The sequence below is a fragment of the Zestosphaera sp. genome (genome assembly GCA_038727705.1).
In the GTDB taxonomy this organism is placed as follows: Archaea; Thermoproteota; Thermoprotei_A; order Sulfolobales; family NBVN01; genus Zestomicrobium.
In genome coordinates, this window is record JAVYVJ010000002.1 from 439,592 (window position 1) to 488,503 (window position 48,912).

The window sequence follows — 48,912 nt, forward strand, 5'->3', positions numbered from 1 at the left end:
CCTCGCTCGGCAGTCCGAAGCTGGCTGAGGTCACTGACACGTAAACGCCGGTGGCGTTCGCCACGTCATTGGCGCCGAATGAATAAGCTGCAAACGCTGCGAAGAAGAGCACCAGAGCCCTAATGATCTTGTAGCCACGCTCGCTAGTTATTTTGAGGTTCCTGAGGATGTGGTAGAGGGGTACCGTCAGAACCATCGCGGCCACGGGGGAGATGATCCAACTCAATATGATATCCCTGACTCTGTAGATGTTGATGGTCGTTAGTGGAGCGCCTGAGAACACGTACGCTAGACCAACGCCAATCACGGCCCCAGTGACGCTGTGCGTTGTCGAGATGGGAGCACCGATTACGGTGGCGATCGTTATCCATATGAACGCGGACAACGACGCTGACAACGCACCAACCACCTCTATCTCCGGCACTATGCCTTTACCAAGGGTCTTCATAACCATGTAGCCCTGAACCATAGCCCCCATCAGCTGGAACGTAAGAAATAACATGAACGCATGCTTGAATTTGAGCACGTTGGAACCCACAAGTATGCTTGTGGAGTTAGCCATGTCGTTAGCTCCTATAGACCAGGCAAGGCAGGCCGCAGTAACTAACCCAGCAACGAGCAGCCACGGAATCAAGTAAGCCCCTTTAAACTACGAAGGAGAGGAAATAAAAGTTGGTGAGCACTCCCCTGATATTGTTACGACGTTTTTCACTTACCTCGGTGGTCCGACTGACCCGCCCTTGAGCGTGGCTTCAGGAAGCCCGTGATTTCCGGCAATCCTCGGACTTCAAACCCTGCTACAGCCCCGTGCATGGGGTTTGGGACGGTGGGGATTGCCCCATCTTCCACGCGCCCCCCTTCAACCTGGGATTACCAAGCATTACTGGTTGATATGAGGTGATGGAGCCGGGGGCGGGATTCGAACCCGCGGGATAACGGGTTTCAACCCTGGAGACCACTGCAGCCCGCCGCCTTCGACCGCTCGGCCACCCCGGCCAATTAAACTAGTGCTTACACTAGTTTTAAATATTAACGCATAACTTCCTCAGGCGGGCTGCGTGTGTGACGTGCTTTAAAGCATGTTCAAGCACTATTATCTTCGGTGTGGTCAGGTGGTTTATGACGTTAAGTGCCTTGCTGAAGTGCTAAGATCTGTGAGCGCCGAGGGCATGGAGAGCGTGATTGTAGGGAGCACCGTCTACATGTTGAGGCTTGGGATTGAGGAATTCGAAGATGACGTGGATTTATTTGCAACCAATTTCTCACCCGTATTCGACGAGGATCTCATTCGTGAGGCGGCTGAGAGGATTGGGTGTGAGGTAGGCGTTAGCGAGTGGGGGACCCCCAGACTGGAATGCGTGGTTAGGGATGAATGCATCGTTCCGGTTGAGCTCCATGAAAACATCCATGATTTCTACGTACCCCCTGAGATGGTCGAGGATGCCGAGACCCTTACGATCGAGGGGTTTGAGGTCAGGGTGCTTAGAGTCGAGGATTACGTACTGCTCAAGGCCAGGGCCGGCAGGGACCGCGACCTAGAGGACCTGAACTACATTGCGGACTTGATTAAGTCAGGCACGTTGAAGGTGGACTTAAGATTCGTGAAGGAGAGGCTCAGAGTATTTGATGAGGATGAACAGAAATTGATTGTGAGGAGACTTACCGACGCAGGTATGAGGCCCTGATACCGTTCCCCATCAGGTACTGGCGTTCCCCGCGATTCTCGCTCTCTGCCCACGATCTGCCGCCTCCCTTGAGGTGAGTTGCGTGGACCCCTTAACCCCACGCCGCCAGAGGTTTATAGGATGAGGAAGGCAACCCCCAATGAGCGACGTGTTTGAGGGAACCCTGATTAGGCAAGTCTTTTAGTATTCCTTCTCACACAACCTATTACTTCTTAATGCCTATCCTCTTCCTCTTAGGTCTCAACGATCTGCTCTTACATCTTCTGCACTTGACAGCGCCGACGGGGTTTAGGGCACCACACCTCCTGCACACCAGCTTGTTGAGTAGCCTGGCCTCAACGATCCTCATGGCTTCAGGGTCTGTTACCGGCATCTCGACACCTTATAGAATTTTATGCAGGGTTTTAAAAGCATGCCGGGATTCAGAGTCAGTCAGACCTTATCTTAACCACATTACCTGTTATCTGGGTCAGGAGGTTCTCTATTACCTCCCTCCTCCTGAAAGGCAGGTTCTTCAGCTCGAATCTAGGCACCCTCACGACATACTCGATGCTTCCGTCAGGCAGCCAGACGGTGTTGACGCTGGTTATCCTGGCTGGGAAGACTATCTGCTTAACAACCTCCTTTAAATCCTTGGTGTTCACGATGACTTTAGTCTTAGAACCCAGTCTCTCGCTTAACATCCAGCCTAGCTTGCTGAGAGCTCTGGGGTCAGGGGAGTTGCTTTTAGGTTCCTGGAGGATGACTACCGTAGCTCCTTCGCTCATGATAGACCTTACGTACTCCACTTCCTTCAGAAACCTGAATTCAGGCGTCTCCTCAAGCTCTAACAATTCCCTCATAACGTCTACCTCGTAGTCTTTGACAGACCCATTCTTAACTAGGGATTGACATCTAGGGCACAGCACCCCTGTCTTCACACATAGCACATCGAGAGGGATCCTCAACTTCTCTCAGCACTCCCTCATTCATACCAGCTCTTTCATTAATAAATCGCTAAAGCCTATATAAATAACTCTACCCTCAACAAGATGAGGGCTACGTAGGGCGGGCTTCGTTCTTCTAAAGCGGGGAATGGGGGCCTGACTCAATGACGCTCATCGTCTACGAGTCCGCCCGCGATGCGGGTTCATCGCAAACCCCTTAGATAAACCTTAGATGTGAAACCTGGAGCAGTTGCGTGTGGCGGGGGAGGGGTTGCTGATTTCCGACCATTCTATAATATGAGATTTAGACTGATCTAAACATTTTTAAATCCGAACGCAGGATTCATTGGGATGCCACGTTGAGGGAGTTCAGGGGGAGGACGTGCGATTACGTTGTGGCGGTGGTGGGGCAGCCCTCAGTCGGTAAGTCCACTTTCTTCACACGGGTTACCGGGGAGGTCGTCCGTATAGCTAACTGGCCCGGCACCACAGTCGATCAGAAGGTCGGTCTGACGTTCTTTGAAGGCAAGACCGTATGCTTGGTTGACCTGCCAGGCGTTTACGGGTTGACTCCTACCTCACCTGAGGAGAGAATCACTAAGAACTACATTCTCTCAGGCGATTGGGACGCCATCTTGGTGTTGGCTGACTCACTGACTCTAGAGCGATCAGTGTACCTGCCTATTCAGATAGGCGAGATGACGGATAGGCTTGTCGTGGCTCTGACCAAGTGGGATGAAACCCACAAGAGAGGTCTACACGTGGACGTAGGGAAACTGAGCTCGCGGTTGGGTGTTCCGGTGATCCCTGTCTCCTCGGTAACTGGGGAGGGCATCAAGCAGGTGCTCAGCGCCCTGGTTAAGGTGATTGAGGGAGCTCTTAAGGAGGGATATATCCGAATAGACTACGGCATGCTTGAGAGCTACTTAAGTGAGTTAAGCAGCCAGATTGAGAAATACGGCCTCAGGAGGGTGCCGGGGAGGTGGATAGCTCTGAGGCTGATGGAGGAGGATCACGAAGTGATGGAGTTAGTTAAGGACCTGCCTGAGGTCGTGAGAAGGAGTGATGAACTGCGTGAGGATTTCAAGAGGGCTACAGGCAAAACCCCTGAGGAGATAGCCATACTCAGGAGGTATAATTACGCTTCACAACTACTTAAGGACGTGGTGGTCAGGGTCCAGGTCAGACCCCACTCCACGATTGACAGGGTGTACCTACATCCATTTCTGGGGCCCGTCGTTTCCACGTTAACCATATTCTCCGCCTTCGCCGTAGCGTTCACACTAAACACGGGCTTCCCGCTCACGCTGATCCTGAGGCATGCTGGGATGAAGGCGGTCGCCGACTTCCTGGAACATCACAGCATCTCCGGGCTGCTGGAGTTGATTTTTGATGAGGTGGGGGAGGCAGCTCGGCCAGCGCTCGAGGGCATCAGCAGTGAGTTAGCGTCCCTGGTGGTGGACGGCGCTTTGAAGGGGGTTGGGTCCGTGCTAGGTTTCCTGCCGTTGATACTCTTGGTGTCCGCGCTCATCGCCGTGCTGGAGGACAGCGGGTTAGGCCCTAGGATGGTTTCGTCACTCCACGGCTTCTTTAAACACTTCGGGCTCTCAGGCAGGGCTCTATACCCGCTGATCATGGGCTTCGGATGCAACGTGCCGGCAGTCATCCAATCGAGGATAGCTGTGGACGAGCTCGAGAGGGTTGAGGTAATGGCTTCAGCGCCATTCGTGCTGTGTCAGGCTAGGCTAGTGGTCCTCCTGTACTTCGTTAGGGCTCTGTTCCCAGGTAACGCGTTACTCCAGTCAGCGGTTATGACATCACTTTACATGATCTCAATACTCCTCTACCTACTCACCGCCAAGGCCCTGAGGCGCCTGCACGGCATTAAGGAAGCTCCAGAGTTGATCATGGAGATCCCGCCAATACATGGACCGAACCTCAGGGTCGTGTGGTGGAGCTCCTGGAGCAACGCCAGGCACTTCCTCTACAAGGCAGGTGTGGTGATTCTGATCCTCTCCCTACTCAGCTGGGGTATGTTAAGCTATGGACCCACAGGGCATGTTGAGTCCCTCAGCGAGTCTTACGGGGCTATGCTAGGGTCTCACGTGGGCTGGGCGCTTGAGAAGCTCTACGGACTGCCAAGCAACACCTCCTGGATGTTGGGCTACGCGTTAGTCTACGGCTTCATAGCTAAGGAGGGTCTCGTCTCATCCATAGTGCAGCTCACCGGGTTGGCCGGTGAGGAAGCTCTGAGCGCCCTCAACCTCGGTGCCTCCCAGGGTGTGGCGGTACTTACTCTAATGATGTTCTACGTGCCATGCATGGTCACGGTGGCAGTTCTATATCAAGAAAGCAGGAGCGTCAGACTCACTATAGCTATAGTGCTCTACATACTTGCAGTAGCGCTAGCTCTCTCCCTGGCAGGCCATGCACTACTCACTCTCATCACGTCGGGAACTCCAACCCGATGAGAGGCTGTGGACGCGATGATGGAGAATGTCGTTGCGAGGGCTCTGGTCCTGGGCCTGATCCCGGCGTTCCTAACTTCCGTGGGAGGGGTTGCAGGCCTCATAGGCTTGAGAGGCTCGGAGAAGCATCTCGACCTAGGGCTGGGTTTCAGCGCTGGGGTAATGACGGTGACTTCATTCACGAGCCTCCTGCTTCCGGCGATGAGGGTAGGGGGGTTCCCGATCCTCCTCGCAGGCTTCAGCTCAGGGGTTATTTTAGTAGTGATTCTTAACAAGTTCATACCGCATGAGCACCTCATGAAGGGTTACGAAGGCCCTGCCGTGATTAAAGCAAGGATTAAGCGTGTCTGGCTTCTGGTCTCCGCGATCCTAATACATAACATCCCTGAAGGGCTTGCCGTGGGGAGTTCATCGGTATTCAGCCTGAGCAACGGCCTGCTCACGGCCCTGGCTATAGGGCTTCAGGACATCCCGGAAGGATTCGCTGTATCTTTCCCAATAGCCGCTGCAACGAAGGACGTGAGGAAGGCTCTACTCATAGCATCCCTGAGCGGCTTAAGCGAGACCGTGATGTCGGTTGCAGTAGCCCTCATGACAACCTCGACCACCCTCCTGGCCTTCACCCTATCACTGGCCGGGGGCTCGATGATCTACGTAGTCAGCCACGAAGTGATACCGGAGACCCACAGATATGGTCATGAACACCTCTCAACCGCCGGGTTCTTGACAGGCTTCCTCACGATGCTGCGGCTTGACACCATGTTCAGCTAGGCGCGTCACAGCGCTGAAGGCCTGCGGACGCATCCCCCTCTAGGATTCCTTGACTATAATTTATTTTTACTGCAATTCATGAAATCTTATACAGTATTTTCAATTGCTGTGAAAAAAAATATGAATTATTATTTCCTAATTATAGAAATAGTAAAGTTTTTAAAGCCTTCCTAATCCACTATTAAAGGTGTGTCTCCGGTGATAGAGTCGATAGATGTTGCAACGTTCGTCGTTTATCTGCTAGCCCTTCTTGGAGTAGGTCTCCTGACTGCTAGGTGGACTAAAACCTTCGAGGACTTCTCGGTAGCCGGTAGGAGGATGAAGGCGTGGCTCGCATTCTCAACTATTGCTGCAACGTGGATAGGCGGGGGCATAACCATCGGGGTCGCCGGTAAGGCCTACGCCGGGAAGATGATAGGTGCTTGGGGGACGACCATAGGCTTCGGCACAACGCTGCTCATACTGGGGCTCTTCTACGCAGGCCCGTTGCGGAGGCTGAGGCTCTACACGCTGGCCGACTACTACACCTCCAGATTCGGGAAGGCGTGGATCGGGGGGCTGGCGGGAATCATAATGTTTATCGCGTACGTCTTCGCGGTGACAGCCCAGATAGTGGCGGGCGCGGTCCTTCTGTCAACGGTCTTCGGGTGGGACTACAGCGTTTCAGTCCTGGCGAGCGGGGGTGTAGTGATTGCGTACACAGTCATGGGAGGGTTGTGGGCTGTGGCTATGACGGACTTCATACAGCTCCTAATAACGTTCTCAGGAATCCTGGCGGCGCTCGCCATCGGCGTGAGCTATGTGGGCGTATCAACTCTAACCCCACTGGTTAATGACGCCGGCGTCTTCGACCCGAGGGTGGTGCTCACCATGGATTTCTGGGCGCTCTTCCTCGTGCTAGCGCTGGGGGACATACCGGCACCAGACCTCGTGCAGAGGGTCTACGCGTCCAGCGACGACAGGACGGCCAAGATTTCATCAATCCTTGCAGGCTTCGCCTACTACGCGGCCGGCCTCGTCTCGATAATGGTGGGGATCATTATGAGGTTCCTCGATTCAGGTCTGCCCGATCCTCAGCTAGCGTATCCGGCAATGATCAAGTACTTCCTCCCAGCAGGCCTGTCGGGACTCACTTTAGCAGGGCTGATGGCCGCGGTAATGAGCAACGCGGACAGCATGCTCTTAGCACCATCAACCGTGTTCGTCAAGAACGTTGTCAAGGATCTAATCAAGGGGGATTTAGGCGATGCGGACTTGCTTAAGGTGAACAGATATGCTGTAGTAGGGTTAGGCGTTCTGGCGTTGATGGCCGGCCTGCTCAGAGCCGACGTTCTATACTGGCTTAGCCTGGCCTTCGACGTGCTGTTTGCAAGCCTCTTCATACCCCTCACCTTAGGCCTCTTCTGGCGCAGGTTCAACTGGCAGGGCGCAGCATCGGCGATAATATTCGGTGCCGCCTCAAGGTTGATCCTTGAGTGGATGCTGAATGAAGGAATGATCGCTGACTGGTGGGTGGCTAGCCTCGGAGCACCGCTAGTTAGCCTGATAGCCGGGATGACCGTCGCGTTAGCAACGTCGGGCGGAAGTCAGTAACGTGGGAGCCTAATATTTGAGGCTATAAAGATTATTTTTCTAAACCCTCCAAAGCACTCGCCATGGTCTGCAGGAAGAACTCCATCTCCTCAGGCCTGCCCACAGAGACCCTTACGTAGTTGCTGAACTCCCTGAGGTCCTCCACATTCTGCAGGCATAGGGTGAGCACCCCCCTGCCTTTGAGTTCACCCCATAAGTCCCTGCAGGGCCTCCCCAGATCCACTAAAATGAAGTTGGTCTGACTCTCCACAGTCCTCAAACCCATCTCCTCAAGCCCCCTCCTAGTCCTCTCCCTAGTCTCGACTATCGACCGCACTACCTCCCTCACGTACTGAAGGTCTTTAAGAGCCCCCAGGACGGCGGCCTGAGTCGTCAGAGGCACTTCGAAGCCTATTCTGAGGCTGTTTAACACCCTCTTAACCCCCCTACCCAGGACTGCGTAGCCGAACCTGGCTCCCGCAAGGCAGAATGATTTCGACACGCTCCTGATGATCGCCACGTTATCAAGTTCGGCGGCCAGGTCCTTGAACGTGACTCCGGAGAACTCGTAGTACGCCTCATCCACGAAGACGGCCTTAGCCCGCCTAGCCACCTCCCTCACGACGTCAGGGTCTTGGAGCAGGAGATTGCCGGTCGGGTTGTTAGGGTTTATTATGTAGACGAGCCGGCCCTCACACCTCCTAAGCAGTTCCTCAACATCCAGGGTGAAGGATTCACCGCGCAGACTCAGGTACTGCGATCCCACCCCATAACTTCTTGCCAGGCCGTACATCACGTGGAACGTCGGGTGCGTGGCCACGAGATCTAGGCCTGCAACCCTAGCGTAGGTCAGCATGAGGGTCAGCACGGCTGAAGAACCTGGGAACACCTCTATCAAACCCTCATCAACCCCCACGTACTTACTCAGCTCGCCCATCAACTCATCGTAGAGTGCTTTGTCATAATACAGGTTCAGAGACCCAGCATACCTGTTGACATATTCAATCGAAATTCTTGAAGGCGGGTAGGGCGATTCATTCATGTGCAACCTAAGCATGAGCGGACACCTAATTACAACTAGCGTCCATATCCTTAAAAGCCGGCGGTGAAGACCCACCGCAACCCCTCATTTTCTTAAGCACTAGAGCCACGGAGATCGTGGCTGCCGCTGTGAGCACGTAACCCAGGAAGTCCATGCTTAAGTGGGGGTTGACTAGAAGCGGCAGCAGCATCAACCCGCCCAACGCGTCGAAAGCTATCACCAATCCGAAGCCTGAGGTCATGACATCCTTAGGCACCTGCTTAGCTATGTAGGTGTTGATCGCCGTGTCTAGGAACGGGTATAACGGAAGCTGCCAGATAAGTATGGATACCCAACCCCAAGACTTTACGAAGAGCCAGTAGTCTATGAGGTAGGCTGTCGTGACTAGAGCGAATAGTACAAGCGGGTTATGTCTATCCGTGAGTTTGCCCGCGATAATTCTGGCCGGTATTGAGAGGATCGCCGTGAACCCGCCGTAGACCAGTCCGAAGAGGGTGTACTCCGTCAGCCTCGAGGACGAGCCCACCAGATTCTCGAGCTCCATGCTCAGCTTAGACGGGGCCACAGAGTACAGGAGCTCCCTGGAGAAGACCGTTAGGGAGACCGCTATCAACACCGGGGCTAACTTACTGAGGACGCTGTCGACATTGATGACCCTCCCGCCGCGTGCAGTCGCCTTAATGTCAGCGCTCTCCGGGAAAAACGCGATCAGCATAGAGTACGTGGCTAGGTGCGTCACGACCATCGTTGTGAAGACGCCTTCAGGGCCCGCGATCCCGTAGATGGGGCCCATGCAGGCTGATCCGATGCTGTAGCCGAGGCCCGTCCCTATCGTGAAGTAACTGTACGCTCTCCCGGGACTGACGCTTGAGTCACCTAAGACTGTCGAGAGCACGGACGGCCATGAGATAGCCCACGTCAAGCTGTAGAAACTCAGAATCACGGCTAAGGTGATGGGATCCCGCACTCCCGGGGCCGCTAAGAACGGGATGCATCCCGCGGCGCCAAGGAGTATTAAATTCCTCTCACCGACCCTGCCCGTCAGCCTACCCATAACTGCAGCGAAAAGGGTGAAGCCCCACTCAAGCCCGGTGATCAGGATAACTGCTTGAAGGCCCCCGCCGAGCTCAACACCTATATAGCGTCTGGTGAACGAGAAATACAGCCCCCAGGTGGCCATGTACAGCGTCGCCGCCACGGAGTACATAGCCCGCCACACGACCACACCGATCCTCGATCCCCTCCTGAGCATAGAGCATCACACGCCGTTATCTCAATGCCCTAAGTTGCGGTGGATCCGATAAGGAATACTTACAGGGACTCCTTTAAATTCAAACCCCAACCCTGAATTCAACCTAGTGTGCAATAAAAAGAGCTCTGTTTTTTACATCCTTCTATATCCTTAAGTAAGCTCTTAAAGTGTACATTACGAACGACACTATCGCGGAGCCCCCGACCGCCCCGGCTCCACCTACGTAGAATATGTCCCTTAACCCCTCAGCCCCCAGGGCTTTGACTAGTGCCAGCCTAGCGGCTACAGTGACCAGCACCGCTATGCCGGCCGGCGGGTTGGAGATCATCAGCCCCGTGGCTAGGAGTATCCCTATCTGCCTCTCAGGCCCTCCGATGAGCTGCAGTATGAAGCCTACCGGTGCCCACGTCAGCAACCATCTCGCCAACTCAGGATCCGCCGCCGCTTTGGCGGTGGCGGCTAGGGTTCTGGCTGCCGGTGGGTACAGGTTTAGACCTGCGAAGTATGCGTTGTAGAATATAGCCACCATGATTAGCGACACTGCCAGGGAGAGTATCTTAGCGTAGAACTGCCATCTCCTCCCTATTTTCTCGAAATTCGGGTCCTTCCCCTCACCCCTGAGGATCCATCCAGTCTTCAGATCGTAGTTGAGGTCCGCCATGCCAGGCCCTGTGGCGGCGACGTACGCCACGCCTATCCCTGCGGCCAGCGGCGGGAAGCCGAAGATCAGGCTTATGGCTAGCGCGGCCAGCGCTGTGGCGAAGGCGGGGAACCAGCCTGCATGCATTCCTGATAGAGCGCAGACAAGGGTTGTGAACCAGGCCTGGAAGCCTATGTAGACAACCCACAGCAGGAACATCGCCGGATTCATCATCCCGCTGACGCCCGTCATTAAGCCGGCGACTAACGCGCCGGCAGTGAAGAGGATGAACGCCATAACTAACCTCCTTATAGCTTCGTCCGCGCCCACGAGAGTCGGTGGAGCGCTGGACGCGGATCCCGACGACGATTGAGTGCTTTGCTTCCTCCTGACCCTGAAGTAGAGGAGGAGGAACTGAATCAGCGCTGCAATGCCGGCGCCCACCATTATGCCTTGAGGCGCGTATATCTTATAGAAGTCTATGCCCACCAGCGTCGGTCCGTACGCCCTCAATACCAAACCGATGCCGAAAGACGTTATGGCTACTACCTGAGTTATGAGGGTTATGCCGACGACGTCGCCTGGATAGCCGAGGTATGTGAGCGCCCCGCCGAAGATCATGCCGTAGAGCAGGAGCAACGCCCTCTTACCCCTGCCTAAGGCCGCTTTGATGGCCTCGGCCGTGGCTATGCCCGGCGGCCACGGGTTCCTGGCTGGGTAGAACGGTGAGTCGAATATCCAGTAGGCGAACAGTATGTCCACCACACCCGCAATGAGGACCCCCATCACGACCCCGTAGAAGTACGTGCCCCCAGTGAGTCCCAGAAGGTACGGCACCGCTATCGTAAGCAGGAACACGTTCCCGGCCTGGAACGTCGCCCCCGATATCACCGTCTGCATCAAGTTGATTCTGTGCACGTTACGCATGTTCCTGGCGAACTGGACAGGTATGGTTGAGAACGCTATAGCTATGAGAGCGCCGATGATGGAGGTATTCGGGTTAACGCCAACCCTGCATATAAGCTCCATACCGATTATAGCGCCGAAGACCGCCAGAGCGAGCCCCATAATCATTACGATAGGCTCGTACAGTTTTGGATGATATCCAGCGGATTCAGACACTGAGATACCACCACATCTATAACCCCTGCCAGGTATTTAAATATATTTATTTTTTATATACTTAACTGAGTAAAGTTTAGAGCAACGCTAGACTATTTTTAAACATAGCGCAGTTAACTTGAGAATGCTGGAGAAGGTTTAAAATGGGTGTAAGGTATTCTAGATTGTGGTCAGTCATGTCCACCTTAAAACACGTACTGGAAGTGATCGACCTTCTGGATGACCCTAGAGTCGGCGGTGAGGCCGTCAGGAGGTTCTTCACCGGCAAGGGCTTCACCGACATTCAGGTCGGTGTGGAGACTATTCACGGTGACAAGGGTTCAACGGACTTCATAACCATAGTTATTCCCGGGGGGAGCGGTAAGAGCTCGGGAGGCTCGTCCCCGACGCTGGGGGTTGTGGGCAGGCTGGGAGGGGTCGGTGCCAGACCTGCGTATTTGGGCATGGTCTCCGACGCTGACGGCGCGGTCGTCGCGCTTGCCACCGCGTACAAGATCGCTGAGATGAGGAGTCGCGGTGATGTGCTGCCGGGCGACGTCGTCATCACCACCCACATCTGCCCTAACGCGCCGACACGTCCATACAAGCCCGTCCCCATGATGGACTCCCCGGTCGACATATTCACCCTGCTTAAGAGGGAGGTCAGGGATGAGATGGACGCCGTACTCTCGGTCGACGCCACTAAGGCTAACTGGGTTATAAAGCACACGGGCTTCGCCATAACTCCGACTGTTAAGGAGGGCTGGATACTGAGGGTCAGTCCCGATCTGACGGACATATACGTGAGGGTCACCGGTGAGCCCCCTGCGGTGGTCCCGATAACGATGCAGGACATAACGCCTTACTCGACCCCCATCTACCATATAAACAGTATAGTGCAGCCGTGGCTCTACACGAAGTCGCCCGTGGTCGGGGTCGCCATAACCGCTAGGATGGCGTTGCCGGGGTCAGGGACGGGACCCACCAACTTCATAGCTCTGGAGCAGTCGACCAGGTTCGTGGTTGAGGTTGCTAAGGACTTCACCATGGGGAGGGCGAGGTTCTACGACCCGCAGGAGTGGGAGACCATAATCAAGGTGCACGGCCCTGTCGCGGACGTGTTCAGGAGGAACATACCAAAGTAGTTACATGGTTAAGTGATCATCATGAAGTACACAGTCGGGTTGGTGAGGGTTTTAACCCTGAAGGACGAGGAACTGCTGAATCTCCACGGCAGGATTATCGAGTCACTGTTCCCGGAGCTGAGGGTTGTTAGCAGGTGTATTGAGGATCAGCCTAAGGGAATCTACGACCGTGAGTCTGAGGAGGTGGCTAGACCTAAAGTCCTCAGGCTGGCGAGGGAGTTTGAGGGTGAGGGGGTTAACGCAGTTATAGTCAGCTGCGCCGCGGATCCGGCGGTAAGGGAGGCTAGGAAGGTGCTCAGGATTCCGGTCATAGGCGCCGGTTCAGCGGCGGCGTCCCTCGCTCTAGCCTACGGCGATAGGGTCGGCGTGCTGAACCTCACTGAAGACACGCCCGAGGTCGTTAGAGGGGTTCTAGGGCCTCACTTAGTGGCTGAGGGGAGACCTGAAGGAGTTAGGAACACCCTAGATCTAATGACTGACTGGGGTAAGGAAGCGGCTGGGAGGGCGCTGAGGGACCTGCTCAAACACGGTGTCGAGGTGGTCGTGTTGGCGTGCACCGGTTACTCCACGATAGGGTTTGCCAGAATTGCGGGGGAGATGGCTGGGGTGCCCGTAGTGGATCCCGTGGTGGCTGCAGGCGCTGCGACGTTGAATCTCTTGAAGCAGAGGGCTGGAGGGGGTGCTGTGAAGTGAGGGTTAAGGTTGACGATAAGACCGCCGAGGCAGCGGTCCTGGGCGGGTCGTTCTTCGGCGGCGGTGGTGGGGGAGACCTCAAGACGGGGCTGCTGAGCGCGAGGCTGGCCGTCGAGCTGGGCGATCTCTACATAGTTGATGTGGACGAGGTTCCGAGCGGTAGCTACGTGGTTACAGCCTCCCTCGTGGGGGCTCCCGCCGCGAAGGAGAGGTACCTGAAGCCTAGCCACATGGTGAGGTCTGCCGAGTTGCTGAGGGACTACGGCGGGGTGTGTGTAGGGGGCTTCATATCCTCGGAGAACGGCGGCGCCTCAACCGCCAACGGGTGGATACCTGCAGCAGCTCTCGAGATCCCGGTGATCGACGCGCCCGCCGACGGTAGGGCCCACCCGACCGGCGTGATGGGTTCCATGGGCCTCCACAAAGTTAGGGAGTACACCTCAGTTCAGGCAGCCGTGGGCGGGAATAAGGAGTCAGGGACCTACGTTGAGGTGGTTGCACGCGGGTCTCTAGCTAAGGTCGACAAGCTGATTAGGGAAGCGTCTGTTCAGGCAGGCGGTATGGTGGCCGTGACCCGCAATCCCGTCAGCCCTGAATACCTCAAAGAGAATGCGGCAGTTGGAGCGCTCAGCAAGGCCGTGGAGGTCGGCAGGATAATGAGGAGGCATTACGGGGACGCGGAAAGCATCGCGGCGGAAGTGATTAAATACCTTGGCGGCGGACGCGTGGTGGATAAGGGGGTTATCGACAACGTCTCACTAGAGACGCGCGGTGGGTACGACATAGGGAGGGTAGTGGTCAAGGGAGGCCTCAAGTCCTACGAGATCACGTTCTGGAATGAATACATGACGCTGGAGGACGCAAGCGGGGTGAGGCTAGCCACCTTCCCGGACCTGATAGTAACCCTAGATCTTAAGACGTCCCTCCCACTCCCGTCAGCCGAGGTCAAGACAGGTGATGAAGTGCTTATTGTAACGGTTCCGAAGGAGTTCGTGCCGCTCGGCGCGGGCGTCAAGGACCCTGAGATCCTGAAGCAGGTTGAGGCAGTCGTTGGCAAGAGGATGTGGTGAGACGCTGTGAGGAAGGTAGGTCTCATAACCATAGGTCAGTCCCCCAGAGTTGATGTAGTTCCCGAGATCAGGAAGGTGTTGGAAGACGCTGGCGTGGAGATAGTTGAGTGCGGCGCGCTAGACAAGCTTAGCAGGGAGGAGGTCAAGGCCCTAGCGCCCGGGGAGGGCGAGTACGTGCTGGTAACCAGGCTCAGAGACGGCGCTGAAGTTAAGGTCGCGCGTGAGAGGATACTCCCGCTGATGCAGGAGTGCATCAACTCGCTCGAACCGCTCGTGGATGTGTTGGGGTTACTCTGCACGGGCGAGTTCCCGGAACTTAGGTCCAGGAAGCTGCTGGTGGAGCCCTCAGACCTCCTCCTGAAGGTTGTTGAGTCCCTTAAGGCAGGCAGGCTGGGCGTCGTAGTGCCGGACCCAGCACAGGTGGATCTAACGAAGAGGAAGTGGCTTGGGGCGGCATCAGACATTAAGATTCTTAGCGTATCGCCATATACAGGGACTCTGGAGGATCTCGTGAGGGCCTCTGAGGAGCTGGGGGACCGTGACTTGATAGTGCTGGACTGCATAGGCTTTAGCACGGAGGCTAAGAGGGCGGTGGCTACAGCCTCAGGGAAGCCTGTCCTAATACCGAGGACCTTGCTGGCCCGCGTTTTGAGGGAACTGCTGGAGGCGTAGAGGGTGAGCCCCCAGAACTTAGGCGTCGAGATTAAGGAGACCTTGCTTAGAGCGGCGGAGACCGCCCTAACGCGTTGCTTACGTGTTAGGGCGGGCGAGTCCTTGCTGGTGATCACCGACGAACCCCTGAGGAACATAGGCCTCCACCTGTGGCTGAAGGCCAGGGAGTTAGGGGCTGAGGCTGTTTACGTCGAGATAATTCCCAGGAGCGTTCACGGCGAGGAACCCCCTAAACCCGTAGCCGAGGCTATGAAGGCGTCAGACGTGGTGGTGGCGCCGACTTCGAAATCGATAACGCATACGGTAGCTAGGAAGGAGGCTGCCGAGAAGGGCGCTAGAGTCGCCACCATGCCAGGCATAACGGAGGACATATTCATCAGAACCATGAGCGTGGATTACGAACTAGTTCAGAGGGTGACTAATGCGGTGGCCGACGTGCTGGATGAGGGTAGGGAGGTCAGGGTCGTCACAGACCTCGGCACTGATTTGACCTTCTCTATAGAGGGCAGGAGGGCGAGGAGGAGTACCGGGGTGCTGGTTAATCCGGGGGATTGGGGGAACCTGCCCAGCGGTGAGGCATACATAGCCCCTGTGGAGGGCACAGCGAACGGGGTCGTAGTCGTAGACGGATCCATGGCAGGCGTTGGATTACTTGCACAGCCGATAAGAATAGCCTTCAGGGACGGCGTAGCCGCCCGCATTGAGGGGGGTCCGGAGGCGGCGAAGCTTAACGAGCTGCTCTCAAGGTATGGGGATGAAGCTCGAAGTCTGGGTGAGTTCGGCGTCGGGACCAACCCAGGGGCTCGAGTAAGCGGCGTCGTGCTGGAGGACGAGAAAGCGATGGGGACTATCCACATAGCGCTTGGAAGCAACTTCGACTTCGGCGGCAGGGTTAAAGCACCGGTGCATCTGGACGGCATAGTGATGAAGCCGAGCGTGTACGTGGACGGGCGCCTGTTGATGAGGGAGGGCGTGCTCCTCATAAATACCTGATCAATGCTTCTATCGCGTGGTGATACATGGTGTTGGACGTGATTAAGGGCAGGAGGAGCGTGAGGAGCTTCAGGAGTGAGTCCATACCTGAGGAGCACTTGAGGACCATTCTTGAGGCGGGCGTGTGGGCGCCGAGCGGCAGCAACGCACAGCCATGGGAGTTCGTGGTGGTTAGAAGTAAGTCCACTATAGATAAGGTAAAGCTGTTCTCACCAGGCCTCTTCGGGAGCCCTGACGCAGTGGTGGTTCTGTGCGTCAATAGGGAGCGTGTCAAAAGGAGCGGTAAGTCAGGTGACTCAGTAGCGTTGATGGATGTGGCTATGGCGGCACAGAACATGATGCTGGCGGCGTACTCCCTAGGGATCGGCTCATGCCCTATAGCCTCCTTCAATAAGGTAGCTGTTAAGGAGCTGCTCGACATCCCCGCGCACGTCGACCCGGTCCTGATGGTGAGTTTCGGGTACCCGGAGAGATGGCCTGAACCGCCTAAGAGAAGACCTCTCGACGAGGTAGTGCACTATGAGAAGTACTGAGGACATCGTTAGAGACGAGCACTTCAAATTGCTGGCGTTCCTCATAACGAGCGCTAGAGGATGTGTTGACGAACCACACCTCTACGGCCCCCTCAGACTGGTGGACGCCGCGTCAAAACTCATAGACATAATGAAGCTGGAGGGTAAAGCCCCTGAAGGGCTTGAGAGGGTTCAGAAGACGATCGAGGAGAGGAAGCACTTGCTAATGCATGATGAGAGGAAGTTCATAGAGTTTCTAGACGAACTCGTTACGGAGCTCGTTAATATAGTTAAGGGAGTGGCTTAGGAGCGGCTCCACACGGCTAGGACTCTCTCACGCTTAACTCACGCGCCCTCTGTTCAACTAACTCCGCGCTGAGGGAGGGCTCAGAGGTTCTTCAGCGATTCTAGGTAGTCCGCCACCCTCTCCTCCTCCGACCTCCTATTGAGGTAGTTCAGGTCCATCCTGTCCCTCCACGTGATGTAGAGCCAGAGCGCCTTGTCCCTGTCTTCCGTCGCTTTCCAATATTTCCAGCCGGCTAGGTACGTGACTATCAACTCTTCCAAGGGCTCCACATAGATGTGGAGGTTATCTACGAGCAGTTTGGTTGGCTGGACCCCCCTCCCGTACGTTAAGGAGACTATATCTATCGATTTTAGCTGGAGAATCTCATACCTTGGCAGGTAGCCCCGAGCAATTCTCTCTGAGAACTTGGCGAGGAACGATTCGACAACCCCGACCGCATTCACCCCATCTACAATTACATCCACGTCCATAGTCCTGTAGACTCTCCCCGTATAGACCTCGACGGCGAACCCGCCAGTTATGATGATTCTGCCCAGACCCCTCCCCTCAAGCTCCTTATTCAGCCAAGACAGGAAGTAGAGGTACCTCTTAGTCTCCTCAGGGATTTCGAGGAGTTTAGGCAGGACGTTCCTCTCAAACATGACGTACAGGCTTTCTGCGATGAGACTCACGTCTTTAGGGCCAGCACCCTCCTCCATCCATCCCATTCGACCACCTCCAAATATGCGCTACTGAGCTCCCTCGCAAGACCCGCCAACTTCAGCGACTCACGGAAATCCCTCCGGGTCGTTCTAAACCTCTCTCTAGAGAGATATACCACCTTGAACGCGTCCCTAATCCTATCAGGGCGGACGCTCAACCTTCCACCTTCACTTACCACGTTGCTCGGCATTTTATAAATGCCCTTAAATCCCGGCTGAGGATTGGTGCCAGCCACCCCAGCGAGCTCGTCAATTATGCAGAGACCACCATACCTCATGCATTAGGGACTCGATGGTTACCCGGGGTTCGTCGTAACTCCAATTATAGTCCACTACATCGTTGCCCTGCCTCTGCTCGTGACTGTTATGGGGGTGGCGGTCAGTTAAAAAACCGCCGGGTATTTAGTGATATGAGGGTGTCGTTGAATGGTTAAAGCGGTTTCGTTCGATCTCTGGTTCACGCTCATCTACGAGGATGTTGCGGACGAGAGGCTCTACAACCTGAGGAGGGTTAACGCTCTGCACAGAGTCCTTAGCAGGTACGCGGATGTCTCTGTAGAGGATGTTGCAGAGGTCTTCGAGGTCTTCGGGTCTGTGAGGGGCTTTGTAGATCACCGCTCGCTAGTCAACATGATCGCGCTGGCGCTCGGCATTCACTTGGATCAAGAAGGCCTGGACCTGCTGCAGGGGGTTTATGATGAGTCCACGAAGGACTTCAGGCCGAGGGTTAATGATGAGATCTACGAGGTCTTGCCGAGGGTTAGGGCGTCGGGCTTGAAGGTGGCTGTCATCAGCAACACCTCCTTCTCCGAGGGAGGCATGCGGGCTATACTCGATAATGTGGGTGTATCGAAGTACGTCGATGTGGTGGTCTCGTCCTCTAGCGTGGGCTTCAACAAGCCGCATCCAGGCATCTACACACGCATGCTGAGTGAGCTGGGCCTAAGGCCTGAGGAGGTCCTCCACGTCGGTGATTCATGCATTAACGACGTCCTAGGGGCTCTGAACGCAGGCTTGAAGGCGGCGCTCTACGTTGGCCTGAGGAGGGGGAAGGACTCGAACGTGTGTCTTAAGCTCGGCGTTCCTGTGTTGAGTAGGTTGAGCGACTTGATTGAGACGGGTTTAATAGTTTCGTGATCCCCTGTGATAACTTGGGTAGTGGGTTGGTGAGGTGCACATCCTGCGGGGTTCGCGACGCAGTCGTTGTTCAGAGACATACCGGCAGGATCCTCTGCAGGGACTGCTTCTTAGGCGATGTAGTGGCTCGGGTTAAGGGCGAGATCAGCAAGTTCAGCATGTTCACACCCAACGACCTTCTGATGGTGGCCGCGTCGGGCGGTAAGGACAGCTATGTCCTGCTGGACGTGATCCTGAAGCTACACGACCCATCTAAAGTGGGGGTTGTGACCATAGTTGAGGGCATCGAGGGCTACAATAGAGCTGAAGATGTTGAGAAGGTCAGGAGACTGGCTAACGTCCACGGTGTTGAGGTGCTGGTCTTAAGTCTCAAAGATTATGTCGGGCACAGCCTCACCGAGTTAGTTGACCTGAGCCTCGCCCACCACGTCGGCTTAAGCCCCTGCACGTTCTGCGGGGTCCTGAGGAGGAAGGCGATAAACGAGGTCGCTAGGGAGTTAGGCTTCACGAGGGTCCTCACAGCCCACAACCTGGATGACGAGGTTCAGACAGCCATTCTGAACGTCCTCAGGGGCGACCTATTCAGGCTAGTGCAGACCTTGCCCAACGGACCCGTGCTCAGCGATTCGTTCGTGCGTAAGGTGAAGCCCTTGAGGAAGATATATGAGGAGGAGGTAGCTATATACGCGCACCTAATAGGCTACGACTTCCAGACCAGCGACTGCCCCTACCTCAGGCACTTCCCCTCCCTTAGAGCCAGGATCAGGGAGTTCCTCTATAGGGTGGAGAGGGAGAGGCCTGGCACTCTCCTCAACCTCATGGAGAGGATAGACTCCTTAATGAGTGACTACGTGAGTAGGTATAGGGATTACCCCCAACTACCCAAATGCGTTAACTGTGGGGAGCCGACTGCCTACGGGAGGAAGTACTGTATGGCTTGCGAGATGCTCTCCATGGTCGGCGTTGAGAGGCCCCAGTACATCAGAGGCACTTATTTAAGGCTGAGGTAAAGGATTTTAAGGGTTATTGCGTGAGGGCTCCCATCCACCTGAGGGTCCGCGTGGGTGATGTGGCTGAGAGGGTTTTGATGGCCGGCGACCCGGCCAGGGTCAGGCAGGTCTCCGAGATGCTCGAGAATCCGAGACTGATCAACGAGAATAGGGGGTTGCTGGCCTACACAGGAGTTTACAAGGGCGTCCCGCTGACCGTTGTGACGCACGGCCTCGGCGCCCCCTCAGCGCTTATAGTGCTGGAAGAGCTCATCATGACGGGCGGCAAGTACTTCATCAGGCTCGGCACTACAGGCGCCCTGCTGAAGGGCTTGAGGATAGGTGATCTGGTAGTCCCCACGGGGGCTGCCTACTACCCCGGCGGCTTACATTATCAGTACTGCGGTGAATATGTGTGCGGCCCGTCAACACCGGACTTCAACCTGCTCAGGAACCTCGTTGATGCGGCCGAACAGCATGGCGTGAGGTTTCACCTAGGCCCCGTGTTGAGCAGTGACGCGTTCTACGCTGAAGACCCCGCGTTCGCCGAGAGATGGTCCTCAAGAGGGATCATATCCGTTGAGATGGAGTGCGCCAGCATCTTCAACCTGTCGCTAATGCGCGGCGTCAAGGCAGCGGGCTTGCTTGTGGTAAGTAATTCCCTGGTCGAGGATCTAGGACATGCGACGGCTGATGAGTTAAAACGTCATGTGGGGAGAGCGGCCACGGTCGCCATGGATGCGTTAATCAGCGCTGACGGCTGAGGCCCGACCTGCTAAACCAGTGATGAACCCCGCTCCGCCGGAGGCCTCCAAACCAGCCCAAGTATCCCGCCAACCAGGCCGAGGACGAAGCCTATGAGGAGCCCCCCACCTGCGAATAAGCTGAGAATCGAGCAAACAATAACCATGACTGAGCCGGTCCTCACCCTGTTCAGGGAGTTGGAGTTAATCATAAACGCGCCCACCAGCATCAACGCACCTAAAACCAGTCCCGCAATCCCCAAAGCCATTACAATCAATGTAATTCTTCTTCCCAGCATCATCCCGTGGGTCTCGGCAATCACCGACGTGACGATGCCGCCGAATACTGTGATCATCAGCGAGGTCCCGATGACTAGCACGGCGGCTATGAGTGATAGGACGAACGCTACGGTCGGCTTCTCATCCACTCCCACTACCTCAGTTTTAGTTAAACTTGCAGTGCTTAAAAACGCATCACGTCACCGCGTCTACGTGCTGAGTAACTGTAGCACCTTCTCTCGGTAGTGCTGCAGGGCTTCATTGAAGTACTCCTCACCTATGATTCCGAAGGGTGATGGAGTCTCAAACACCCTCTTAGGCGGCTTGAGTTCCTCCAACCTGTATCCAAGCCTTATCTTGAGCTTCAGCTTCTCCCTGTAGATCTCCATGCCCAGCTTTCTCAACTCCTCCTCGCTAAGCCTAATGCCCAGCGGCTCAAGAGCCTTAGACACTGCAGACGGCTTGTAGACCCCCCTTGAGAAGAAGCAGACGACGAGGGATGAGAGGATCTGCCTCCAAACCTCCTCCTCAACCAGCTCCTCTATTAGAGACTGAGGCGAGGGGTACTCCTTGCCGATGTACTTCTGATCCGTTGAGTACCCGGCGTTATCCAGGTGACTGTGTCTGAGCCCTATGAGGAAGCCTATGTGAGCGCCGGGGCCTGTGTGATAGCCCGGCATCTCATTACCCCCGTATGTCAGCGCGAACTCGCTACCCCCATACACTTTAGAAGCCTTCTCAACCCCTGATGCCAGGATCCTGTAGAAGTCATTAGGTTGATTTACTATGTGTTTAACCATGTTTATGTATGTTCGCCAGTCACCCCACTCGGGCTTAAGCAACGTGTCACTCTCGCTTAGCATGCCTTTCTTGAAGGCCTCGGTGGTCCAGGCCAACGCCACTCCCGTGCTCATAGCGTCAAGCCCGACAACGTCGACTTCCTCTATTAACCTCAGCAGCCCCTCCCTATCCTTAATGCCCAGCATAGAGCCGAGGGCGTATATGGGTTCGTAGTCGTAACCTATGTACCTAGTCGTGTAGAAGTACTTCTCATGCGGGTACCTCTCCCTTATGACCGCTATGTGGATGCAGGCGACGGGGCAGTGCGCGCACGCAACCCTCCTGGCCAGCGAGTACTCGGCGAACGCCTCCCCGCTGATCTCCTCAGCCCCTTCGAACGAGTTTGACGTGAGGTTCCTGGTTGGTAACCCCCCTATCTTGTTAAGCGGGAGCACGTTAACAGGGGTTCCGAGGTCGTGGTACTTCTGCATCACCGAGCTCTTAGTTATCTCGTCGAACAACTCCTTATAGAACCTCCTGTACGTGGAGACGTCGGCGACCGGGATGGTTCTCTTACCCCCCACGACAACCGCCTTAAGCTTCTTAGAGCCCCAGACAGCGCCCAGACCCAGCCTGCCGAAGTGCCTGTAGGTCTCGAGTATGACGGACGCGTACCTGACCATCCTCTCCCCAGCCCTCCCGATCCTCATAATTGATCTCATGCCCGGCCACGGCTCCCTCTCCCTCAGGACCTTACCTATAGTGAGCGAGCTCCTGACACCCCATAGGGCGCTGGCGTCCTTGAACTCCACGACCCCGTCATGTATTGAGAGGTATATGGGCGTCTCGCTAGCGCCTTTAATCACTATGGCGCCGAACCCCGCCATCCTCATGGCCACGGGGGCCCTCCCGCCGGCGTGAGACTCCCCCAGATTACCTGTCAGCGGGGATCTGAACATGGCTACGACTTTAGATGCGGTCGGGTAGACCCCGGTAAGAACCCCTATCGCCAGAACCACCACATTATCGGGGCTGAGTGGGTCGGCGTCAGGACTGAGCTCCTCCTTGAGGAGCTGCGTCGCAACTCCAACCCCGCCCAAGAACTTGAGGAAGAGCTCGGGTCTGCTGCGGACCCAGTACGTCTTCCTCCTCAGGTCTATGTAGAGCACTCTGCCCAGCGCCTCATCCACCAACCTATACCCGTCCATCAGGAATCAACCTCCTCAAGAGCCAGGACGCCGAAGGGGCAGAAATCAACGCAGTACCCGCAGTGCGCACATATGACCGGCTTGTTTATGTAGATATTCCACTGCACAGCCCCGAAGGGGCAGGCAGCCCTGCAGTTACCGCATCCTATGCACAGGTTAGGATTGAGTATCACACCACCACCCCTCCTCAACACGAGCGCGTCGGTAGGGCACACCTTAGCGCAGGAGGGGTTCTTACAGGCCCTGCAGACAATGACTGAGAAGCCCTTCTCAACACCCCCCGCACTCCTCACGTATATGGCCGTGTAACCTAAACCGGCGTCCACATACCTCCGCGAGCAAGCAAACATGCATGACATGCAACCAACACACAGATCCTGATCGACGACGACAAGCCTCTTCAGCCTGACCTCCGCAGCAACGCTCAAGGACGGACCCCTCCCACAGAGGTTATTTGCTACCATTCTAATAAATGCGAGCTTCGATTCGAAGAGGACGTGATGAAACCGCTCACAGGGACTCGCTATCGCCTCGAGCGAGTGACGGAGGGTGACCCCACTCCATGCCAATCCAGCCTAAACTTCCTAAACCCCTGCCATCTAAGTTAAACTTACTGAGTCTTGTAAATATTAATATAAATAGCTATATGTTGTGTTTATGATTGAAGTCATAGATATAAATGCTTATAAGCATCTCACATAAGATATAATTGGGAGTAAAAATGTATAAATACTACCTGGATGACTGGGGTTCTGCGGGGCTGAGGGTCGTGGCCACGAGATTGGAGACTACTTTCAGAAGCCTCGTCTCCGCCTTCACGCGAGCCGGTAAGAAAGTGCTCGCGTCCCTCGACTTCCTGGAGCACCAGACCAACAAGCTCCTGAAGAGGCTTGAGTCCAAGTCTGAAAATGAGCAGAGGAAGTTAGTCGAATATGTGTTCATAGCCCATAAAGTGCTGGTCGGGCTGGGCTTTGTACTCATATATCTGCTGGCCTCAGGAAGTGTGTAATAGGATAGCGCGTGGCAGGGTCGGAGCTCAAGTTCCTCGTGCACGGTGTCTTTAGGAACAACACTTAACCTATAACCGCTAGTTCCCTCACAAGTTTCCCTAATTTAAACCTCTCCAGAGTGAGGTTGTTAGCTACGTCTATGTAAGGTCTGCCGTCAAGTATCCAGCTAGACATCAGTTTACCGGTTACAGGCCCTAACATCATCCCGTGACCGCTGAAGCCCGCAGCTACGTACAGGTTCTCGTAGGGGTGTAGAGGTCCGTATATTGGGTGGTGGTCCGGCGTCATGTCGTAGTAGCCCATCCAGTATCTGAGTATGTTCACCTTACTCAGGAATGGCAGGAGCTCCGTCAGGGGCTTCAGTATGTGGGTGATGGCGTCCGCCCTCTGAGAGTATATGGACGCCCCCGCAACGTCCTCCAGATCCCTGGCGAGTATGAAGTTCCCATCCTCAGTCTGCCTTATGTGCGGGGATCCGGGCGTGTCCCAATCTATCAGGAGGCCCGACCTGATTACGCCCCTGGAGTACGGCTCCGTCACGAATGGGTGCCTAGGTACGTCAACTATGGGCAGGTCGATGCCGACCGTCTTGACTATCTCCCTGCTATCACCGCCCGCGGCCACAAGAAACACATCCGCCTCAATGACGCCCCTGCCGGTCTCGGCCGCTACGACCCTGCCGCCGCTGACCAGCAGCTTAAGCACCTTAGTGTAGGGCAGTATCCTGACACCCGAACCCTTGACCTTAAGATAGATCTTAACGAAGTTCTTAAGCATCGGCATCATGCCGGCAGTAGGGTCTCTCATAGCCCCCGCGACCAGCCTGGTGTTTACCATGGGCTCCACATCCTTGACCTCGTCAGCGTCAAGTATTTCCGCCGGTATGCTGAACTGATGGTAGAACTCAGCCAACCTCCTGAAGGTGGAGAGAGTCTCGTCCCTGCGCGCTATCCACAGGTAGCCACACTGCTCGAGCTCGATCCCCATCTCATCCCTAAGCCCGAGCCACTCCTTAATGCTTTCCTTCATCAGGGTGACGTGCTCGGGGGAGGTGAAGGAGGATCTGAAGCAACCTAAGTTCCTCATACTGGCCCCACTGCCGGGGTAGCTAGCGTCAACGACCACCACGTCGACGCCCCGCTTACGCAGCTCGTAGGCCGCGAAGAGCCCGCTCACCCCGGCGCCTACCACAAGCACCTTCAAGGGTCAGCACCCCTGAGGAAGTACTTAGCCGGGAGAGGGAGTATCGGCGGCCTCACCTTATAGTTTGCAAGCACCTCGTCCAGACTCTTCCCAGTGGCCCTGGCGAATATCCTGGCCGCGATGAACACGCAACTCCTCCCCTGGCAAGGCCCCAGACCTATCCTCAGATACCTCCTCAGGAGCTCGAAGTCGTCAATGCCCGACTCTATGGCCTTCTTGATGTCGTCGATCGTGACGTCATTGCACCTGCACACGATCACTACTCCCTCCCCCTTCACCCCCTCTCCACCCATACAGCCCTCACCTCCATACCAAGACCCTTAGGAACCTTGACCGTGACCACATGAGTCTTATTCCTCTCCCAAACCCTGACGACCACGCCCTTACCAACCCTCTCCCCCCTCCTGCTCAGGAGGGTTACCTCATCGCCCGCCTTAGGTGCGGGCAGGAACTCGTGCGGCACAGTGACGTAGTCAGCGTCACTCTTAGAGAGGTCGACCACGAACGCGGCCAGGCCGGAACACACGGCCACGCATACGCCGCATCCGACGCATTTATCCCAGTCAACCCTGGGCAGATCTACAAGCCTATCCATCCTTATCGCTTTAGTCGGGCAGTAGGGAACGCATATGTTGCACGGGATCATCTCAGGGCACTCGAGAATCGCCACAGCCCCCTCCCTCAACCTCCCCTCAGGCGGCAACAAGCCAAGCCCCCTTAAATCCTCAACAGTCACCACACCGGATCTCCTGAACTCGGGTGCAGGCATCACCCACATCACCCGAACGAAATGGGTGAGGGGAACTGAGCCCTGAGCTTGTCCATCTCCTCAGCGCTGACGGTCACCGACTCCTTGCCCTTCCTAGCCCTCGAGAGCAACGGCGACGTCCTGTACTCACCCCAGAGGAAGTTGTGAAGCCTCATCATCTCTTCAGCGGCCTTAGACGCTTTAGACGGGTCAGCGAACCTACCCACGACGGATAACGCGGCCATCCAACCCTCAATCATGGCCGTCGTGGCCTCCTCGACCCCTGAGGAGTCCCCTGCAACGTACAAATTCCTGACCGAGGTCTCCAGATCAGGCGTCCTGATCGGGACCATGCCGCCAAGCTCGGGGGACCACCTCATGACGGCCCCGCTCTGGGCGAATAGCCTGGTGTCCGGCTCCAGACCTACGGCCAGAAGCACTAAATCCGCGTCGAACCTCCTCTCCGTACCCGGTATCGGGTTGAACCTCCCGTCCACAGCAGATACCACCGCCTCACTAACTCTCCCATCGCCGGCCACCGCCTTAAGGGTGTGTTGTAGGAGTATGGGTATGCCGTACCTCCTGACCTTAGACGCGTGCACGAACCACCCACCTATCTCAGGCAGAATCTCAACCACCGCACTCACGGAGACCCCGGCCTGAAGAAGTTGGTATGAGAGGATCAGGCCAACGTTTCCGGATCCAACCACTAAGGCCTTCTCACCCGGCTTAACTCCGAACTCGTTCATGACCGTCTGAGCCCCGCCGGCGCCGATGACTCCGGGCACGTCATTGTTCGGGAACTCGAGATACCTCTCCTGCGCCCCCGTGGAGACTATCACTGCCTTAGGTCTGACCAGGTAGTGGGCGTCCTTACCCACAACCCCAACAACACCTCCCCTGAAGACCCCGTAGACCGCTGACTCGGTAAGCACCCTGATATTCGGGTTGGCTGAGATCCTCTTAGTGTACTCCTCAGCTATCTGGAAGCCCCTCATACCCCCGAACAATTCCACATTGCCGAAGAACTTATGCGTCTGCTTAAGCAGCTGGCCGCCGAGCTTGAAGTGCTCCTCAACTATCAAGACCTCCAGCCCGAACTCTGAGGCCTTAAGGGCGGCGGACATGCCGGCGGGGCCGCCGCCGACCACCAGCACGTCAACATCCACCACCTCCTCCCTGACGTCGTTGGGGCCGCCTCCCCCGGACGGCTGGACCAACCCCTTCTGCCTCTCAACCCTCATGCCCTCCCTCACAGGCACTCTGCAGGTCTTAGTGTTGGGAACCCCGTCCACGACCATGAAGCAACTGCTGCACTTACCAATCATGCAGAAGGGCCCCCTAGCCCTACCGAGAACGGAGCTCCAGGACAGCGTGTCGATCCCCATGGCGTACAGAGCCACAGCCACGCTCTCCCCCTCATAGGCCTCAACAGCCCGACCCTCGAAGAGGAACGTGAGTCTCCTGCCCCGGTGAAAAGATAATATAGGATGCTCCCAAATCCTCTTATCCTGAGGCGATTCAGACCACCAATACAAACCTCAGCGCTAGTTTTATAATCTTTACAACCGTAAGTCCCGCCTCTTAGGATGGTGACTCCTTCGGAGCGGGTAAGTTTTTCTTCTCTTAATCCCTAATATTGTGTTGGGGTAGGCGGTTGGGGGGTCTAGTGGTGATCTCAGGACTCCTTCCATTCAACTCCGGGAAGACCTTCTTCACCTTAGCGTTAGTCAGTTACTTAAGGAGGTTAGGCTACTCTGTAGCTGTTGCTAAGCCTGTTTCAGCCCACTCCATCTGGGATCAGTACGAGTACTTCGTGGAATCGCGGAGGCTGGGGCTCCTGGTTGGCGAGGACGTGGTTAAATATATGAGGGCCGGCTTCATCAGCGATGTAGACGTCCAGAACCCGATTGACGTCCTCACCGCACCGCATGATGTAATGAAGCACCCGTCCCTTGACTCGTACTACGCCTCCCTATCCTCCGTAATCGACCAGGCAGTGCTTGTAAGGGTGTCCGCAAGCGACCGCAGGGACTACTACGTAGTTGAGGAGAACGTCGGTAGGTTGAGCGAGCACCTTGAGAGTGAGGTGCGTGAGTTAATCTCCAGAATCAGGGCGGGGGTGAAGGTTGATAGGGCATGGCTCTACAGCAAACTGACCAGCAGGGAGGTCGACACCGCAGTCACAGAGTCTATTGGGAAGCTCACACGAGGTCATGACCTAGTGTTTTGCGAGTCCTTCAGCAATGCCCTGCTACCCACGTTCGGGTTGAAGAACTTAGTAACACATATTGTGGTGGTCGCACCCTCTAGAGCGCTGGCGTACGGCGTTACGAAAACGGCTGCCTACATGAGCGGCTTAAACCACCTGCGGATGGAGGCATCGACGCTGGTAGCGTTGCTTAAACCGGACCTCGTGCTGAAGGTGAAGCCCGGGTTGACGCCTGAGGCGATCATAGATGAGGAGGAAGGGAATAAGCTGCTTGACCTCCTAAGCACCCTATCAAAGCGCTCCTAGCGAACCCAGTGCAGGAGGTACTTATATTACTTTATAGCGGATGTGTCATTAGACGTGTGGGGCGATGCTCTCGGAGGCGTTACTCGCGGTCGGGGTTGCGCTGATAGTGCTCGGCGTCGTATTGCTGATGCTAACAGCCCTCCGCAGCGGGGGTGGGGGCAGGGTTGAGGGAGGGGGTGTTGTGATCATAGGGCCTGTGCCGATAGTCATAGGTTCAAGCCAAAGGATATCTTCAGTTCTCCTAGTGCTTGCGATAATCCTGACCGCAGCTGTTTTAATAACGTACTTACTAACTAAGGCGTGGTGATAGCGGTTGGACGCAGTGAGGTTAGGCGTTGCCATAATCCTGACGGGATTTGCCCTCGTCTTCATCTCGATGCTCATGCAGATTATGGCGGTCCCCACGCAAGCAGGCGGGACTCAAGCCAGTGCAGCGGGTTGCGTAGTAATACTGTTTGTCCCGATATGCTTCGGGCTAGGGTCGCCTGACGCCGTAATCCCCCTGATAACGCTGACTCTGCTGGCGTCATTAGCGTTCGTGATCATCGGCCTCATCGCCTTCAGAAGAGCCGCACACAATGATCAGCTCCAGTAGCGTTGAATCGCTTTAAATCTCCAGCCTAAGCTATAGTTGTAGTGACTCACATGAACCCGCCTGGAAACGTCGAGGACGTGATCGCCAGGTATGAGAGGGTCTTCTCCAGAGTTCAGAGGACGTCGTACGCACCTGTAATCGCGACCAGAGCTCGGAACGCGAGGGTGACCGACCTCGGCGGTAGGGAGTTCATAGACTTCACGTCAAGCGCCGCAGTCACTAACGTTGGCTACTGCGATCCAGAGTTGGTTAAGACCATAAAGGAGCAGGCTGAGGAGCTCGTCCACTTCACCTTCATATACGGATATAACGTGCCGGCACTGCAACTAGCGGAGGAGTTGCTTGAGTTAACAGGCATCAGGGACGGGAAAGTGGTCCTGGGCCTAAGCGGCAGCGACGCCAATGAGGGCGCGTTAATGCTTGCTAAAGGCTTCAGAAGACACTCCAATTCCCTACTAAGTTACGAGGGGGGTTTCCACGGCTGCTGCGTGGGCACAACCACAGCATCGGGTGTTGACCTCACGGTGAAGGTCACTGAAGCTATAGGTCCCTGGCTCAAGAACGTGAGAATCCCGTACCCCAACTGCTACAGGTGCCCCCTAAACCTAGACGCGAGAGCCTGTAGGACAGCGTGTCTGGAGCGAGTTAAAGCGGCGATAGACAGCGTGGGCGCTGACAGCGTGGCAGCGCTGATAGTTGAATCCATTCAGGGGGACGGCGGCATCATAGTCCCGCCCGACGGGTACCTGCCCAGCCTGGAGGGGATTCTGAGGAGGTACGGGATACCCCTAATACTTGATGAGGTGCAGACAGGGATGGGGAGGACCGGCAGGTGGTTCGGGTACCAGCATTTCGGGATTCAGCCTGACATAGTTACCTTAGGTAAGTCGCTGGGCGCTGGACTACCGATCTCAGCCATAGTTGGCAGGGAGGACTTAATGAACTCGCTGCCGGACTTCGCATACTCCTTCACATTATCGGGTAACCCGCTGATATCGCGGGTAGCCCTGAAATCCATACAGATAATCAAGGAGAGAGACCTGCTGAGGAGGGCTGAGAGGTTGGGGGCGCGGACGCTGGAGAGGCTTCGAAGGGTGTGTGAGAGTCACGGGATAGTGGGTGACGTGAGGGGTAAGGGCCTGATGATAGGCGTGGAAATAGTTAAGAGTAAGGAGGGTAAGGAGAAAGGGTTCGAAGAGGTTAAGAAGATCGTGTGGAGAGCCTACGAGCTGGGACTCTTCCTCATGTTCCTCGCCGGCAACGTAATAAGGATACAGCCACCGCTCACTATAGAGGAGGAGACTCTTGATGAAGGTCTGGACATATTTGAGAAGGCGGTGGAGGACGTCGAGGAAGGCAGGGTAAGTGATGAGGCGCTGGCCAGGATTAAGGGATGGTGACTTCGTGCAGGTGGAGTCACGCTAGACGGTTACGGGACACACCCCCGCCGAGGTGTTGCGTTATAAGTGCACAGGAAGTTCGGTGGAAGCTGGGTGTGGGCGAGTTTAGGGAGGTGCTTAAAGGCAACGTCGGCGTGATGGCCCTCTCATGGTTCCTCTTCAGCCTAAGCGGGGCTCTCGTGCAACCCTTCTTCACACTGTACGCTAAGAACCTTGGCGCTGACGACCTCTCTATAGCGATGATTAAGTCGGCAGGCCTTCTGGCGCTCTCTGTAGCTCTAATCCCGGGCGGGATCCTCACAGACTACGTCGGCAGAGTTAAGATGATAGTGGTTGGCACTGCCGGCATAACCATCGTTCAATTCCTCTATGCGCTCGCCAACAACTGGAGCACCCTCGCCGTGGTGTGGATTCTTGACGAAGTACTCCACTTCTACCAGCCGGCACTCTCAGCCATAGTGATGGACTCGCTACCTAAGGACAGAACTCTGAAGGGCTTCATAGCGCTTCAGGCGTTCCCCAACCTCCCCTGGCTCTTCATGCCGCTCGTGGGCGGTTATCTCTACGACAAATACGGGTTGATGGGAATCAGGGTTGGGTTCGTTCTCTCCGGGGTCCTGAGCGGTATGGTGACTTTCTTAAGACTTAAGGGCTTCAAGGAGACCTACAGCTATAGACAAGTCAATGCAGGTCTAAGCGAATTACCCCGCGTCCTAGCCAATAACAAATCTAAGGTTCGCAGGGCCTTCATGGTATACACCTACTCAGCACTCCTGCTCCCGGTAGCGACCGGGGTGTCAAACACTTACAGCTCGATCTACGTGGTAAACCTGCTGGGCTTGAGCAAAACGGATCTGGGCAGCGCCACCAGCATCGCCATCGCCTTCAGCATAGCTGTCTCGCTGACCCTAGCCCCGTCCAAGCAACTTGAAAGCAAGCTACTCAAGCTCGGGGTAGCTGGCACGCTGTTCTTAGCGCTGTCGCAGGCGGTCTTAGGTATTGCAGGCCTCATCAAGACACAGCCCTTCCCTGCAGTAGTACTCGCATTCACCCTCAGCCAAGTGGGAACCACTCTAGCAAACCCCGTCGTCTCAACCCTCCTAACAAGGACGTTGCCAATCGAAATGAGGGGTACCATGACGGGCGTGCAGAGGACTTTGGAAACGTTCGGAGGATCTCTAGGCGCATTCGTTGCTGGAGCGCTCTACCTAATCCTAGGCCCTCAGAACTCCCTCCTGCTGAGCTTCCTGCTAGGGCTCATTGCCACGTATTACCTCCTAATGGTCGTGAGGGAGCTGACCTGAAGTCGCTGAGTAACCTGAAGATCTCCGCGAGGCTCAGATTCCGGGCGATGTACGCACTGTACTCCTCACGTATAGAGCGCTTCAGGTCGTTCGGCAGGTCGCTGAACAGTAAAGCGAGTCTGAGGCCTGCCAGCGACCAGAACCTACACACCGCAACGTAGAGTAGTGCGTGAATTAACAGATCACATAGGGCGAGCACTACTAGGAAACCGTAGTGAAGAGTCGTGAGGAAGTTAGCAACCCTGTTCATTACGTTCCTCCAACCCCCCTTTCTTAAGATATACCCTAGTCACGTTCCCCGACTTCCTAAGCATGACGATGCCCCTCGCCTCCAAAACCCTCAACCTCTCCGCAATCACCCTACGTGAGGCGGTACCCCTCACCCTCCTAACCCTCCTGGTCAACTCGGATATGCTCACCCCGTCGCCTGAGGATATGAGTACCTCCACCACAGCCCTCATTACAGGATCGACCTCCGGCACCCCCCGCAGCATTGAAACTAGGTCCCTAGCCATTTTGACGGCTTTCTGCACGGGCATTGAGAACGTTAGAACCAACTCCAGCGCCACTGAGTGGGTTGGGTCGTCGCTCATGCTGGTGAGCAACTCCTCAAGCCTCTCAAGCCTCCTGATTACATGCTCAAGCAAACTCTCAACTCTCTTCAGGGGGTCGTCGGAACTCATTACCAACCCTGCGTGCTAGAAGTCTGTGTTGAGCCTACTCCTCTTCCTCCTTCTCTACTATGTACTCTTCCCCCTTCCTCCTAGCAACGGTCCTGGACCTCTCACTCATCAGGTCCTTCAGGAAGGATAAACTCGGCAACGATTTAAGCCTCTCGTCAAGGAACTTCTCAGTCCACTCCTTAGCCGTCTGCGGATCCAGACCGTTCTCCACCAACGACTTGTAGAAGGTGCTCACCTCCCTAGCCAGTTTCTCACCACTCACGCTTTCTATCATGGTCTTAAGTAGCTCGCCCAAGGGTTCTTTTATGTCCTTAAGGAATTCGGAGACGGCCTTCAGGACCTCCCGCAATTCCTCCGCGTCGTGGCTTTCCTCCCTACTCATTCTACACACCCCATAAAACACTTACGTTGATCAACATAATAACCTTAACAAGCATCGAGTGATCGACCGGTGGTCAACGGCGTTTAAAATGAGTTCCTCAGAAATATATCCTCGGGCGGGATGGTTGAGGGCTGTGGAGGTCAGGGGCCTGGTTAAGGTGTACGGCCAGGGCTTCAGAGCCCTGAACGGGGTTAGCTTGGACGTCGAAGAAGGGTCCGTACACGCTCTACTAGGCCCTAACGGGGCGGGTAAGACGACCCTAATAAGGGTAGTGACGACGCAGTTGAGGCCGAACGAGGGGTCCGTCACAGTCTTCGGGCACGACGTAGTGAGGGACTCACAGAAGGTTAGGGAGATGATAGGTTACGTGCCTCAGGAGATGTCCCTCTGGAGTGATTTGAGCGGCTATGAGAACATGCTGCTTTATGCGAAGATCTACGCGATACCTAAGGAAGTTCGGGGCAGGAAGATCGAGGAGTTGCTGGACTTCATGGACTTGAGGGAGGCGGCCAACAGGCTTGTGAGAACCTACTCCGGGGGGATGGTCAGGAGGCTTGAGATCGCCATAGCCCTAATGATTAGGCCTAAGTTACTGGTCCTGGACGAGCCCACCATAGGTCTGGACCCAGGGGCTCGTAGTCTGGTCTGGGACAGGATAAGTGGGTTTAAGAGGGAGAACGGCGTCACAATCTTCTTCGCCACGCACTACATGGATGAGGCCGATAAGTACGCGGACTACATAACGCTACTTAATCAGGGGAGGGTAGTAGCCCACGGATCGCCGAGCGAGTTAAAGAACCTGGTTGAGGGTGATAAGGTAAGCATAACCTTCAGAGGTCCGGCGGGGAAGCTTGCAGACGCCCTCTCGGGGCTTCCCGGAGTAACGGTCACCGCCTCAAGCGACGATCACGCGGAACTCCTCACCAGCAACACCGCCATGGCGTTGCCCCTCATACTTGAGAGGCTGTACAGGGGCGGGTTCAAGGTTACTGAGGTGAAGATTCATGAGGCGACGCTTGATGAAGTCTTCATAAAGCTGACGGGCAGGAGGATCTCCGACGAGTTCGGCAGGATTAAAGAGGTGGTGGGCATGAGGAGGATGATCAGGAGGGGCGGGTGATGAGCGCGTTAACTAGGCTCAACACGCTCTTAGCCATGGCCGAGATGGAGCTGAGGAGGCTCAGGCACGATCCATTCGAGATAGTTACGCGGGCCATACAGCCAATACTCTGGGTAGGGGTCTTCGGCGCGGTCATGGCTAGGGTGAGGGCCTTCCCAAGCGTTAGCGACTACGTGACGTTCATAACGCCGGGCGTGATCCTGCAGTCCTCAACCTTCATAGCTCTAGCGTACGGCATAGCGCTGGTGTTTGAGAGGGAGTCGGGCGTGCTTAAGAAGCTCCTTGCCTCACCGCTGCCAAGAAGCTACGTAGTGGTCGGCAGGGCCTTAGCGGGAGGGATCAGGGCCTCAACACAATACGTTATAGTGCTGGTGTCGGCCGTGCTGGTCGGCGCTAAGGTCGTCGGCAACCCGATAAACCTCATCGCAGGGTATTTAATACTGGTCTTAGCCTGCATGGGATTTACAGGGGTCTCCATACTAATAGCATCCCTGCTCAAGACCCGTGAGAGGTTCATGGGCATAATAGGCGCCATAACGATGCCTTTATTCTTCGCCAGCAACGCCCTCTACCCGATAGAGATAATGCCTGATCCCATCAAATACGTCTCCCTGGTCAACCCGCTCACATACACGGTCTCGGCGTTGCGGAAGTTGCTGGTGGGTAACTCATACGAGCTGACGCAGGAGCTCCTAGTTCTCACAGCCTTCACTGCAGCAACTCTAGGGATGTCCATCAGGTATTTGAGGAGGATTGTTGAGTGAGTTCTTTAGCCCCCGTAGCGATCCTTACTTGAGGGGCGTTGGTTTGAGTGTGGTCAACCTCGAGCGGGAAGCGACTGCAGGGCTTGTCAGAGCCTCCAAGTACATGCTGCTCTCAAGCATAATAACGAGCGCCTCCATACTGTGGATCCTCGCCTACCTCCTGACCCGCCTGGCCAACATACTCACATCACAGGACATGCTCGAGGAAATCCAGCGGACTGCACTCTACCTGACCCTCAACCCGCAGGTGCAGGCGGCCATGCTCTGCATGGCTGCCGGGTTTCTCGTGAGCCTCTACGCAACCTTCGCTGAGTTCGTGCCGGCCCTCAGAGACTTAGGGGTCAGTGCTGGAGGGCTCTCCACGGCCGCTGGCCTGATCTCCGCAGGACTCATCCTCACGGTAGTGTTTTTCGCCGTCCCTATGGTGCTGCTACCCATACTCTATGGGGCTGGATCCTACCCATATCTAGGCGTCGTGATATCGGCCCTCCCCCTAGGGGGCATAGTCACCTACCTGATTAGCTACGTAGGCTTCCTGCTGGCCTTCGTAAGGCTCGGCGACCTGACAGGCAGGACCGGCTTCACCGTGGCTGGAGTTCTGGTACTGGTCTCACTCTTCATACAGCCTTTAGCACCCATCGCCTGGTTGATAGCGCTCACGACAGCGCGTAGGCTGCTTTAGGAAGCCCGCCGCTCCAAATATATTTGGAGTCCGTGATAAACTATCTTGGTGATCTCAGGTGGAGTTCACACACTACCTCCCCACCAAGATAGTGTTTGGGAGAGGCACTATCGAGAGGTTGGGGGATGAGGTCAGAAAGTTAGGCGGTTCTAAAGCGTTGGTCGTGACTACCGGCAACCTGCTTGACGTCACGGGCTATTCCAACATAATTGGAGGCGCTCTGAATTGCGCGGGCGTTGAGTACATAGTGTTCAACGAGGTCGAGGAGAACCCCAGCATCGAGACATGTGAGAAGGGCGCGGGGATCTCCAGGAGGGAGGGTGTAGACGTTATCATATCGTTCGGCGGCGGCAGCGCCATAGACGCAGGCAAAGCTATATCCGTCCTCACGTCCTTAGGAGGTGATGCTAGGGACTACCTGTTCCCGAAGGTTGTTGAGGCACCCACCATGCCGGTGATAGCGATACCAACCACGTGCGGCACTGGGGCGGAGGTTACGAGATATGCGGTTCTGACGGACTTGAGCTTTAGGAGGAAGGTAGTGATGTCCGGCCCTTCAGTACTACCTAGAGTGGCTGTGGTGGACCCTCAGGTGCTTAGGAACCTGCCTAGGAGATTGCTGGCGTGGACCTCGCTGGACGCACTATCACACGCCCTAGAGGCCTACATATCTAAGGCATCGACACCAATATCCGACGGCGTGGCGCTGGAGTCGATAGACTACATACTCAAGAACCTGCTGAGGGGGTACGAGGGCGATGAGAACGCTAAAGAGAAGCTTCACGTAGCAGCCACGCTGGGGGGCATCGCCATTAACGCGGCCGGCACCACCTTAATTCACGCCATAGGGTATTACCTCACAACACATCACAACGTCCAGCATGGACTGGCTAACGCGCTGGTGATGCCCTACGTTCTAGAACACAATCTCAGGTACGTGGATGAGGATAAGGTAAGCATGTTGTTACGGGTTGTCGGGGTTTCGTCCATCGAGGATCTCATCGGGAAGCTCTCCACGCTAATGGACGAGGTCGAAATACCGGACAGCATAGCTGATGTAGGGTTTAAGGAGGAGGAGCTAGAGCTAATAGCTACGGACGCACTGGACTACAAGAGGAACATAAATGTCAACCCAGCACCAGTTAATAAGGACCTCGTTAAGGGGTTGGTCAGGAAGGCATTGCAGGGCAGATCCAAGTTCATCAGGCAGTGAGGGGCTGCTAATCCCGCACACTAATCGCCAGGCACGCAGGCTTGTTTTTGCGTTTTTAGTGTTCTGGGTGTTTGCCGGGGGCCTCGGGCCCCTAGGGCCGCGGCAACCCGTAGGGGCTCAAGCTACTGAAGAGGTTTTTTAGGCAGCAAATCCACGAACCCGTTTCCCGTGATTACCTCGAACTCAACGCCGTATACGTCATCCAGGATCTTAGTCTTGAGGAGGTCGGCGGTGGAGCCTGTGAAGACCGCCTCACCATTGTTGAGGACCAGAACATGGTCAACGTGGTTTAGGAGGGGGCTCAGCTGGTTAGACGCTATCAGGACAACTCTGCCCTCCCTACCCAGCACCTTTAAATGCTCTAGCAATGTGAGCTGGAATCTAATGTCTATGTGTGAAAGCGGCTCGTCCAGGGCTATCGCTCTCGAGTCCCTTGAGAGGCCCCTGGCAAGTAGGGCCCTGCTTAACTCACCACTGCTGACTAGACCCACCCTCCTAGCCAGGAGCGGGCCTAACTTGAGGAGGCTTACGTAGTGATTGAGTAATCCCCTGTCAACCATGTAGTCGCTTAGGATTAAGTCCCCTACCGTGACGTCCGGCAACGCGTCAATGACGGGGGGTACGTAAGTGACTAGCCGAGCTACTTCAGCCCGACTCAGTGAAGCAATGTCCCTGCCGAAGAGCTTAACGACCCCCTGGAAGCTGATCAGCCCTGAGATTGCTTTAAGGAGGGTTGTCTTGCCCGCTCCGTTAGGGCCTATGACGGCGGTCACGCCGCTGCTTATTGCGAGATTAAGGTTGCGAAGGATCTGAAGGCCTCCGATAAGGACGCTCAGGTCACGAACCTCCAGTTCCATACCTCCTCAACTCAATTATGGCTAGCGCTAGGATGGGGGCTCCGATCATGGACGCCACGACATTGACCGGTATCTCGACCGGCGCCGCAAGGGTCTTGCCGATTAAGTCCGACGTGACTAAGGTCAGAGCACCCAGGGTGAGGGAGACTGGAATCGCGTAAGCCACCTCACTAGTCCTGAGAAACCGTCTAGTTATGTGGGGTGCTGCCAGCCCTATGAACCCTATAACACCGAACCACGCGACAGTCACTGACGTGAGTAAGGAGGCTAAGAGCGTCAGGGCTCTACGTAAGCTTGCAGGGTCACGCCCCGACTGCCTAACGAAATCGTCGCTTATTTGAAGGTTGTCCAGCGATGATCGAGTGAAGTACGTGTAGACCAGTACGGCGGTCAACGCAGCAATCAGGTACACTAAAACCTCTGCGGACGGACTCACGAGGGATCCCATACTCCACGCAATAAGCTTATGTATGTCTTGAAACACCAAGTACTGAGGTAGGAGGGACGCCGAGTAGAAGAAAGTCCCCACCGCAACCCCCGCCAGGAGAACTGAGGTCGGGCTCATACCGGCCTTAGAAGCTATGAATGTGGTCATCGTGTAAGCCAGCATACCCCCTGAAAATGCTGCAAGGGTTCTAAAGGCCATCATTAGCGGGTGGGCGGCGTGCTGGGTGAGCATAAACGAAATGACCACCGCAAAGAGCGCGCCTGAAGAAACGCCGAGGATGTAGGGGTCTGCGAGAGGGTTCTTGGTGGCCACCTGCATTAAGTGTCCTGAGAGGGCCAGCGATGCCCCCGCAACCACGGCTGTCAAGGCCCTGAGCAACCTGTATCCCTCAATACCTAGGTTGTGCGTCACCAGTTGCGTGAGCCCGCAAGCCAGCACCTCGAGGGGGTTCTGAACCCTGTAGCCGAGGCTCAGGTGTGTGAGGAAAGCAGAGAGCAACGCCAACAGCACGGAGGTAAGGGCGTAGAAGAACCTCCTCCGCCGCCCCATGACGAAAAGCTCTACCGTGTTCATGCCAGCTCACATCAGCTACCAGTTAGGCCATCCTTAAGGAGCCCCCACCCAGCTATGACGTCATCACCGACGAATACGGGGACTTGAGTTATGTTGAAGGCCCCGGGGTATAGGATCCTGGCCAAGATCTTGACAGCTAAAGCCAACCTAGGGCCTGGACGCGATAAAACGTCCTCCGCAACCCCCCCGACAACGTAGACCCTCCCATCCCTGACGGCCCTCACGCTTTCCCAGCCAGGTCTCGAAGCAATTCTCGACACTAAGTCTTGATAGCTTCCGAAAGCCCCGTAGTTGTAGCTTATAATGATGACCGAGGGGTTCAAGCTAATCACAGACTCAGGGCTAGCCGTAAACCATGTCATCGACGTGTTGGCGAAGACATTAACCCCGCCAGCATACTCCACAATACTGCTCTGGAAGGCGTTGCCGCCTAAAGTCCAGTAGTCGGGGAACACCTCCCAATACACGCTTAACCTGCCCGCACCTGTCCTATTCAGGTACTCGCACACGGCCATGTACGTGGCGACCATCTCGCTCATCGAGCTGTCGACGAGCTTCAGGGCCTCGTCAACCCTGTTCACCACAAACCCAAGAGCCAGTACGGCATTGTAGACGTCGCTTACATCATCGACTCGGACCACATAGACGGTGAAGCCTAAGTCCGAAAGGGTTTTAATGTACTTCTCGAGCTGCGTGGAGTACGCTATGAAGATCACGTCAGGCCTTAAGCTAGCCACCAACTCCACGTTCAGACTGAAGGCATCGCCCACCACCTTGACGGACCCGTTGCCGATTAAATCACTGAGCACCGGGGGGTAATTTGAAAACCTGTCAACACCGACAACCCTGTTGCCGACGCCGAGAGCGAAAAGCACCTCAGTCAACGCAGGACCTACGGAAATCAGCCTCACCGGCTCGTACTTAATGACGACTGTCCTTCCGACACTATCGGTGACCATGAACGGGTATTTGACCCCTTTCAACCTCCCGCTCAACTCCTCATACTTGACACTCAACCCCCCAACAAGATCCCTCAGGGTCTTAAACTCAGCGCTAAGCAGACTAACACCACTCCGAAGCTCTGAAACATCCGCCTGCACACTGCTTAACACGTCGGCTTGGCGTGAGAGAAGCCCCCTAACTTCACTCATCAAAGAGTAACTGTACGCAACGGATATAACGCTGAGCAACACGGCCACCGCAAGAAGCGCAACGTAAGCCTTAGGCACTTCCATATTGGATACCCTATCCAATAAATTCAACTAAGTTTTTAAGCTTTTCCAAGAGCTCAACATTCAATGAGGTTCGTATCGATCGACACGCCCCTCATCTTGTGGCGCCTCTGACCAACTCCCTCAGCCCCCTACCCAGGCGTCCGCATGCAGCAAGCACCGCTTAAACTTAAGACAGGTTCAGGAGGACTTCCCCACAACGTTGAACCCGTGGGGGAAGACTCAGCTGCGGGCCTGGGTCGTCCTGAGTAGGTGGGGTCGATGACACGTGCCCCAATGAAACAGGACCCTGAGGCCCGTGAAGCCGAAGGGTGAAGCGGTGGGCGTCGGGGGAGTGTGATAGGCCGGGTCTGGAGTGCATGATGCCTGCCGGACTGAAGGTCGCTAGCGGGGGGCTTGAACATGTGAGGAAATCGATAGAGGGGTTAGGTCTGAAGACGGGTGTAGGGGGCGCGGCTAGTCAATGCTTAATTTACAGCAAGACTTAGAGTATTGGGTAGTGATTTAATGTCGTGCGGTCTCTACGTGATAACAGGCCCTATGTTTGCAGGCAAGACTACCGAGCTCCTCAGGATCCTAAATAAGTACAGGATAGCCGGGTATAGGGCGTTGCTAGTCAAGCCCAGCATTGACAGAAGGTACTCAGATAGGGAGGTAGTCAGCCACGACGGCATAAGAATGGAGGCCCTGGCGGTGGAGCCCTCCCTAAGCGGTTTGATGGGGATTTCCGAGGTTCTCCACCACAACGACGTGGTGGGTTTCGATGAGTTCCAGTTCTTCGAATATAGTAGGGGGTTAGTGGACTTCATCCTGAGGTTAAGTGTCGAGAGGCTGGTTTACGTGGCGTCGCTCAACCTGGACTTCAGGGGTGAGCCATGGGAGGTCGTTAAGGAGCTCCTGCCATACGCGGACGAGGTCCAAACACTCTACGCTGTATGCACGTACGTAGATTCTGAGACGGGAAGGAAGTGCGGCAGACCCGCGAGCAGGACGCAGAGGCTAATCGACGGCAGGCCTGCACCCTACGACAGTCCGAGGATATTGGTGGGTGGTAAGGAGAGTTATGAGGCCAGGTGCAGGAGGCATCACTTCATAGTTAAGTAGTGATGTCGGTGTTGCCTGCTGCGGGGTAGCACTAGCCTCGGGTGAGGTCGCCTTAAGCGAGGTACTGGTGGTTGGAGCCGGACCCGGCGGACTGCTGTCCTCATACGCCCTCCTCAGGAAGGGCTTCAGGACTGAAGTTCATGAAGAACACGATAGAGTAGGTCTTCCGAGACACTGTAGCGGGCTTGTCAGTGAGTATGTCGTCAGGACGCTGGGCTCTCTCGCCAAACCCCACGTTCTGAGTAAATTCAACGAATACAGGGTGAGGACGCTCGAGGACGGGCTCATCCACGACGCTTCGACGTTAAGGTTCAGGGAGCCCGTATACTTGGTGGACAGAGTTGAGTTCGAGGCCTCGCTGAGCGAGGTCGTTGAGAGTTGCGGCGGCAGGCTGGTCCTCAGATCCCGCATTACCGACTTGAACACGGAGCAAGCCGCCGTGAAGACTAGGCAGGGCTGGCGGAGGGGCGACCTGCTGATCATCAGCGAAGGCGCTGCGAGGAGTCTGGTCAGCGAGGCCGGACTGTGCGTCGGGGGGAAATCGTTGGTAGGACCTCAGGCCTTAGTCAGGTTAGGCAGGGCCCCCGAGACCGTTGAAGTGATGGTCTCCCCAATCTTTGGTTCAGAAGGCTTTGGGTGGGTGATCCCCGTTGACGACAGGCGGGCGATAGTCGGCCTGCTGACGAGCTCCAGAATGGCTGGCAACATGCTCAGGTATCTCATACGCAAGATCGCCAGACATTCGTACGAGGCAGTTGTTGAGAGGTTTTTCGGAGGGACCGTCCCCGCCGACAGGCCCTGCAAGAATCTCGTCAGCAGGAAGTACTTGGTGGTGGGGGACGCCGCATCGCTCACCAAACCAATAACTAAGGGCGGGCTGTACCCGTTGGTCGAGGAGGTGCGGGCCCTAGGCGACTCAGTAAGGAGCGATGGTCTCAACGTCGACGTATTCAACTTCAGGTACCGCGGGATCCTAAGACTCATCAACTCCCAGCACAGGATGCTGGACGTGATTTGCAGGCTGGGGGGTTACTATAAGCTGGTTAAGTCAATAACCAGGCCAGGGCTGAAGGACCTCAGACTGCTGAATTACGATAAACTACTGCCGGACCCCTCCAGCCTCCTGCCCGCGTATACCCTGAAGAAACTTCTAGGTTTGCCGGATTATTGAACAGCCTACGATGGCATCATCCCTCAAGCCCTCCTTCTTAAGAGCCTTCCAGGCCTCGCTCGCGTTAGCTCCCCGTCCCTAATCACTAACCCCCCGTTGATTATCAAGTACTCGACGCCTGAGGAGTGCGTGCAGGGATCCTCGTACGTAGCCCTATCTTTTATCGTGTTGTGGCTGAATATTACTAGGTCTGCTTTGAGTCCTGGCCTGATTAAGCCCCTGTCCCACAGCCCCAGCTTCCTCGCAGGGAGTGAGGTCATCTTCCTGATGGCTTCCGCTAGACTGAGGGTCTTGGTCTCCCTCACATACTTAGCGATGACCCTTGGGAAGGTGCCGTAGCTCCTCGGGTGCGGCATGCTGTTGCCTGGCTTGTGCACAGCGCCGTCACTCCCTATTGCCACGAGGGGGTGGGCCACCGCCCTGGACACGTCGTCCTCACTCATCGTGTGAATGATCACCCTAGTGGAGCCCCCGTCACCCACCAACAGCTTAGCTATAGTCTGAACGGGGTCCGCATCCCACATCCTGGAGACCTCCTCTATACTCCTACCCAACACCTCAGGATGACTGCCTGAATACGATATCCTTATCTTATCCCAGTCAGTGTGCCCCTCTTCAGGGATGCCGTACCTGTTCAGCTCCTTCTGCAACACTTCTAGAGTGGTGGGGTTGCTTAGTCTTTGTACCATCTTACCCAGGCCTCCGTCCCTAACCCACGAAGGTAGCAACGCCTCCAACCCTGTTGAGCTGGCTGCATACGGGTAGGCATCAGCGCTGATATCGTAACCCCTCCCAGCATACTCCTCTATAATGCTTAAGACCTTCTCAACACCACCCCAAGCCGGCGTGCCGGCCGCCTTCACGTGAGAGATCTCAAGACTGACGCCGCTCCTCAAACCCACCTCCACGGCCTCAATGACTGCATCCATAAGCCCGACGCCCTCGTTCCTCATGTGTGTAGCGTAGACGCCGCCGTACGCAGCCACAGCCTTAGCCAGCTCCGCGAGCTCTGAGATCTCGGAGAACACTCCCGGCACGTAGATGAGTCCTGAAGACATGCCGAAGGCCCCATCCCTCAGAGCCTCCTCAACCAACTCCCTCATCTCGCCGAGCTGTTTTTCCGATGGCCTCACGTCCTCAGTGCCTAGCACTGCACCCCTAACAGTTCCGTGCCCCACCAGCGTAGCTACGTTCAAGCTCTTCTCAAGCCCGTCAAGTAAGTCCAGATACTCTCTGAAGGAACGCCACGGGATGCGGCCGAACTCCCTGACGAACTCCGCCTCACTGAGTTCCATGAACTCCCTGTTCCTCTCGGTCAGGGGTGCTAAGGAATAACCGCAGTTCCCAACCACCACCGTAGTGACTCCCTGCGTGACGTAGTTGTCGGCTGTAGGCAGCAAGAATAGATCGCCGTCACTGTGATTATGAATATCTACGAATCCCGGGGCGACCGCCAGGCCCTCAGCATCCACAACCTCCTCAGCAGCACGTCCTGACAGATCACCTATCTTGACGATGGTGTCCCCGATCACGCCGATGTCCTTCCTGAAAGGCGGGGCACCGGACCCGTCAACCACCACACCACCCCTGACGATCAAATCGTAATCACTCATCCGATCACGCCCTGAATTTCTTCAGGAAGCGTTAAAAAGCTTTAATTACAACAGTTCAGTGCAAGTAAAAAATACAGCGAACGCAATTTTTAACTGAATTCAATTAACAGACCTGACAAAATCCATTATGATAATATTTATTAACCCATTCCACACACAGTAGAACCGGTGACAAACTATGGTCAACCGGATGGCTGTGTCCAAAACAGTTACAGCTATGTTGGTTTTAATCGTGGCTATAGCTTTAGTAGCAACTTACATAGCCGTGTCACCCCCGGCGAGACCTACCACACCCACCACATCGCCCACCGCATCGCCGACGCCTACATCACCGACGACGCCCAAACTCAAGAGGACCTTAGTCATAGCCATACCCGAGGAACCCATGGGTCTGGATGTTCAGCAGGTCACGTGGTCTAACGAAGTACACGACCTGATATTCCAGCCGTTGGTCGTGCTGGACGCCGGGATGAACATAGTGCCTGACCTAGCCTTAAGCTGGGAGGTGTCGAACGACGGTACGGTCATCACGTTCCACATACCCGAGGACGCCAAGTTCTCGAACGGGGACCCCCTCACCGCAGAAGCTGTTAAGAAGTCCATAGAGCGGTACAGGAGCATATCCCCCTACGCCGAGGACTTCGCGCTCGTGGACGACATGGTGGTCGTGGATAATAAAACACTGAAGCTCGTTCTAAGCCGCCCAGCCCCCTACCTCTGGTCAGTGCTGGTGACGAATTACGGGGCACCTGTCAACGCCGGGGTTGCTGGGAAGGTAGGTGATGATACGTTTAACAGAGAACCTGTCGGAAGCGGTCCCTACAGGGTTAAGGAATGGGTCAGGGGATCGCACGTAGTCCTAGTTAGGAACGAGTATTACAGGACTAACATCCCGTTCGTGAGTAATAAGGGCCCCAACCCCTACGTGGATGAGGTCATCGTAAGGTTCATCCCAGAAGACCTGACGAGAATTGCCGAGCTCGAGGCGGGGAACGTGGACATCGTTAGAGGGGTTCCTCTAGATGAGGTTAAGAGGTTGAAGGAGAACCCGAACATACAGTTGTACGAGACGCTGTCACCCGGCATCCACTACGTAATGGTCAACCTTAAGAAGGAGCCGCTGAACGACGTCAGGGTCCGCGAAGCTATAATGATCGCGTTGAACAGGGGTGAGATAGCCTCAATACTCGACAACAACGTCGTCCCCTGGTATTCGTTCCTCTCACCGTCGCAGATATGCTACAACAAGTCCGTGGAGGAGCTGGCTGAGTCTAAATACCCCAACAACGTTGAGAGGGCGAAGGCCCTGCTTAAGGAGGCAGGCTGGGTTGACACCGACGGTGATGGGGTGGTGGATAAGGGCGGCGTCCCGCTGAAGCTCACGCTACTCTCGCCGACAGACGACCCGGCGCTCAAGAAGTCCGCGCCGCTGATACAGGCACAGCTGGCTAAAGTAGGTATTAAGGTGGAGATTAAGGAGTACACGTACGACTACATAAGGGAACTGACCCGCGAGTGGAGCTTCGAACTAGCTCTGAGGAGGTTCTCCTGGGCGGATCCGGACATACTGATATACTTAGTTCACAGCGTCTACGGAAACTACACGTACTCGAACCCCGAGGTCGACAGGCTGCTTGAGCTAGGTCGATCGGTTGCGGACATGAGCAAGAGGTCGGAGGTGTACGCCAGAGCGCAGGAGATCCTACTGAAGGACCTCCCGCTCATACCGCTCTTCGTGCTTAAGGAATACACCGCCGTCAGCAAGAACGTTAAGGGACTGCATGTCATACCGCCCTACGGCACCATGTTCATCAACGACGTCCGGATAGAGCAGAAGTAGGTAGCCACGATGGGTCTGCTCAGCTACGCTGCGAAGAAACTAATAGTAGGGATACCTGTCGTTTTTGGCGTTACAATAATACTTTTCTACATAATGTACACGCTGCCGGGAGATCCGATAAGATTACTGCTCGCTGGCGAGAGGGTGACTCCCGAGAGGATTGAGGAACTGCGCAGGGCGTGGGGGTTGGACCAGCCAGTCTACGTGCAGTACTTCTACTGGCTCTCACACGTGGTTAGGGGGGATTTAGGGGTCTCCATAGTTACTAAGGAGTCCGTCTCATACTTGATAGGTCAGAGGCTACCGTACACCTTATCACTGATGCTGGTCTCAACCATCCTGTCCTACACTATCGGGGTGACGGCAGGCATCGCTGCAGCGCTGAAAAGAGGCGGCATCCTAGACGGTGTTTTATCAATCGCCAGCATCGCCCTCTATTCAATACCTGGCTTCTGGTTCGGGCTTATGTTGATGCTTGCCTTCGGCTACTACCTCAGAGTCCTACCTATATCAGGCTACGAGGGGGTGCAGTCCCTAATCCTCCCGGCGTTGTCGCTGGCGTTGCCCTCCTCAGCCTCGGCGATGAGGCTTATGAGGGCTGAGATGATTGAAGTCCTTAACGAGGATTACGTGAGAACGGCGTGGGCGAAGGGACTTCCCGGCAGGAGGGTTTTGATGGTGCATGCCCTCAGGAACGCTGTGCTGCCGGTGGTCGTGATGTTCTTCCTGGACATACCTTGGCTCATAGGGGGTGCGGTGGTGATCGAAACCCTGTTCGCCCTACCAGGTATGGGGAGGTTGCTGTACGTATCCATAATAAGGCAGGACTACGCGGTTGTTCAGGGGGTAGTTCTGATTATAACGGTGCTTACGGTCGTCTTCAACACGGTTGGGGATTTAGTGGTGGCGGCGCTGGACCCGCGGATACGGGTGGAGAGGGGTGAGGGGGTGTGAGCTCCTTGATGAAGACTCTAGTAGGTAGGTTCAGCTCGATCCGCAGGAGCGAGACCCTGAAGCTCTTCCTCAAGCATGGGAGAGGCACCGCCGGCTTGGTCTTGCTGTCGATCATAGTGTTCATGGCATTGACGGCGGAGTTCATAGCGCCGACGAGGTACGACGAGGTGGATCCATCCTCAAGACTTCAGCCACCTTCATTAAACCACCTGTTCGGGACGGACCATCTTGGGAGGGACGTTTTTAGCAGAGTGGTTTACGGTGCGCGAATAGCGTTGTGGGTCGGTTTTTTGGTGGTGGTGATTGAGGCGGGGATAGGGGTCACTCTGGGGTTGATGGCCGGTTACTACGGCGGGCCGACGGATAAGCTCATATCCGCGGTTGCGGATATGATGTGGGCCTTCCCCCCTATAATACTAGCGTTGGCCATAGTCGCGATACTGGGTCCCGGCCTGACTAACGTGGTCGTGGCCGTGTCAGTGGTTAGCTGGGCCCCTTACACGCGGGTGGTTCGGGCTAAGACGCAGTCCATAGTGGGCAGGGAGTTCATAACGGCCGCCAGAGCTATAGGCGAAACTGACTTGAGTATAATGTTCAGATATGTCCTGCCGAACACCCTTATGTCGGTCATAGTGCTGGCCACCCTCACCATACCGTCGGCCATACTCTACACGACGGCGCTCAGCTTCTTAGGCTTCGGCGCTCAACCACCGACGCCTGACTGGGGGGCTATGCTTAACGAGGGCAAGGACTACATATTCAAAGCCCCGTGGAACTCCATATTTCCAGGGCTCTTCATCACACTTACGGCGCTGAGTTTCAACCTCCTGGGCGACGCGTTGAGGGACGTCCTCGACCCCAAGTTGAGGTTAGGGTGATCAGGGTGCCTAACGCCATGCTGGACATCCGGGACCTGGACGTGTGCTACGAGACCAGCAGGGGTTGCGTAAGCGCGGTGAAGGGCGTCGACCTGACAGTGTTTGAAGGCGAGTCCTTCTGCCTAGTCGGGGAGACAGGCTGCGGTAAGAGCACGTTGGCGCTGACCATACCAAGATTACTCCCCCCGAACGCCAGGATATTGAGCGGTAAGGTCCTGTTTAGAGGTGTGGATCTGCTGGGGTTAGGTGATGAGGAGCTCCAGAAGATTAGAGGTCGGGACATAGCCGTAGTTTTCCAGAATCCGATGACCTCCCTGAACCCTGTTTACAGGGTGTGGTACCAGGTGGCTGAAGTCCCGGTCACCCACTCTAAAACCCCCTGGAGTGAAGCGTTTAAAGCGGCTGTGAGGCAACTCACCAAGGTCGGGATCCCCGACCCTGAGGTGAGGTCCAGGGACTACCCCCACACATACAGCGGCGGCATGAGGCAGAGGTCCATGATAGCAATGATGACCACGTGCAACCCCAGTCTGCTGATAGCCGACGAGCCGACGACTGCCCTTGACGTCACGATACAGGCGCAGATACTTAAGCTGCTTCAAGCGCTTAAGGCGGAGTACGGCCTTACGCTACTCCTGATAACCCACAACTTCGGCATAGTGGCTGAGGTGTGCGATAGGGTGGGCGTCATGTATGCTGGAAGGCTGGTCGAGGTAGCTGACGTTAACGAGGTCTTTGAGGCGCCCCACCATCCCTACACTAAAGGTTTGATTGAGTGCGTAGTGTCTAGGAGGAAGTCTAAGGCCAGGTTGAATCAGATCCCCGGGACGCCGCCGAGCCCAATCAACCCGCCTAAAGGGTGTAGATTCCACCCGAGATGCCCGTACACCACGGACAAATGCCGGAAGGAAGAACCAACCCTAGAGGACGCCGGCAACAAACACCTAGTAGCATGCCACAACTACGGGCGGGTTAGGTGATGCGTGTGGAGCTGCTCACAGTCAGGGGGTTAAGGAAGTACTTCAAGTTCAGGAAAGGGTTGCTTTCAAAGACGCAGTATGTTCACGCAGTGGATGACGTGAGCTTCTCCTTACCTAAGGGGGTCACGTTAGGGGTGGTCGGCGAGTCGGGCTCGGGTAAAACCACGTTAGGCTTGACGGTGCTTAGGTTGCTGGAGCCCACCTCCGGGGAGGTGATCTTCGGCAACACCAACGTCACGCAACTCCCTAAAAACATGTTGAGGGAGTTCAGGAAGTTAACAGGCATCGTCTTCCAGGACCCGTACTCGTCCCTAAACCCTAGAATGAGGGTCAGGGAGATACTTGAGAGGCCCCTGAAGATACATAAGGCAGGTGACGGCGAGGAGCGCCTGAACACTGTAGTGAGGGCGTTGGAGGAGGTGGGCCTGAGTGCGGAGCATCTGACGAGGTACCCCCACGAACTCTCCGGAGGGCAGCAGCAGAGAGTGGCCATCGCTCGCGCCATAATACTTAGGCCGCAACTAGTAGTGCTTGACGAGCCCACCTCATCGCTAGACGTCTCAGTGCAGGCCCAGATCCTCAACCTACTTCTGGAGCTACAGAGCAGGCACGAACTGGCGTACATCTTCATAACGCATGACCTACTCACCGCCAAACACGTAAGCGACGCGATAATGGTGATGTATCTAGGTAAGGTGCTTGAGTATGCGGAGACGCACGACATCTTCAACCACCCAAGACATCCATACACGGCAACGCTGCTCTCCTCAATACCGTTACCGAATCCAAGGTTGAGGGGCAGGAAGAGGGTGGAGGTGGTTGGCGAGCCGCCGAGCCCAATCAACCCGCCTAAAGGGTGTAGATTCCACCCGAGATGCCCGTACACCACGGACAAATGCCGGAAGGAAGAACCAACCCTAGAGGACGCCGGCAACAAACACCTAGTAGCATGCC

General features: G+C 55.7%; 54 protein-coding genes and 1 tRNA gene (1 of these 55 running past the window's edge). 32 read left to right on the plus strand and 23 right to left on the minus strand.

Annotation, left to right across the window (positions count from 1 at the left end; genetic code table 11):
• Window positions 1-634 carry the 5' portion of an inorganic phosphate transporter gene (locus tag QW772_06470; protein MEM0038550.1) on the minus strand. Its footprint begins 392 nt before the window's first position, so the window shows 634 of its 1,026 coding nt (coding positions 1-634); its start codon is at window positions 632-634; its stop codon lies off the left edge, out of view.
• A 267-nt stretch (window positions 635-901) separates the two neighbouring features.
• A tRNA-Cys gene (locus QW772_06475) sits at window positions 902-996 on the minus strand.
• Between the two features lie 116 nt (window positions 997-1,112).
• Between QW772_06475 and QW772_06480 the strand changes: the two genes are divergently transcribed.
• The gene (locus QW772_06480) at window positions 1,113-1,685 is read left to right on the plus strand and encodes a nucleotidyltransferase (protein ID MEM0038551.1); all 573 of its coding nucleotides are present in this window, start codon (window positions 1,113-1,115) and stop codon (window positions 1,683-1,685) included.
• Between the two features lie 205 nt (window positions 1,686-1,890).
• Here QW772_06480 and QW772_06485 read toward each other — a convergent pair whose 3' ends face one another.
• Window positions 1,891-2,058 carry a 50S ribosomal protein L40e gene (locus tag QW772_06485; protein MEM0038552.1) on the minus strand — a complete coding sequence of 56 codons (168 nt, stop codon included), beginning with the start codon at window positions 2,056-2,058 and terminating at the stop codon, window positions 1,891-1,893.
• A gap of 55 nt (window positions 2,059-2,113) precedes the next feature.
• Complete coding sequence (locus QW772_06490) at window positions 2,114-2,632, minus strand: transcription elongation factor (protein MEM0038553.1); 519 nt, start codon at window positions 2,630-2,632, stop codon at window positions 2,114-2,116.
• 338 nt (window positions 2,633-2,970) lie between these two features.
• Here QW772_06490 and feoB point away from each other — a divergent pair, with 338 nt between their 5' ends.
• From feoB to QW772_06505, 3 genes are all read left to right on the plus strand, one after another.
• Window positions 2,971-5,082, plus strand: a complete 2,112-nt coding sequence (feoB, locus tag QW772_06495; protein MEM0038554.1) for a ferrous iron transport protein B — start codon at window positions 2,971-2,973, stop codon at window positions 5,080-5,082.
• A gap of 15 nt (window positions 5,083-5,097) precedes the next feature.
• On the plus strand, window positions 5,098-5,850 hold the full coding sequence (locus QW772_06500) for a ZIP family metal transporter (GenBank protein MEM0038555.1): 753 nt from the start codon (window positions 5,098-5,100) through the stop codon (window positions 5,848-5,850).
• 189 nt (window positions 5,851-6,039) lie between these two features.
• Window positions 6,040-7,443 (plus strand): hypothetical protein, encoded by a 1,404-nt coding sequence (locus tag QW772_06505; protein MEM0038556.1) that lies wholly within the window; start codon window positions 6,040-6,042, stop codon window positions 7,441-7,443.
• Between the two features lie 31 nt (window positions 7,444-7,474).
• Here QW772_06505 and QW772_06510 read toward each other — a convergent pair whose 3' ends face one another.
• From QW772_06510 to QW772_06520, 3 genes are all read right to left on the minus strand, one after another.
• Window positions 7,475-8,479, minus strand: a complete 1,005-nt coding sequence (locus QW772_06510; protein MEM0038557.1) for a histidinol-phosphate transaminase — start codon at window positions 8,477-8,479, stop codon at window positions 7,475-7,477.
• A gap of 10 nt (window positions 8,480-8,489) precedes the next feature.
• Entirely contained in the window at window positions 8,490-9,716 is a 1,227-nt protein-coding gene (locus QW772_06515) for an MFS transporter (GenBank protein ID MEM0038558.1), read from the minus strand.
• 142 nt (window positions 9,717-9,858) lie between these two features.
• Entirely contained in the window at window positions 9,859-11,478 is a 1,620-nt protein-coding gene (locus QW772_06520; protein ID MEM0038559.1) for an OPT/YSL family transporter, read from the minus strand.
• A 164-nt stretch (window positions 11,479-11,642) separates the two neighbouring features.
• Here QW772_06520 and QW772_06525 point away from each other — a divergent pair, with 164 nt between their 5' ends.
• Genes QW772_06525 through QW772_06555 form a run of 7 tightly spaced genes read left to right on the plus strand, consistent with a single transcriptional unit; the run spans window position 11,643 to window position 16,849 of the window.
• Window positions 11,643-12,602 carry a DUF1177 domain-containing protein gene (locus QW772_06525; protein MEM0038560.1) on the plus strand — a complete coding sequence of 320 codons (960 nt, stop codon included), beginning with the start codon at window positions 11,643-11,645 and terminating at the stop codon, window positions 12,600-12,602.
• Window positions 12,603-12,623: 21 nt separating this feature from the next.
• A complete protein-coding gene (locus QW772_06530; GenBank protein MEM0038561.1) occupies window positions 12,624-13,295 on the plus strand; it encodes an aspartate/glutamate racemase family protein in 672 nt (223 codons plus the stop codon).
• Window positions 13,292-14,365 (plus strand): DUF917 family protein, encoded by a 1,074-nt coding sequence (locus tag QW772_06535; GenBank protein MEM0038562.1) that lies wholly within the window; start codon window positions 13,292-13,294, stop codon window positions 14,363-14,365. Before QW772_06530 ends, QW772_06535 begins: the two co-directional genes overlap by 4 nt.
• 6 nt (window positions 14,366-14,371) lie before the next feature.
• On the plus strand, window positions 14,372-15,037 hold the full coding sequence (locus QW772_06540) for an AroM family protein (protein ID MEM0038563.1): 666 nt from the start codon (window positions 14,372-14,374) through the stop codon (window positions 15,035-15,037).
• A gap of 3 nt (window positions 15,038-15,040) precedes the next feature.
• Entirely contained in the window at window positions 15,041-16,030 is a 990-nt protein-coding gene (locus tag QW772_06545; GenBank protein MEM0038564.1) for an aminopeptidase, read from the plus strand.
• Window positions 16,031-16,059: 29 nt separating this feature from the next.
• Window positions 16,060-16,563: a nitroreductase family protein gene (locus tag QW772_06550; protein ID MEM0038565.1), complete on the plus strand. Its 504-nt coding sequence runs from the start codon at window positions 16,060-16,062 to the stop codon at window positions 16,561-16,563.
• Window positions 16,550-16,849, plus strand: a complete 300-nt coding sequence (locus tag QW772_06555; GenBank protein MEM0038566.1) for a DUF6092 family protein — start codon at window positions 16,550-16,552, stop codon at window positions 16,847-16,849. Before QW772_06550 ends, QW772_06555 begins: the two co-directional genes overlap by 14 nt.
• A gap of 80 nt (window positions 16,850-16,929) precedes the next feature.
• On the opposite strand, the gene QW772_06560 is transcribed toward QW772_06555, so the two are convergent.
• Together QW772_06560 and QW772_06565 are read right to left on the minus strand one after the other, a co-directional pair.
• Window positions 16,930-17,556, minus strand: a complete 627-nt coding sequence (locus tag QW772_06560; GenBank protein ID MEM0038567.1) for a hypothetical protein — start codon at window positions 17,554-17,556, stop codon at window positions 16,930-16,932.
• A complete protein-coding gene (locus QW772_06565) occupies window positions 17,517-17,828 on the minus strand; it encodes a hypothetical protein (protein ID MEM0038568.1) in 312 nt (103 codons plus the stop codon). Before QW772_06565 ends, QW772_06560 begins: the two co-directional genes overlap by 40 nt.
• A gap of 148 nt (window positions 17,829-17,976) precedes the next feature.
• On the opposite strand from QW772_06565, the gene QW772_06570 reads away from it, so the two are divergent.
• The 3 genes from QW772_06570 to QW772_06580 are packed head-to-tail and all read left to right on the plus strand — an operon-like array spanning window position 17,977 to window position 20,440.
• Window positions 17,977-18,687, plus strand: coding sequence for an HAD family hydrolase (locus QW772_06570; GenBank protein ID MEM0038569.1), 711 nt, complete (start codon window positions 17,977-17,979; stop codon window positions 18,685-18,687).
• Between the two features lie 29 nt (window positions 18,688-18,716).
• Window positions 18,717-19,697, plus strand: coding sequence for a TIGR00269 family protein (locus QW772_06575; protein MEM0038570.1), 981 nt, complete (start codon window positions 18,717-18,719; stop codon window positions 19,695-19,697).
• Window positions 19,698-19,717: 20 nt separating this feature from the next.
• Entirely contained in the window at window positions 19,718-20,440 is a 723-nt protein-coding gene (locus QW772_06580; GenBank protein ID MEM0038571.1) for a purine-nucleoside phosphorylase, read from the plus strand.
• A gap of 11 nt (window positions 20,441-20,451) precedes the next feature.
• Here QW772_06580 and QW772_06585 read toward each other — a convergent pair whose 3' ends face one another.
• The 3 genes from QW772_06585 to QW772_06595 are packed head-to-tail and all read right to left on the minus strand — an operon-like array spanning window position 20,452 to window position 23,114.
• Window positions 20,452-20,853 (minus strand): hypothetical protein, encoded by a 402-nt coding sequence (locus QW772_06585; protein MEM0038572.1) that lies wholly within the window; start codon window positions 20,851-20,853, stop codon window positions 20,452-20,454.
• Between the two features lie 54 nt (window positions 20,854-20,907).
• The gene (locus tag QW772_06590) at window positions 20,908-22,686 is read right to left on the minus strand and encodes an aldehyde ferredoxin oxidoreductase family protein (GenBank protein MEM0038573.1); all 1,779 of its coding nucleotides are present in this window, start codon (window positions 22,684-22,686) and stop codon (window positions 20,908-20,910) included.
• A complete protein-coding gene (locus tag QW772_06595; protein MEM0038574.1) occupies window positions 22,686-23,114 on the minus strand; it encodes a 4Fe-4S binding protein in 429 nt (142 codons plus the stop codon). The genes QW772_06590 and QW772_06595 overlap by 1 nt, the downstream gene beginning before the upstream one ends.
• Window positions 23,115-23,395: 281 nt before the next feature.
• Between QW772_06595 and QW772_06600 the strand changes: the two genes are divergently transcribed.
• Window positions 23,396-23,695, plus strand: a complete 300-nt coding sequence (locus QW772_06600; protein MEM0038575.1) for a hypothetical protein — start codon at window positions 23,396-23,398, stop codon at window positions 23,693-23,695.
• A gap of 64 nt (window positions 23,696-23,759) precedes the next feature.
• Here QW772_06600 and QW772_06605 read toward each other — a convergent pair whose 3' ends face one another.
• The 4 genes from QW772_06605 to QW772_06620 are packed head-to-tail and all read right to left on the minus strand — an operon-like array spanning window position 23,760 to window position 27,185.
• Window positions 23,760-24,893 (minus strand): FAD-binding oxidoreductase, encoded by a 1,134-nt coding sequence (locus QW772_06605; GenBank protein ID MEM0038576.1) that lies wholly within the window; start codon window positions 24,891-24,893, stop codon window positions 23,760-23,762.
• Between the two features lie 2 nt (window positions 24,894-24,895).
• On the minus strand, window positions 24,896-25,192 hold the full coding sequence (locus QW772_06610; GenBank protein MEM0038577.1) for a (2Fe-2S)-binding protein: 297 nt from the start codon (window positions 25,190-25,192) through the stop codon (window positions 24,896-24,898).
• Window positions 25,174-25,668 carry a 4Fe-4S binding protein gene (locus QW772_06615; protein MEM0038578.1) on the minus strand — a complete coding sequence of 165 codons (495 nt, stop codon included), beginning with the start codon at window positions 25,666-25,668 and terminating at the stop codon, window positions 25,174-25,176. Before QW772_06615 ends, QW772_06610 begins: the two co-directional genes overlap by 19 nt.
• 8 nt (window positions 25,669-25,676) lie before the next feature.
• Entirely contained in the window at window positions 25,677-27,185 is a 1,509-nt protein-coding gene (locus QW772_06620) for an FAD-dependent oxidoreductase (protein MEM0038579.1), read from the minus strand.
• A gap of 119 nt (window positions 27,186-27,304) precedes the next feature.
• Between QW772_06620 and QW772_06625 the strand changes: the two genes are divergently transcribed.
• The 5 genes from QW772_06625 (at window position 27,305) to QW772_06645 (ending at window position 31,464) form a co-directional block, all read left to right on the plus strand.
• Window positions 27,305-28,165 carry a hypothetical protein gene (locus tag QW772_06625; GenBank protein ID MEM0038580.1) on the plus strand — a complete coding sequence of 287 codons (861 nt, stop codon included), beginning with the start codon at window positions 27,305-27,307 and terminating at the stop codon, window positions 28,163-28,165.
• A 64-nt stretch (window positions 28,166-28,229) separates the two neighbouring features.
• The gene (locus QW772_06630; protein MEM0038581.1) at window positions 28,230-28,472 is read left to right on the plus strand and encodes a DUF131 domain-containing protein; all 243 of its coding nucleotides are present in this window, start codon (window positions 28,230-28,232) and stop codon (window positions 28,470-28,472) included.
• A 6-nt stretch (window positions 28,473-28,478) separates the two neighbouring features.
• On the plus strand, window positions 28,479-28,760 hold the full coding sequence (locus QW772_06635) for a hypothetical protein (protein MEM0038582.1): 282 nt from the start codon (window positions 28,479-28,481) through the stop codon (window positions 28,758-28,760).
• Between the two features lie 50 nt (window positions 28,761-28,810).
• Window positions 28,811-30,160: an aminotransferase class III-fold pyridoxal phosphate-dependent enzyme gene (locus tag QW772_06640; GenBank protein ID MEM0038583.1), complete on the plus strand. Its 1,350-nt coding sequence runs from the start codon at window positions 28,811-28,813 to the stop codon at window positions 30,158-30,160.
• Between the two features lie 95 nt (window positions 30,161-30,255).
• Window positions 30,256-31,464 (plus strand): MFS transporter, encoded by a 1,209-nt coding sequence (locus QW772_06645; protein ID MEM0038584.1) that lies wholly within the window; start codon window positions 30,256-30,258, stop codon window positions 31,462-31,464.
• On the opposite strand, the gene QW772_06650 is transcribed toward QW772_06645, so the two are convergent.
• Genes QW772_06650 through QW772_06660 form a run of 3 tightly spaced genes read right to left on the minus strand, consistent with a single transcriptional unit; the run spans window position 31,418 to window position 32,529 of the window.
• Window positions 31,418-31,714: a hypothetical protein gene (locus tag QW772_06650; GenBank protein ID MEM0038585.1), complete on the minus strand. Its 297-nt coding sequence runs from the start codon at window positions 31,712-31,714 to the stop codon at window positions 31,418-31,420. The genes QW772_06645 and QW772_06650 overlap by 47 nt on opposite strands.
• Window positions 31,698-32,147 (minus strand): hypothetical protein, encoded by a 450-nt coding sequence (locus tag QW772_06655; GenBank protein MEM0038586.1) that lies wholly within the window; start codon window positions 32,145-32,147, stop codon window positions 31,698-31,700. The genes QW772_06650 and QW772_06655 overlap by 17 nt, the downstream gene beginning before the upstream one ends.
• Before the next feature lie 34 nt (window positions 32,148-32,181).
• Window positions 32,182-32,529 carry a hypothetical protein gene (locus QW772_06660; protein ID MEM0038587.1) on the minus strand — a complete coding sequence of 116 codons (348 nt, stop codon included), beginning with the start codon at window positions 32,527-32,529 and terminating at the stop codon, window positions 32,182-32,184.
• 88 nt (window positions 32,530-32,617) lie between these two features.
• Here QW772_06660 and QW772_06665 point away from each other — a divergent pair, with 88 nt between their 5' ends.
• Genes QW772_06665 through QW772_06680 form a run of 4 tightly spaced genes read left to right on the plus strand, consistent with a single transcriptional unit; the run spans window position 32,618 to window position 36,308 of the window.
• Window positions 32,618-33,649, plus strand: a complete 1,032-nt coding sequence (locus QW772_06665) for an ABC transporter ATP-binding protein (protein MEM0038588.1) — start codon at window positions 32,618-32,620, stop codon at window positions 33,647-33,649.
• A complete protein-coding gene (locus QW772_06670) occupies window positions 33,649-34,413 on the plus strand; it encodes an ABC transporter permease (protein ID MEM0038589.1) in 765 nt (254 codons plus the stop codon). The genes QW772_06665 and QW772_06670 overlap by 1 nt, the downstream gene beginning before the upstream one ends.
• Window positions 34,406-35,095 (plus strand): hypothetical protein, encoded by a 690-nt coding sequence (locus QW772_06675; GenBank protein ID MEM0038590.1) that lies wholly within the window; start codon window positions 34,406-34,408, stop codon window positions 35,093-35,095. The genes QW772_06670 and QW772_06675 overlap by 8 nt, the downstream gene beginning before the upstream one ends.
• A gap of 58 nt (window positions 35,096-35,153) precedes the next feature.
• A complete protein-coding gene (locus tag QW772_06680; GenBank protein MEM0038591.1) occupies window positions 35,154-36,308 on the plus strand; it encodes an iron-containing alcohol dehydrogenase in 1,155 nt (384 codons plus the stop codon).
• 122 nt (window positions 36,309-36,430) lie between these two features.
• Here the strand turns inward: QW772_06680 and QW772_06685 are convergent, their stop codons facing one another.
• The 3 genes from QW772_06685 to QW772_06695 are packed head-to-tail and all read right to left on the minus strand — an operon-like array spanning window position 36,431 to window position 39,421.
• Window positions 36,431-37,165 carry an ABC transporter ATP-binding protein gene (locus QW772_06685; protein MEM0038592.1) on the minus strand — a complete coding sequence of 245 codons (735 nt, stop codon included), beginning with the start codon at window positions 37,163-37,165 and terminating at the stop codon, window positions 36,431-36,433.
• Window positions 37,146-38,186: an iron ABC transporter permease gene (locus QW772_06690; GenBank protein ID MEM0038593.1), complete on the minus strand. Its 1,041-nt coding sequence runs from the start codon at window positions 38,184-38,186 to the stop codon at window positions 37,146-37,148. Before QW772_06690 ends, QW772_06685 begins: the two co-directional genes overlap by 20 nt.
• A gap of 11 nt (window positions 38,187-38,197) precedes the next feature.
• Window positions 38,198-39,421 carry an ABC transporter substrate-binding protein gene (locus QW772_06695; GenBank protein ID MEM0038594.1) on the minus strand — a complete coding sequence of 408 codons (1,224 nt, stop codon included), beginning with the start codon at window positions 39,419-39,421 and terminating at the stop codon, window positions 38,198-38,200.
• Window positions 39,422-39,729: 308 nt separating this feature from the next.
• On the opposite strand from QW772_06695, the gene QW772_06700 reads away from it, so the two are divergent.
• The 3 genes from QW772_06700 (at window position 39,730) to QW772_06710 (ending at window position 41,693) form a co-directional block, all read left to right on the plus strand.
• Window positions 39,730-39,906, plus strand: a complete 177-nt coding sequence (locus QW772_06700; GenBank protein ID MEM0038595.1) for a hypothetical protein — start codon at window positions 39,730-39,732, stop codon at window positions 39,904-39,906.
• Window positions 39,907-39,925: 19 nt separating this feature from the next.
• On the plus strand, window positions 39,926-40,522 hold the full coding sequence (locus QW772_06705) for a thymidine kinase (GenBank protein ID MEM0038596.1): 597 nt from the start codon (window positions 39,926-39,928) through the stop codon (window positions 40,520-40,522).
• Window positions 40,523-40,589: 67 nt separating this feature from the next.
• On the plus strand, window positions 40,590-41,693 hold the full coding sequence (locus QW772_06710) for an NAD(P)/FAD-dependent oxidoreductase (protein ID MEM0038597.1): 1,104 nt from the start codon (window positions 40,590-40,592) through the stop codon (window positions 41,691-41,693).
• Between the two features lie 23 nt (window positions 41,694-41,716).
• Here the strand turns inward: QW772_06710 and QW772_06715 are convergent, their stop codons facing one another.
• Window positions 41,717-43,306, minus strand: coding sequence for a D-aminoacylase (locus QW772_06715; protein MEM0038598.1), 1,590 nt, complete (start codon window positions 43,304-43,306; stop codon window positions 41,717-41,719).
• Between the two features lie 190 nt (window positions 43,307-43,496).
• Between QW772_06715 and QW772_06720 the strand changes: the two genes are divergently transcribed.
• From QW772_06720 to QW772_06740, 5 genes are all read left to right on the plus strand, one after another.
• Window positions 43,497-45,146 carry an ABC transporter substrate-binding protein gene (locus tag QW772_06720; protein MEM0038599.1) on the plus strand — a complete coding sequence of 550 codons (1,650 nt, stop codon included), beginning with the start codon at window positions 43,497-43,499 and terminating at the stop codon, window positions 45,144-45,146.
• Between the two features lie 9 nt (window positions 45,147-45,155).
• Window positions 45,156-46,100, plus strand: a complete 945-nt coding sequence (locus QW772_06725; GenBank protein ID MEM0038600.1) for an ABC transporter permease — start codon at window positions 45,156-45,158, stop codon at window positions 46,098-46,100.
• Window positions 46,097-46,978: an ABC transporter permease gene (locus QW772_06730; GenBank protein ID MEM0038601.1), complete on the plus strand. Its 882-nt coding sequence runs from the start codon at window positions 46,097-46,099 to the stop codon at window positions 46,976-46,978. Before QW772_06725 ends, QW772_06730 begins: the two co-directional genes overlap by 4 nt.
• 5 nt (window positions 46,979-46,983) lie before the next feature.
• Window positions 46,984-47,958 carry an ABC transporter ATP-binding protein gene (locus QW772_06735; protein ID MEM0038602.1) on the plus strand — a complete coding sequence of 325 codons (975 nt, stop codon included), beginning with the start codon at window positions 46,984-46,986 and terminating at the stop codon, window positions 47,956-47,958.
• Window positions 47,958-48,912 (plus strand): ATP-binding cassette domain-containing protein (locus QW772_06740; GenBank protein ID MEM0038603.1); only part of this gene is annotated, 955 nt, incomplete at its 3' end. The genes QW772_06735 and QW772_06740, both read left to right, overlap by 1 nt.

Bases quoted from the DNA above. Each gene is read 5' to 3' on its own strand.
- QW772_06630 (MEM0038581.1), top strand. From the start codon at position 28,230: ATGCTCTCGGAGGCGTTACTCGCGGTCGGGGTTGCGCTGATAGTGCTC.
- QW772_06500 (MEM0038555.1), top strand. From the start codon at position 5,098: ATGATGGAGAATGTCGTTGCGAGGGCTCTGGTCCTGGGCCTGATCCCG.
- QW772_06565 (MEM0038568.1), bottom strand. From the start codon at position 17,828: ATGAGGTATGGTGGTCTCTGCATAATTGACGAGCTCGCTGGGGTGGCT.
- QW772_06715 (MEM0038598.1), bottom strand. From the start codon at position 43,306: ATGAGTGATTACGATTTGATCGTCAGGGGTGGTGTGGTGGTTGACGGG.
- QW772_06590 (MEM0038573.1), bottom strand. From the start codon at position 22,686: ATGGACGGGTATAGGTTGGTGGATGAGGCGCTGGGCAGAGTGCTCTAC.
- QW772_06670 (MEM0038589.1), top strand. From the start codon at position 33,649: ATGAGCGCGTTAACTAGGCTCAACACGCTCTTAGCCATGGCCGAGATG.
- QW772_06640 (MEM0038583.1), top strand. From the start codon at position 28,811: ATGAACCCGCCTGGAAACGTCGAGGACGTGATCGCCAGGTATGAGAGG.
- QW772_06725 (MEM0038600.1), top strand. From the start codon at position 45,156: ATGGGTCTGCTCAGCTACGCTGCGAAGAAACTAATAGTAGGGATACCT.
- QW772_06615 (MEM0038578.1), bottom strand. From the start codon at position 25,668: ATGCCTGCACCCGAGTTCAGGAGATCCGGTGTGGTGACTGTTGAGGAT.
- QW772_06660 (MEM0038587.1), bottom strand. From the start codon at position 32,529: ATGAGTAGGGAGGAAAGCCACGACGCGGAGGAATTGCGGGAGGTCCTG.
- QW772_06515 (MEM0038558.1), bottom strand. From the start codon at position 9,716: ATGCTCAGGAGGGGATCGAGGATCGGTGTGGTCGTGTGGCGGGCTATG.
- QW772_06690 (MEM0038593.1), bottom strand. From the start codon at position 38,186: ATGAACACGGTAGAGCTTTTCGTCATGGGGCGGCGGAGGAGGTTCTTC.
- QW772_06530 (MEM0038561.1), top strand. From the start codon at position 12,624: ATGAAGTACACAGTCGGGTTGGTGAGGGTTTTAACCCTGAAGGACGAG.
- QW772_06650 (MEM0038585.1), bottom strand. From the start codon at position 31,714: ATGAACAGGGTTGCTAACTTCCTCACGACTCTTCACTACGGTTTCCTA.
- QW772_06485 (MEM0038552.1), bottom strand. From the start codon at position 2,058: ATGCCGGTAACAGACCCTGAAGCCATGAGGATCGTTGAGGCCAGGCTA.
- QW772_06560 (MEM0038567.1), bottom strand. From the start codon at position 17,556: ATGGGATGGATGGAGGAGGGTGCTGGCCCTAAAGACGTGAGTCTCATC.
- QW772_06655 (MEM0038586.1), bottom strand. From the start codon at position 32,147: ATGAGTTCCGACGACCCCCTGAAGAGAGTTGAGAGTTTGCTTGAGCAT.
- QW772_06695 (MEM0038594.1), bottom strand. From the start codon at position 39,421: ATGGAAGTGCCTAAGGCTTACGTTGCGCTTCTTGCGGTGGCCGTGTTG.
- QW772_06720 (MEM0038599.1), top strand. From the start codon at position 43,497: ATGGCTGTGTCCAAAACAGTTACAGCTATGTTGGTTTTAATCGTGGCT.
- QW772_06555 (MEM0038566.1), top strand. From the start codon at position 16,550: ATGAGAAGTACTGAGGACATCGTTAGAGACGAGCACTTCAAATTGCTG.
- QW772_06510 (MEM0038557.1), bottom strand. From the start codon at position 8,479: ATGCTTAGGTTGCACATGAATGAATCGCCCTACCCGCCTTCAAGAATT.
- QW772_06570 (MEM0038569.1), top strand. From the start codon at position 17,977: ATGGTTAAAGCGGTTTCGTTCGATCTCTGGTTCACGCTCATCTACGAG.
- QW772_06610 (MEM0038577.1), bottom strand. From the start codon at position 25,192: ATGGGTGGAGAGGGGGTGAAGGGGGAGGGAGTAGTGATCGTGTGCAGG.
- QW772_06685 (MEM0038592.1), bottom strand. From the start codon at position 37,165: ATGGAACTGGAGGTTCGTGACCTGAGCGTCCTTATCGGAGGCCTTCAG.
- QW772_06665 (MEM0038588.1), top strand. From the start codon at position 32,618: ATGAGTTCCTCAGAAATATATCCTCGGGCGGGATGGTTGAGGGCTGTG.
- QW772_06705 (MEM0038596.1), top strand. From the start codon at position 39,926: ATGTCGTGCGGTCTCTACGTGATAACAGGCCCTATGTTTGCAGGCAAG.